Source organism: Rhodanobacteraceae bacterium, from assembly GCA_024234055.1.
Classification (GTDB): Bacteria; Pseudomonadota; Gammaproteobacteria; order Xanthomonadales; family SZUA-5; genus JADKFD01.
In genome coordinates, this window is sequence record JACKOW010000007.1 from 172,549 (window position 1) to 219,449 (window position 46,901).

Genomic DNA, 46,901 nt, shown 5'->3' on the forward strand with positions numbered 1-46,901 from the left:
GCATCCGGCGCAGCATAGGCCTGGCCCAGCAGGGTCTGTTCGGCCAGCGTCTTGCGGATCTTGCCCTGGATCATCTTCTCCAGGATTTCCGGCGGCTTGCCCGAATCCTTGGCCTGCTCCATGGCGATGTTGCGCTCACGCGCCACCACTTCTTCCGGCACTTCGCTCATGTCCAGGTACTGCGGATTCATCGCCGCAATATGCATGGCCAGGCCCTTGGCCAGTTCCGGCGTGCCGCCTTCCAGCGCCACCAGCACGCCCAGCTTGTCGTTGCTGTGGATGTAGGCACCGATGTTGCCACCCGAAATCATGGCGGCGCGGCGCACCTGCATGTTCTCGCCGATCTTGGCAACCAGCGCCTGGCGCACCTGATCCACCGTCTGACCGTCAGCCAGCGGCAGCGACTTGATGGATTCGACCTCAGCGGTGCCGGCGGCGACGGCGGCGGCGGCGACGTCGGCGGCAAACTTGACGAAGTTCTCGTCCTTGCCGACGAAGTCGGTTTCACAGTTGAGCTCGACCAACAGGGCCTTGCCGTCTGCCTGACCCAGGGCAACACGACCTTCCGCGGCGACGCGAGTGGCCTTCTTGTCGGCCTTGGCCAGACCCTGCGTGCGCAGCCAGTCGGCCGCAGATTCAATGTTGCCAGCGTTTTCCACCAGCGCTTTCTTGCATTCCATCATGCCGGCGCCAGAGCGCTCGCGCAGTTCCTTCACGAGGGCAGCGGTGATTTCCATGGTCATTCCTTAAATCGAACAAGGTGATAGAGGGCACGCGGCTGGCGCGCACCCCTGGGATTTGCAGGTCCGGCGACTCGCGCCGGACCATGATCAACGTGCAGGATTACTCGCCGGCGTCATCCGAACGACGCGGTGCGCCACCCGGACCACCGCTGGGACGACGACGCGGCGGTCCCTTGCGGTCATTGGGCTTGTTGCGACGGTTGTTGTCCGGCTTGGCGGCACCGGCCAGCGGATTGCCATCGGCGTCCAGCTCGACGAAATCATCGGCTGCACCCACAGCGGCGGCCGGAGCCGCAGCCTTGCCTTCCAGCACGGCATCTGCAGCGGCGCGTGCATACAGCTGGATGGCACTGATCGCGTCGTCGTTACCCGGGATCACGTAATCGACATGGTCCGGATTGTGGTTGGTATCGACAATGCCGATCACCGGAATGCCGAGCTTGCGAGCTTCCTTGATCGCGATCTCTTCGTGACCGGTATCGATCACGAACAGCGCGTCCGGCAGGCTGTTCATGTTCTTGATGCCGCCCAGGCTGTTGTCCAGCTTCTCCATCTCGCGCGAGAGCTGCAGGGCTTCGTGCTTGACCAGACGCTCCCAGCTGCCGTCGGTGCTCTGGGTCTCAAGCTCCTTCAGACGCGCGATCGACTGCTTGACGGTGCGGAAGTTGGTCAGCATGCCGCCGAGCCAGCGCGCCGACACGTGCGGCATGCCGCAACGCGAGGCTTCTTCCTTGATGGTCTGACGAGCCGAGCGCTTGGTGCCGACAAACAGGATGTTGCTGCGACGCTGCGCCAGACCGCTGATGAAATTCATCGCGTCATTGAACAGCGGCAGGGTCTTTTCCAGATTGACGATATGAATCTTGCCGCGGGCGCCGAAGATGTACGGACCCATTTTCGGGTTCCAGTAACGGGTCTGATGTCCGAAATGGACGCCCGCTTCGAGCATTTGCCGCATGGTCACGGTGGTCATACTTAAGTCCTTGATACTTTTGGGGATTATCCCCGTGGTTGGGCCTCCACGCATGCGCTTCGGGAGCCCTTCCTGGGCACCAACCCGACCACGACAACCATGCGTGTGTGGAGTCATCGTCGCCGCAGGATTGCGGCGATCGACGGACATGGACCGGATCAGCTCGATCCAAAAATCCGCGGGAGCATAGCTTTTTCCGGGTCCGGCCGGCAAGTCAAACGCCGCACGCCGGTGGGAGCGGATTCATCCGCGAACAATGCCAGCGTCGGCGCAGAAGCGTCGCGGACATAGTCCACTCCCACAGAGGCCTCGGTCGCCGGTGGGAGCGGATTCATCCGCGAACAATGCCAGCGTCGGCGCAGAAGCATCGCGGACTGAGTCCACTCCCACAGAGGCCTCGGTCGCCGGTGGGAGCGGATTCATCCGCGAACAGTGCCAGCGTCGGCGCAGGAGCGTCGCGGACTGAGTCCGCTCCCACAGACGGGCGGCGATACGCCGCTACTGCCGCCGCCCGATGACCCACTTGCAATCCACCGCCACAGAACCCAAATTGCGTGGTCAGGCTTGACAAGCCGCCCGTGCGTGCGAGGCTTGACCGCCGCCGCCAGGATGCGCGGGTCCGAACACAGACAGGATTTTCATGAGTATTACCTACAAGACACCGGAACAGATCGAGAAGATGCGCGTCGCCGGGCGCCTCGCAGCCGAAGTGCTGCAGATGATCCGACCACACGTGGTTCCGGGTGTCAGCACCGATGCACTCGACCGGATCTGCCACGAGTACATCGTCGACCAGCAGCAGGCCATCCCTGCCCCGCTGAACTACAAGGGCTTTCCGCGTTCGATCTGCACCTCGGTCAACAACGTGGTTTGCCACGGCATTCCCGGGCCCAAGGTGCTGAAAGAAGGCGACATCATCAATATCGACGTCACTGTGATCAAGGATGGCTTTCATGGCGACACCAGCCGCATGTTCCATGTCGGCGAGACCTCGGTGCTGGCCAGGCGCCTGGTCGACACCACACTGGCGGCGATGAAGCTCGGCATCGAGATGGTCAAGCCGGGCGAACATCTGGGAGAAATCGGTCGTGCCATCCAGCGTTTCGTCGAAGCTGAGCGTTTCTCGGTGGTGCGCGAGTACTGCGGTCATGGCATTGGCGAGCGCTTCCACGAAGAACCGCAGGTGCTGCATTACTATGATCCGTCCCGCGGCAAGGGCGAGGAACTGAAGCCTGGCATGACCTTCACCATCGAACCCATGGTCAATGCCGGGCAGCGCCACGTGCGGCTGCTGCCGGATGGCTGGACCGTGGTCACCAAGGACCGCTCGCTGTCGGCGCAATGGGAGCACACGGTGCTGGTGACCGAGGACGGGTTCGAGGTACTCACGCTGGCAGACGGAGAGCCTTTTTGACGCGATCCGTGGCTGACAAGCCTGCGCCGGCCACGGACTTGACCCGCCGTCGCGAGCACTTGGAGCAGTTCCGCACCGAGATCAAGCAGCGCTTTCGCGACAGCGGGCATGCCAGCGCCTGCATACGAGCCATCTCCAGCCGTATCGACAAGGAACTGCGGGCGCTGTGGGTCCAGACCGTGGCCACGAAAGTGCCGGCAGAATCGTCCGACGGTGCGCCCAGTGCCTGCCTGATCGCCACCGGCGGCTATGGCCGAGGGCAGCTCTTCCCCGGATCCGATGTCGACATCCTGGTGCTCTGCGCCGAGGGCCGCAGCCCGGCTCTGGACACAGCCGTGCGTGCCTTCCTGGCCGCTGCCTGGGATCTGGGCCTGGAACTGTCCCAGGCCGTGCGCACCCTGCCCGGCCTGATCGAATTCGCGCGCGAGGATCAGGCCGGCTACACAGCGCTGCTCGACGCCCGCTATCTGTGCGGCGACCGCAGCCTCAGTCAGCAGATGCAAGCGCAGTTGCAGGCGCCCGATCTGTGGCCGCCGGCAGATTTTCTACGGGCCAAGGTTGATGAACGCGACGAGCGCCACAGCCGCCACGCCGATACCGCCCACAATCTGGAGCCCAATCTCAAGAACGGTCGCGGCGCCCTGCGCGATCTGCAGACCACGCGCTGGATCGCCAAGCGCTGTTTCGGTGTGTCGCGCTGGCCGGCACTGGTGGAACTGGGCTTGCTCGAAGCCGACGAGGCCCGCCGTCTGGCACGTGCCGAGGCCTGGCTGTCCACCCTGCGATTCGCGCTGCATGTGATCAGCGGCCGCCACGAGGAGCGGGTGCTGTTCGACTACCAGCCGGCACTGGCGCAGTTGTTCAATCGCCCGGGCTCGCATCCGCGCGAGCATCCGGTCGAGTCACTGATGCACCGGTACTTTCGCGCAGCCAGCGATATCGACCGCCTCTCGCAAGCCCTGATCGAACGCATGGCGCGCCGCGTGGAAGAAGTGCACACGCCGCTGGCGACCATTGCCGGCAGCCAGCACTTCGGCCTGCGTGAAGACGCCATCGAAGCCCTGGACAGCTACAAGGGATTCACCGCCCCGGCGGATCTGATGGAGCCCTTTCAATGCCTGACCCGGAATGCCAGCTCGCGCACACTGGGCCCTGATCTGGCTCAGGCGCTGGCCAAGGCCTTGCCCAGATTCAGACGGGCCCTGGCCCAGGATCGGCTGGCCCACGAGGCGCTGGAATCGATCCTGCGCACGCGCCGGCCTTTCCGCGCCTTGAGCGAAATGCACCGCCATGGTCTGCTCGGCGCATTGCTGCCCGCCTTTGCGCGTGTCAGCGGACGGATGCAGTACGATTTGTTCCATGTCTACACCGTCGATCAGCACACGCTGTTCCTGATTCGCAATCTGGAACGCTTTTTCGAACCGGAAGCCGACAAGCAGTTCGAACTCGCCCACGAGCTGGCGCAACGCGTGCGCCAGCCAGAGCTGCTGTTCTACGCCGGCATCTTCCACGATATCGCCAAGGGCCGCGGCGGGGACCACTCGCAACTGGGCGCCGGCGATGCCCGCCGCTACCTGCGCGGCCTGGGCTGCGCCCGGGCCGACATCGAAATGGTGGCCTGGCTGGTGGAGAACCACCTGCTGATGTCGGTCACGGCACAGAAGCAGGATATCCAGGATCCAGAAGTGGTGCGCCGATTCGCCGAAAAGGTGGGCGACTGGGAACGGCTCGAATGCCTGTACCTGCTGACCGTGGCTGATATCCGCGCCACCAATCCCAAGCTCTGGAACGGCTGGAAGAGCAAGCTGCTGAGCGACCTCTACCAGGCCGCCCGATTCCAGCTGCGGCGCGGCACCGATCAACCCGTCAACCGCCAGGATCGCGTGCGCGCAACGCGCCTGAAGGCGCTGGAGTTACTGACCGGCGAAGGCTGCATGTTCAGCGCCGTCGAGGCGCTCTGGGATGACTTTCCGGAACAGAGCTTCTGGCGTTACACACCGGATCAGCTGCGCTGGCTGACCCATGCCATCGTCAGCGGCGGTCGGCCCGGCCAGCCCCTGATCGCCGTCCGCGCGGTCGGCGGCGGCGGCACCCGCGAGATCTTCGTGCGTGTTCCCGACCAGGCCGGCATCTTCGCCACGATCACCTCGATGCTGGATCGCATGGATCTGTCAGTCATTGCCGCGCGGATCATGACCTGCAAGTCCAGGCACACCCTGGACACCTTCCAGGTGCTGGACATGCGCAAGGAAGAGCAGGATTCGATGACCCGCAATCTGGAGATCCAGATGGCGCTCAGCATGGCTTTCGCCGAAAAGCCGCTGAAACCCCGCCTGGCCAAGCGCAGAGCCACCCGCGAACAGCGTCTGTTCAAGTTTCCACCACGCATCGCCTTCGAATCGCGCAGCGATGACAGCGGTACCCTGCTGTCACTGGTGTGCGCCGACCGCCCCGGCCTGCTGGCCAGCGTCGCCCACGCCTTCAAGGATGCCGACGTGCGCGTGCATTCGGCCCGCATCGCCACCTTCGGCGAGCGCGCCGAGGATTTCTTCACCGTGACCACCCAGGACGGCCAGAAACTCGACGCCGCCGGCGCCGAGCGCGTGCGTGAAGCGCTGCTGGCCAGGGTCAGCGACAGCTGACAAGCGCGCGCCGCGCCCGTCTTGACGTAGGAGCGACCTCGCGTCGCGACCGCTTCAACGTGGGAGCGACCTTGCGTCGCGACCGCTTCAACGTAGGAGCGACCTTGCGTCGCGACCGCTTCAACGTAGGAGCGACCTTGCGTCGCGACCGCTTCAACGTAGGAGCGACCTCGCGTCGCGACCGCTTCAACGTAGGAGCGACCTTGCGTCACGACCGCAGCCATCGGAATACGACACCAGCTGATCGTCTCGCTCGCTGGCGGGCAAGAGCATCAACGCAGAGAACGCTGAGGGCCGCTGAGAACACGGAGAAAAGCAAAGTGGATGTGGACGAGCTCCTCTCTGCGTTCCTTGCGCCCCTCAGCGTTCTCTGCGTTCCGCTACTGCCAACAGCGCAACGAGGTTCCCGATCTTCGTCACCGCCTCCCGACACCACGGTCGCGCCACAAGGGCGCTCCTACTGTGGGAGCGGCTTCAGCCGCGAAAGTGGCTACCGTCGCCCAGAAAACGCCGTCGCGGACAGAGTCCGCTCCCACAGGGATTGACGCAATCTCGTAGCATCGGCGGCTGACTTTCAAGGATCCTTCCTCATGACCAACTCAAGCTCGGGCTTGTCCGAACTGATCAACCGCGCTTTCGAGGCGCGCAACGACTACGCCCCGGATCGAGTGCCAGCCGAGGTCGCGGGCGCTGTAGAAGCCGTGATGGAAGGCCTGGAATCGGGGCAGCTGCGGGTGGCGGAACCGGTGGATGGCGGCTGGCAGGTCCATGAATGGATCAAGAAGGCGGTGCTGCTGTATTTCCGCATCAACGCAACTGTCGCCATGCCGGCCAGCCCGGCCAACTTCTATGACAAGGTGCCACTGCGCTTCGCCGAGGCCGGTGAGGAGCAGTTCAAGGCCGTTGGCGCCCGCGTGGTGCCGGGCGCGGTGATTCGCCGCGGCGCGCATGTGGCCAGCAATGTGGTGGTGATGCCGAGCTTCATCAACATCGGTGCCCACGTCGGTGCCGGCACCATGGTCGACACCTGGGCAACTGTGGGGTCCTGCGCCCAGATCGGCCGCAATGTGCATCTGTCGGGCGGCGCCGGCATTGGCGGCGTGCTGGAACCGCTGCAGGCAGCGCCGACCATCATCGAGGACGATTGCTTCATCGGCGCCCGCTCCGAAGTGGTCGAAGGCGTGATCGTCGAGCGCGGCAGTGTCATCGGCATGGGCGTTTTCCTCGGCCAGAGCACCCGCATCTACGATCGCGCCAGCAAGACCGTCAGCTATGGTCGGGTGCCAGCCGGATCAGTGGTGGTCGCCGGCAGCCTGCCGGCCGCCGACGGCAGCCACAGCCTGTACGCGGCCATCATCGTCAAGCGCGTCGACGAGCGCACCCGCGCCAAGACCAGCTTGAATGAGCTACTGAGGGAGTGAGCCCACCTGTTTTGGTAGGTCCAGACTCGTCTGGACCTACAAGAGCCGCGCCGGCAGCCGACCTGTGGGAGAGCGGGCTCCGCCCGCGATGGCTTTTGCCTTCCCTGGCCAGAAGCATCGCGGCTGAAGCCGCTCCCACAGGCGCAGCGCCGCCGCAGGAAATCCCAACCCGATCAGGAGCCCATTTCCCAATGACTCTGGCACCCACCCTCTACGGTCTCCCCCACTGCGACACCTGCAAGAAAGCCCGCGCCTGGCTGACGGCGCGTGGCATCGCCCATGAGTTTGTCGACTACCGTGCCCAGCCGCTGTCCCCCGCACAGTTGCAGGAAGCAGCAGCGGCGCTCGGCTGGGACAAGCTGGTCAACCGCGCCAGCACCACCTGGCGCCAGCTGGACGAGGCCGACAAGGCTGCCGAAAGCCCGGCGCAATGGCTGGATCTGCTGGCGCGTTACCCGACGCTGATCCGTCGCCCCTTGCTGATCGACGGCAGCCACTTTGACGCGGGCTTCAAGGAATCCCGCTACGCTGCGCACTTTGTTTCCGGAGCCGATGCGTGAGCGATGCCGTCCTGACACTGACTGAAGAACTGATCTCGCGGGCATCGGTCACGCCCGATGATGCGGGCTGCCAGACATTGATCGCCGATCGCCTCGGCGCCGCCGGTTTCGAGATCCATCATCTGCGCTTTGGCGACACCGACAATCTCTGGGCCACCCATGGCCGTGGCGCACCTGTGTTGGCGCTGGTCGGCCATACCGATGTCGTTCCCACCGGTCCGCTGGAGCACTGGATCAGCCCGCCCTTCGAGCCGACGCGCCGCGATGGCCGCCTGTACGGTCGCGGCGCCGCCGACATGAAATCGGCCATCGCGGCACTGACGCTGGCGGCCGAACGCTACGTGGCCGCGTATCCGGATCATCCCGGCACGCTCGCCATCCTCTACACCAGCGATGAGGAAGGTCCCGCCAAGGACGGCATCCAGGCGGTCATGCCCTGGTTGGCAGAGCGCGGCATTCAGCTCGATTACGCCTTGATCGGCGAGCCCTCCTCTGGCGCCAGACAAGGCGATCGCATCCGCGTCGGTCGGCGCGGATCCATGCACGGCTATCTGACCATCAAGGGTATTCAGGGCCATGTCGCCTACCCGGATCAGGCCCTCAATCCCATCCATGCCTTCGCCCCGGCCCTGCTGGAGCTGGTCCAGACCCGTTTCGATGAAGGCAACAGCCATTTCCCACCGACCTCCTTCCAGATCTACGAGGTCAAGGCCGGAACCGGGGCCAACAACATCATCCCCGGCGAACTCAGTGTCAATTTCAATTTCCGCTATGGCACGGCATCGACTGAAGCCAGCCTGCGGGCGCAGGTCGAGGGCATCCTCAAGCACCACGGCCTGCAGTTCGAACTGCGTACGCGGGTCGCCAGCGCACCGTTCCTCACTGAAAAGCGCGCCCTGATCGAGGCTGTGCGCGCCGCCTCGCGCGAGCATCTGGGCATCGATCCGGTCGAAGACACCGGCGGCGGCACCTCCGACGGCCGTTTCATCTCCCCCGCTGGCGCCGAAGTGGTCGAACTCGGCCCGCTCAACGACAGCATCCACAAGGTCAACGAATGGGTTGCGATCGAAGATCTCGAACCCCTCGCCCAAACCTACCAAGGCGTCATCGAGCGCCTGCTGTCGTAGCTCTTGATGCTGTAGCCCGTTGTGCCGCGCAGCGGCTCAGCGGGGCTTTTCGCACCTCCGCCCGGACAGCGCTGCGCGCAGTTCGGGCTACAACAGCCGGGCGCTCCGCTCTTGCTGCCACCGATCTGCGCTAATCTCCGCCGATGCCTGCACGCCCGCCGATTCCGCATACGCTGATCTCCGAGCCGCCAGTGGCCGCCAAGCCGAAGATACGCCCGTCGAAAATGGGCAAATGGCGGGCATTGGTGCTGGTGCTGGTGCACGTGCTGATCGGTCTGCACATCGCCCACTGGCTGAGCACCGGCGAATCACTGACGCCGGTGGAACCCTCGGAAGCGATGGCCTTCAGCCGCTCGTCGATCGTCAACACCGGCTTGTTGTTCTTTGCCGCCACCATTGTGCTGACCGCCATCTTTGGACGTTTCTTCTGCGGCTGGGGCTGCCATGTGCTGGCCCTGCAGGATCTTTGCCGTCACTGGATGCTGAAACTTGGCATCACCCCGCGGCCGTTGAAATCCAGGGCCCTGATGTGGGTGCCGGCGCTGGCCTTCTTCTACATGTTCCTTTGGCCTGCGCTGTATCGATGGTGGATCGGCGACAGTCTGGCCGTGCGTGGCTGGGAACTCACCACCACCGAATTCTGGGCGACTTTTCCTGGCCTGATCGTCGGCGCGCTCACCTTTCTGGTTTGCGGGTTCGCCTGCGTCTATTTTCTCGGAGCCAAAGGATTCTGCACTTATGCCTGTCCCTATGGCGCGATCTTCTCGGCCGCCGATCGGGTGGCGCCGATGCGCATTCGTGTCACCGACGCCTGCGAGAGTTGCGGCCATTGCACGGCGGTGTGCAGCTCCAACGTCCGCGTGCACGAGGAAGTCCGTGATTGGGGCATGGTGGTCTCACCCGGCTGCATGAAGTGCCAGGACTGCGTGAGCGTCTGCCCCAAGGGCGCGTTGTATTACGGCGCCGGTCCGATTCCGTTGTTCGCCAAGCCCCGTCCCGGCCGGGTCATCAAGCCGAAGACACCCGCACGTTGGGGCGACGAGATCCTGCTGGTGCTGAGTTTCGCCCTCGCCTTTCTGATACTGCGGGGACTCTATGGCGCGGTGCCCTTCCTGATGGCACTGGGATCCTCGGCGGTGGTGGCCTTTCTGGCGCTCACCGCAGCGCAACTGATTCGCCAGCCGACGCTGGAGCGCCCGGGGCTGCGGCTGAAGCGCGGTGGCACGCTGCTGCCCATGGGGCGCGTGTTTGTCGGCGTGCTGGTTCTGCTGGTGCTCTTCCTCGCGCACAGCGCCTATTTGCAGGTCCACCAGGAACTCGGAGATCGCGCCTACGCGCAGACCGAGATCCTGCGGCGGACCGTGCTGGCGACACCAGACCAGTCGCCAGCCGTCTCCGATACAGCGCGTGCCGAGATCGAATCCGCGATACCGCATCTGCTCACGACCCAGCGCTGGGGGCTCACCGCTACGCTGGGCAATGCCGCCCGCCTGGCCTGGCTGCGGGCGCTCACCGGCAACACCGAGGCCGCCGAGGACAGCGCCCGAGTAGCGATCGATCGCCACGAACTGCCGGGAGAGATGCACCAGTTGCTGGCGCATCTGGCCCTGGCCAAAGGCGATGCCACGGCCGCCATCAGCGAATGGAATCTGGCCATCGAAGCCGAGCCCGACCGTCCTGAAGCCTATCTGGCCCAGGGCCTGTTCCTGGCCCGCAATGGCGATGTCGGTACCGCACAACTGGTCTTCGATCGTGGACTGGCAGCGCAGATCCCGTCGCCGGAACTCAGCTACAACGCTGGACTGGCACGCGCGCTCAGTGGCAAAACCGAGGAATCGATCACGTTTTTCGAGCACGCCCTGGCGCTCAATCCGCAGTATCTGGAAGCCAGAGAGAATCTTGCGGGCATGCTCGCCAGTCTGGGCCGCTACCCGCAGAGCGCCATGCACTACCGGATTGCCCTGACCCAGAAGCCCGGGGACATCGGTACGCGCTTGCTGCTGGCAAGAGTCCTTTTCGAGTCGGGACAGGTGGAAGACGCAAAGGCCGCGATTCGTGAAGCATTGCAGATCGACCCCAGCAACACCGAGGCACGCGCTATGCTCGACGCACTCGGCGAACATGATTCCGGCGGATCGCTGCCGCCCTCATCAGAACGATCGAATTGATCGTTCCTCGGTACCGGAGCAAGCAATGCACGCAAGGCTCACATCTGTTACTCGGTTTGGATTCCTGATTTTCCTGCTGGTCGCCATGACCTTGTCCGGCGCTGCCCATGCTGCACCAGCCGGGCCTGATGTGACGGTGTTCTCGCTACCCAACATCACTAATTATGGTTCGGACAATGGTATCCGCGGCTACGCAATAGGCACCACTTCCTGCAATATCGGCGATGCTCCCTTGAACTGGTGCAACCAGAGTGGGGGCTGCGGCCTCGGCACCACTAGCGCCGACCATCCGGTGATCGCGCAGAACATGTATCGACTCAAGAACGGCCGTTTCGATCAGATTGGTGCGGGCTGGCTGAAGCACGGTTTCACCTCACTGAATCAAAACTCGTCAGGCTGCGGATCCGGAACCTGCTCCCAGCCTCCGCTGGGCGGGCGTCAGTTGGGCGTTGGCTGCACCGACCCCTACTCTTCCGGATTGAATGGCAGCTGGCCGCTGGGGCGAAAGTCGGAAGTCAATGCCACCACGGGCGTATTTCCCTACCCCTTCACCCAGGGCGGCGCCCAGTCGGTGGCGTGGAATCAGCGAGTCGCAGTGAAAGAGTCAGACATGGACTCGGCATTGAATCCAGGGGCGCGGTTCTTCGTTGAAGGCCACTACGTGGCACCCGACGATGCCCAGACTGGAAATGGGTTGAACAACGCGTCGTACCGTGAAGTCACCGTCAGCGCGGGCTCCTTCGGCCTGAACCTGCAGGGCACCACGGTACGTGAGAAAGCAGCCATCGAAGTCTGGCCCACCATCGACAACACGGTGGAATTGATCAATGTCGATGTGCCCTCGGTTCCCCCACAGCGCTTTCACGTGGCCCGCAAAGTCACCGAAGTGACCCCCGGGCAGCTCTGGCACTACGAATACGCCATCCACAACATGAATTCGGATCGCGGCGCGGATCAACTCTCCATCGTGTTCGCCGGCAATACCATTTTCTCGGGCGTGGGATTCAAGGACATCGATGCTCACTCCAACGAACCTTATGACACCACCGACTGGACATCCGCCACATCCGCAGACACGGTTCAGTGGACTACACCGCCATTCCCGTCGGCGCCGAACAACGCCAATGCCCTGCGCTGGGCCACGATGTACAACTTCTGGTTTGATGCGAATCGTCCGCCCAGTGAGATCACCACGCACAACCTCAGGCTGTTCAAGGCCGGTTCGCCGGCATCCATGGCTTTCCTGGAGAACCTCAGCTTCGTCTTTGCCAACGGCTTCGAAGGCGCGAGCGGCAACTGATTCGTTTCTGCCAACCGCTGTTGCCGCTACCGTCATTCCCGCGAAGGCGGGAATCCAGTTTGTTCGAGTACTGGTCAAGCCTGGATTCCCGCGCCCGCGCGCGTCCGCGGGAATGACGAATTCCAACAACGCGGCGATGACGATTTGTTTCGAGCCATGGCCCAGGCCTGGATTCCCGCGTCCGCGGGAATGACGATTCCCGCCTGCGCATGAGCGACGACTTGTCTCAGCCCCCCGCCATCACATGATCTTTTTGCAGACCTCGTCATTGTAGGTGGCTACTGACGCTGAGGTCTTGACGTCCATGCTGATGCGCAACACCTGTCCCGCCGGTCTGGCGCTGGCTGTCTGCCTGGGGCTGCCGAGCTTCTCGTGGGCTCAGGATGCCGTTCCGGTGCGTGTGGTGGCTCCCGCCCAGGAAGCCGTGATCGAAAGGCGCGCGCTCAGTGGCAGCTTGAATGCACTGAATGCCGCCTCGCTGTCGCCGCGGGAATCGGGCGTGGTCGAGCGGATCACCGCCGATGCCGGGCAGGAGGTCAAGGCCGGAGACACGCTGCTGGTGCTGGATGCCACGCTGGCGCAGTTGCAGGCAGCGAGGGTCCGATCCTCCCTGGCAGAATCGAAGGTGCGGCTGGCCGAGGCCGAGCGCGTGCGCGACGAATCGGCGCAATTGGCAGACCAGCGCAACATCGCCCGTACCCAAGCGCGCGCCGCCGAAGCCGAAGCCCGGATCCAGGCAGCGGCCATGGCCAGCGCCAAGGCCGAAGCCGATCTGGCCGAAGAGCGGGTGCGCAGGCACACCCTGAAAGCGCCGTTTTCGGGGGTAATTGTTCAGCGCAACGTCGATGCGGGCGAATGGGTCGATGCGGCAACGCCGGTGTTCGAACTGGTCGACACCTCGAATCTGCGGTTCGATCTGCAGGTACCACAGGAACTGCACGGCGCCATCGCCAAGGGTGATTCGGTGCAGCTGCAGATCGACGCCTTCCCGGGTCAGAATTTTGCCGGCAGCGTGGATGCCGTGGTCCCGGTGAAGGATCCGGCTGCGCGAACCTTTCTGGTGCGCATCGCGGTCGGCGATCCGCAATCCCGATTGCAGCCCGGCATGTCGGGTCGGGCCGAACTGGCGCTGGCTCGTCGGGCGCAGGCCTGGACCCTGCCCCGCGATGCGCTGGTGCGCTATCCGGATGGCAGTCACGGCATCTGGATCGTCGAGACCGGTGCGAACGGCCCGGTCGCGCGTGCGCGCCAGGTCGAGTTGGGACTGGAACTGGGTGACCGTCGCGAGATCCGCGCCGGCATCAGCGGCGGCGAGCGCGTGATCGAACGCGGCAATGAACGTCTGCGCGATGGCGCGCCAGTGCGCGTGCTCAACGACGCCGGTTGAGGGAGGCCCCGATGTTTGAAGCCATGCTTCGCCGCGGCACCCTGATGGCCGTGATCGTGCTGATCGTGGCCGTGATCGGCTTGATGGCGACCTTGCGGATCCCGGTGCAGATGATCCCGGATCTGGAGGTGCGCACCATTTCGGTGGAAACGCGCTGGCCGGGCGCCACCCCTCAGGATGTGGAAAAGGAGATCCTGGTCGAGCAGGAAGAGTATCTGCGTGCGGTGCCGAACCTGATTCGCATGGTGTCCTCGGCATCCACCGGCCGAGCCGATATCGAACTGGAATTCCCTTTCGGCACCGACATCAACCAGGCCCTGATCCGGGTCAGCAATGCGCTCAGTCAGGTGCCGGCCTACCCCGAGAACGTGGACGAGCCGCAGCTGTCCTCCAGCTCCTTCTCCGACAACGCTTTCATGTACTTCCGGGTGGTACCGCTGGCCGGCAATCCGCTGAGCGTCGATGTCGACCTGATGCGAGATTTCGTCGATGACTTCGTCCGCACCCGGATGGAACGGGTGCCGGGCGTATCGCAGGTCTCGGTCGGCGGCGGCGCCGAGCGCCAGATCCAGATCATTGTCGATCCGGCACGACTGGCCGAACGCGGCCTCAGTCTGCTCGATGTGCGCGAAGCGGTGCGTCAGCGCAACAGGGACGTCTCCGGGGGTGATGTCGATTCCGGCAAGCGCCGTTATCTGCTGCGCACCGTCGGTCGCTTCGAGCATGTCGACGAATTGCAGCAGCTGATCATCGACCAGCGCGGCGGCACGCTGATCCGCCTGGGCGATGTGGCCGAGGTGCGCTCGGACCATTCCGAGATCCGCCAACTGTCCTTCGCCAATGGTCAGCCTGGGCTCAGCCTGTCGGTGCGGCGCGAGAGCGGTTCCAATGTCATCGACATCAAGCAGCGCATGCTGCCGGTGATGGCCGAACTCAACCGCGACGTGCTGGCGCCAGTCGGTATGGAAATGCACCTGAGCTCCGACGACGTCCGCTATGTCGAGGATTCGCTAGCCAATGTCTGGCAGAACCTGATCATCGGCGCAGTGCTCGCTTCACTGGTGCTGTACCTGTTCCTGCGGTCCTGGTCGGGTACCTTGATCGCGGTGGTCGGTCTACCCTTGTGCACGATCGCCGCACTGATCGGCCTGCAGCTGGCCGGACGCACGATCAATGTCATTTCCATGGCCGGCGTCGCTTTTGCCATCGGCATGACCCTGGACAACACCATCGTGGTGCTGGAGAACATCGAGCGCCTGAGGCGCAAGGGAATGTCGCGCTTCGATGCGGCGCTGGCCGGCGTGCGCGAGGTGTGGCCGGCGCTGCTGGCCTCCACGTTGACCACCGTGCTGGTGTTTGCGCCCGTGTTGTTCATCCGCCAGGAAGCCGGCCAGCTCTATTCCGACGTGGCCATCGCCATTTCGGCCGCGATCATGGCCTCGATGCTGGTGGCCATCAGCATCGTGCCGGCGCTCGCGTCCAGGCTGGGACTGGGATCCAGCGGAACGACCACCACTGGCGCCACCGATGTCGTGAGCCATTGGGTCACGGCGCTGATTGCCAGTCCGCTGCGCCGAGGCTGGACCATCGCCCTGAGCGTTGGCGTCACAGTGGTTGCCGCCTGGTGGTTGACGCCTGCGGCCGAGTACCTGCCCGAGGGCGAGGAGCCGAAGACCTTCTCGGTGATGAATGCCCCGCCCGGCTACAGCCTGCAGGAAATGGCCAGTATCGGAGCCGAAGTCCAGGCCGAATTGCTGCCCTATCTGAGCCAGGAGCCCGACGCCTACGCCCGCGGCGAGAGCGCGGTGCCGAGCATCCGCACGCTGAATCTGAACATCTCCGCAGGTTCATTGAGGATCATCTCCGAGAGCCAGGTTCCGGGCGAGATCGATGCCCTGATGGATGCCATCGACCAGCGCTTCCGCGCCTATCCGGGCATGCGTGCCTTTTCCTCGCGCGGCTCGATCATCTCCAGCAACGATGGCGGCACGCGCAGCGTCAATCTGGATATTTCCGGGCCGGATCTCACCCAGATCTACGCTGTGGCCGAAGCCGCGTACCGACGGGCCGAATCGGCTTTCGATGGCGCCCGCATCGGCTCCTCACCCTCGAATCTGGTGCTGGGCCAGCCGCTCCTGCAACTGCGTCCCAACTGGGACCGCATGGCCGAACTCGGCATGAGTCCGCAGGGGCTGGGTTTTGCGGTGGCGGCGCTGAGCGACGGCGCCTTTGTCGACGAGTTCTTCCTCGACAACGACAAGATCGATATCTACCTCTATGGCCCCTCCGGCAGCGCGCAGTCGCTGGCCGCGGTGCCCGATCTGCCGATCTACACGCCCAGCGGGGCGGTACTGCCGCTGCGGGCGCTGGTCGAAATCGTGGAAACCGTGGACACGGAAACCCTGCGCCGGGTCAATGGTCGGCGCACGGTCACGCTCAACATCGTGCCGCCGCGTTCGGTGCCGCTGGAAACCGCCGTGGAAACCGTGCGCACCGAGGTCGTCCAGGCGCTGCAGGCCGACGGTCTGGTGCCACCCGGCATCAGCATCGATTTCTCCGGCGCCAGCGATCAGCTCGATGCCACCCGCGAGGCCTTGTCGAGCAATTTCCTGGTCGCCGTGGCGCTGTGCTACCTGATTCTGGTGGCCATCTTCGTGCACTGGGGCTATCCGCTGCTGATCTTGACCACGGTGCCGCTGGGCGTGGCCGGCGGCATCATCGGTCTGGCCTTGATGAATCTGTTCGTGCGCCAACCCTTCGACATGATCACCATGCTGGGCTTCCTGATTCTGGTTGGTACCGTGGTCAACAATCCCATCCTGGTGGTCGATCAAGCCCTGCGCAATTTGCGCGAATCCGGGGCCAATGCCGTCGAGGCGGTGACCCAGGCAGTGCAGGCGCGGATTCGGCCGATGTTGATGTCGACCACCACCACGCTATTCGGCCTGGCGCCCCTGGTATTCATTCCCGGCGCCGGCGTCGAGCTCTACCGCGGCGTCGGTGCCATCGTGCTGTTTGGATTGCTGTTCAGCCTTCTGGTGTCACTGAGCTTCCTGCCGGCCCTGCTGACCAGCGTGCTCGGCCGGCGTCGAAGGTCGTAGGCCAATGGCGCCTTTGTGGTTCACGTAGGCCCGCAGCGCAGCAGACCCGGCCTTGGTAGCCCGAACTGCGCGCAGCGCTGTCCGGGTGGTGACGCGGAGGAGCCCCGCTGAGCCGCTGCGCGGCACAACGGGCTACATGGGGCGGCCCCCCCGTTGCGGGTTGTCGGTGGTTGGAAAGAACCGCAGCCGTTGTAGCCCGAAAGCGCGCAGCGCTGTCCGGGCGGTGACGCGGAAGCCCCCGGTGAGTGGCTGCGCTGCATCAGCGGAACGGCTCTGCCCGTGCCAGCAATTCGTCCAGGCCCGGCTCGTTCGGATCACGCGGCTTGCCCGGGTGGATGATCGCCACCTGGCAGCTTTCGGCCGCTTCCACCAGTTGCCGATAGCTACCGGCACTCAAATCCTTGATGTAAGCCTGCTTGCGCTCGTCGTAGCCGAACATTCGATCGTTGATCAGCTGGCACTCGTTGCAGCTGGGACAGCGCGCGGTGTCGATCCAGGCGTCGTCGCGTGTGTGTTCGGGCAAAGCCTCGCCAGTCAACACCGGCGCCACGTCTGCAGCAGCAGGCCCGGCTGGGGCTGTCGCCTGCGCCGCTGCCCAGGCCGCTTTTTCCTTCGCTAGCAGGCGTTCGGCATAGGCGTCATGCACACCACCATGCTCCTGCAAACGCTGCCACAGCAGCAGGCAGCGCCGCGCGGCCTGCATGACCTTCGCATCCACGATCAGCCTATGCAGCTGGTCATCCTCGTCGACCGCCAGCACATAGGGTACGCGCTCGGCAGCTTCTGCTTCGTCGAGCGCCAGCCATTCCGCCGCAGGCAACATCGCTGCACTCCATGACGACGGGGGTACCCGCGCGAAATGAGCGGCCTGGGCGCGGTCGCACAGCACGAAATCGGCAAAGCTGAAGGCGTAGGGCTGCTCGGCGCGTTGCCACTGCGCATCGCAGAATTCGAGCCTTTCGACGGGCCAGTTGTCGTCCGGCTGCGGGTTGTTCTCGAGTGAAAAGCGTGTCGCCCAGTTGCTGCCGGCGGCCGCATCGTAGCTGAACGCCGGAAATGCCCGCGACTGCATGGCGGCCGCCGCGCTCAGGTACGCGGGCAGCGCGGCTGCGGGGTCGTCCTTGCAGGCATATACGCTGAACAGCGCTGGCCCGGCACAGCCCAGACCCTGTTCGATGCGCGCCCGCATGGCGTAGAAATTGGAACTGGTTGACTGCAATACGAACATCCCACCCAGGCCCATGGCCGCTGTTGCCAGCCGTGCGCTGCGTACGCCGAAGGCGAAGTGGCCGCCGCCGATGGCAGTGCCTTCGAGCAGCGATGAGGTCTGCACCAGCACCTTGATCGGCAGGCCATTCGAGAGCAAATCGAGCAGTCCCGCATTTTCCGGCGCATCGTTCCGATCCGGCGGGATGCAGACCAGATACTCGGGGAAACGAGCCAGGTCCGCGGCCGTCAATGATTCGACGTCAAAGGATTCGAAGACCGGATCGTGCTCGGCCTCGACATAACGACCTGCCGCTTCCAGCTCGGCAATTGACAGCGCCTTGATCAACGAGGCCGCATCGGCAGCACGCTGTTCATAGGCCCGGGCGGCATCGGCGCAATTGTCGTAGACAAAGTTGAAACAGTCGCCGGCAGCCTCCGGATCGGGCGCGAAGAACCGCTGCGAGCGCAGCACGGCGAGGGTCTGTTCCAGCCGCTGCCGCCGCGAGGGTGGCAAGTCCTGCTGCGGCATTCCCTTGCCGACGATGCGCGACAGCAGGTCAAAATCGAAGGCGTCCCGATGGGAACCGCCCAACGAGGCCTTGAGGCTCTCCGGCCGGGTGCCGGCTTCGGAATGGACATGCGCGGCACGCAAGATATCGCTGAGCCTCAGCATCAAGCCGCTCAGTTCGGTATGGAACTGTCGCGCCTTGGCCCCTTGCGCGGCCCGCCAGACATGAGCCAGCAGCCGCGCCGGCATCGTCTGCGTGCACGCTACTACTTCGCCATCGCCATGCAGCGCCGATGCCGCGTGCAGCAGCACCTGCTCCAGGGTCTCGCCCTCGCGCTCGCCCAGGCGAGCCGCAGCGGCTTCCCACAAATCCGACAGGCGCCCCTCGGCCCCGTCAGCAAGGGCGCGACGAATCTCGGTCTCCAGTTGCAGCGCATGCCGGCGCAGGCGTTCGCCTTCGATGCCGCGCGGCGCAACTTCACGCAGCATGCCATCCACCAGCGCCGACAAGGAACGCACGCTGCCCGGGCCATCGACACCATCCAGCAGCACCAGCGGAAAATCATGGCGCAGCCCGGCCAGATCCCGATACGGCGCCAGCAAGGCCGGGAGCAGTTTCAGTCCGTCGATGGCCTGCAAGGCATCGCCTTGGCGCTTTCCGGTCAGATGAAAGATCTGCTGCGCCGGTTGCCGGGTCTTCATGTCCATCGCAGGGTCTCGTTCAGATTGGGAGGCGGTGGCAGGCATGGCGCTCAGGCACCGTGCTGCGCAGAGGGCTCTTCGTCCGGCCACACGGTGTACTTGTCGAACTCGCGGTCCAGGCCGGCATGAATATGCTCGGGCGAACGCAAGCGACCCGGGTGACGCAGGTCCTCATAACAAGGCGCATCGGGGTTGCTGTAGAGGATGCCGACCGGAATCGGATCCTCCTGCGAGGCGATCTCGCGGGCACGATCGATGTTGATCGGATCGTGCGCCAGCTGGTTGCGATAGGCCTTCGACAGCGCCGGGCTGAGCTGCAGACCGTTCGGATGAGTGAGCAGTTGGGTGCGCTGCGGATCGTGCAGCCAGGGATCGAAAGCCTTGGGCATGAATTCCGGACAGCGCTGCAGGATGCGCACGAAGGAGAAGCCCCGATGCAGATAGGCTGCGCGCAGGATGTCGTAGAGCACCTCGGGCACCCAGTCGACCGCCTGGGCCACGAAGGACGCGCCCTGCACGCCCAGAGACACCGTCAGCGGATTCATCGGCTCCAGGGGCGCGCCGTAGGGTGTCGTGTTGCTCTTTAGTCCCCGCGGCGAGGTCGGCGAGGCCTGTTTCTTGGTCAGGCCATAGACGTGGTTGTCATGCAGCACCACGGTGATGTCCATGTTGTAGCGCAGGGCATGAATCCAGTGCCCGGCACCGATACTGCAGCAATCGCCGTCGCCGGTGCTGACGAAGACCTTCAGGTCCGGTCGCGCCATCTTGATGCCCTCGGCCACGGGAAAGGCGCGGCCGTGCAGGCTGTGGAAACCGTAGGTCTTCATGTAGTGCGGCAAGCGACTGGAACAGCCGATGCCGGAGACGAACACGGTGTCTTCAGGTGCCAGCTCCTCCACGCTGCACAAACGCTGCATGGCAGCAAGTATGGCGTTGTCGCCGCAGCCACTGCACCAGCGCGGCACGCCGCCCTGATAGTCCTCCAGCGCATGATGTTCCTGATGCAGCTTGATCACGCATTGATTCAGCGAGCGGCTCATGAGCTTCGTCCCTTGCGTTGCAGTTGCGCCCGTGCGGCCTTGACGATGTCTCCCGGTTTGATCGGTTGGCCGCGAGCCTGACTCCAGCAGTCGATGTCCTTGAGGAAGCGCGAGCGCAGCATCATCGCCAGCGCCGAGTAGCGCCGGTTGTCCTCATCGATCAACTCATCCTCGATCTTGTCGGACCAGTTGCCCTCGATGGTCATCGCCTGCGGAAAACGCGCCAGGATCTCGCGGATGCCCGAGGGCATGGGCTGCAGGAAGCGCAGGTGCATGGATGACACCGCCAGACCCTCGCCACGAAGCCGGGTCACGGCCTCCTCGATGGCGCCCATGGTGCTGCCCCAGCCGATCAGCAACAGTTCGCCCTCGTCGCCACCGACGACCGGCGGTGCCTTCAGGGTCTTCTGCAAGGCCGCCAGCTTGAGGCTGCGGGCGCGCAGGCCTTCCTCGTTGATGGCCGGGTCGTAGGCGACCTTGCTGGCGCGATCGTGGGCGAGGCCGGTGACGGTGTGCATACCGCCGGCCCTGCCCGGCTGCAGCCGACGCGAAAGACCGGTCGTGCGATCCCAGTCATAGGCCTTGGCACCGGGTGGCACCGGTGTCAGGTCCACCGGTGGCGCCAGCCAGTCCTCGCTGAACTGCGGGCGCGGGAAGGGCTGCTGGGCGGTCGACAGGCTGGCGTCGGAGAGAATCACCACGACCATGCCGAAGGTCTCGGCGATCTTGCGGGCGGTGATCACCGAGTAGAAACAGTCCTCGATGCTGCAAGGCGCCATCACCACCTTGGGGGCATCGCCATGACTGCCGAAAATGGCGGCCAGCGCGTCGCCCTGCTCTACCTTGGTGGGCTGTCCGGTGCTTGGACCGCCACGCTGCACATTGACCACCACCAGCGGAATCTCGGCCATCACGGCCAGACCCAGCACTTCCTGCTTCAGCGAGTAGCCGGGGCCCGACGTGATGGTGACCGCGCACTTGCCGGCATAGGAGGCACCGACCGCAAAGGCGCAGGCGGCGATTTCGTCCTCGGCCTGATGGACGACGCCGCCGATCTTTTCGAAGGCTTCGCTGAGATAGTGAGACGCCGAAGTGGCCGGCGTGATCGGATACATCGCGCAGATGTCCATGCCCGAGGCCATCACCCCGAGCGCGATCGCGGTATTGCCGTTGACCACGATCTGCGGCTCGCTGGCACGCTGCGCTGGTATGCAGTACTTGAAGTCCAGATGCTCCTCGGCCCAGCTCATGCCGGCCTTGAACAAGGCGATGTTGTCGGCAATCACCTTGGCGTCCTTCTTGCCGAAGATCCGCCGGATCTGTTCGCGCGCCAGAGCCGCATCCAGTCCGTAGACATTGCAGAGGATGCCGAGCACGAACATGTTCTTGCCCTTGCGCGGATCATTGACCCATTCGCGACAGCGTTCTTCCAGCGGAATCTCGTGGACCTGATAGCCGTCCTTGCGCAGCGCCTCGACCGTGGCCCTGTAGGAGGCCACGACGGCCGGATCGCGATGCTCCGCCCACATGTTCTCCAGCAGAATCTTCGCGCCGGGCTTGAGCTCACCGGCATTGACCCGACCCAGCAGCACCTGCTCATTGAACGCCACCACCAGCTCGGTCTGGTCGCCGCCATTGCTGATGTGCCCGGATCCGATGCGGATGCGGATGCCGCTGGCGCCAGCCACGCTGCGCGCCGGCGGCTGAATCTCGGCAGGAATGATCTCGGTGGTCCAGATGCCGTTGCCCATGCGAGCGGCAATGGCGCCCAGCGACTGGCCGCAGCGCTGCGCGCCCTCACCCGAATCACTGATGACCTCGATGATGGCCTCGGAAACCGGCGTCGCCGGCCGCGGCGTACGCAGCTGGGCCGGGGGTGCAACCAGAATTGCAGTGTCGTTCATGGCGTCTTCGCTATGCGGCGAAATGGGACAGGTCGCGTACCGGGATGGAAAAGAAGCCTTGTCCGCAAAGGACGCAAAAAACGCGAAGGAAAAGCTGTTTCGAACTTAATTCGTACCGCCATGAGTGACTCTCCACGTAATTGATTCTTTGCTTTCTTTGCGTCCTTTGCGTCCTTCGCGGACGAACGCTCTCGGCCCTTGATCTAGCGCGCTGCCATCCGCAGGCGAGCATAGTTGCGCTGGCGACGGTCGATGCCGAACACCCGATCCATCAGGTCGGCGTCCACGTCCCGATAGACCAGATCGCTGTCGCGCAGGCCCAGCCAGGCTTTCATGCCGCGCGCGGCCTTGCGCCCGGCGCCCATGGCCTGGATCACCGTGGCCGCGCCGGTGACGATGTCGCCGCCGGCATAGACGCCGGCGATCGACGTGGCCAGGTGCTCGTCGGTAGCAATGTAGCCACGGGAGTTCAGCGCCAGCTTCGAGGTCTGTCCCAATATCGGATTGGCATTGGTGCCGATCGCGTAGATCACCATATCGGTCTCGATCTCGAAGGCGCTGCCAGGAACCGGTTCGGGGCGACGTCGGCCCGAAGCGTCTGGCTCACCCAGTTGCATGCGCTCACAGCGCATCGCCCGAACGGCCTTGCGCTCGTCGCCGATCAGTTCCAGCGGCGCCGTCAGCCACTGGAACTCGATGCCTTCCTGCTGCGCGTGGTGGATTTCCTCGGCCCTGGCCGGCGCCTCGGCGGCGCTGCGTCGGTAGATGCACGTCACCTTCTCGGCACCCACACGCAGCGCTACCCGCATGGCATCCATGGCGGTGTTGCCGGCTCCGATCACGGTCACATGCTTGCCCGGCTGCAATGGCGTGTCGTAGCGGGGAAAGTCGCGTCCGTGCATCAGATTGCAGCGGGTCAGCCATTCATTGGCCGAGAGCACGCCGCCCAGCGACTCGCCAGGAATGCCCATGAAGCTGGGATAACCGGCGCCGGTGCCCACGAATACGGCGTGAAAGCCCATCTCGCCGATCAGTTGCTCGATGGTGAACAGACGCCCGACCAGCGTGTTGCATTCGAAGCGGATTCCGAGCCGCGTAAGCTTTTCAATTTCGACATCGACCACGCTGTTGGGCAGCCGGAAATCCGGTATGCCGTACTTGAGCACGCCACCCGGCTCGTGGAAGGCCTCGTAGACCACCACCTCGCATCCGGCCTTGGCCATGTCCGCCGCGCAGGCCATGCCCGCCGGCCCGGAGCCGACGATGGCGACCCGAAAACGGTTGGGCTCGATGTAAGGCACGTTGGCCCAGCCTTCGGCGATGGCCATGTCGCCGACAAAACGCTCCAGTCGCCCGATCGCCACCGGTTCCAGCGATTCGCCCACCGTGCACACGCCCTCGCACTGGTTCTCCTGCGGGCAAACGCGTCCGCAGACCGAGGGCAGCAGATTGGTATCGGTGATGGTGTCGTAGGCGCCGTGAAAGTTCTTCGCGGCGATCTTCAGAATGAAGCCGGGGATGTCGATGCCCACCGGGCAACCCCGTACACAGGGCTGATCGGCACAATTCAGGCAGCGCTCGGCCTCGTTCAGGGCATCTTCCAGACGGTATCCGCAGGCCACTTCCTCGAAATTTCGCACCCGCTCTTGCGGTGCTTGCTCCGGCATCGGCGTCCTGGCCTGGGGAATGCTGCGGATGGTTTTCTTCCTGGCCATTGAATCGCTCCTGTACTTGCTGCGGCTCAATGACCGAGGACGGGTGGCGCCGCGTTGCGGACCCGACAGCTGTCGGTGTAGGTCTGCAAAGCGCTCTGTTCGGTGGCCTTGTAGCGGCCCAACCGCGCCATCAGATCGTCGAAGTCGACCTGGTGGCCATCGAAATCCGGGCCATCGACACAGGCAAACTTGATGCTGTCGCCGATCTTGACCCGGCAGCCGCCGCACATGCCGGTGCCATCGACCATGACCGGATTCAGGCTGACCATGGTCCTGATCCCGTGCGCCCGTGTTGCTTCCGCGCAGCCCTTCATCATGATCGGCGGCCCGATGGCCACGACTTCCTCGATATCCGGATGAGCCTTGATGGCCTGCTCGATACCGACCGTCACCAGACCCTTGATGCCGGCCGAGCCGTCATCGGTGCAGATGATCAGTTCATCGCAGCAGGCGCGGAACTTGTCCTCCCAGAACATCAGCTCACGGTTGCGAAAGCCGAGCACGCCGATGACGTAGGCACCGCTCTGCTTGTAGGCTCGGGCTTGCGGATACACTGGCGCAACGCCCAGACCACCGCCCACGCAGACCACCTTTCGGGCGCTGCCGATATGGCTTGGGATACCCATGGGACCGACCATGGCATGCAGTGAAGAGCCCACCTGGCAATGCTCCTGCATCGAGCGAGTGGTCTTGCCCACCGCCTGGATCACCAGCGTGATGGTGCCGCGCGTGGCGTCGAAGTCGGCAATGGTCAGCGGTATGCGCTCGCCTTGGGCATGCTCCATCACGATCACGAACTGCCCCGGCCGCGCCGCCCGCGCCATCAGCGGATGCAGCACCTCCAGCAGAAACGTGACTTCAGAGAAATCTTCTCGGGCAACAATTGCAAAGTCGGACATGGCAGCCTCGATGAGTGCAAGTCCCAGGTCACCGCCGCAGTGTCCAGCATCTCCACGCGTCGAACTGATCGGGCCTGCGCAAAGCCTATGCCCCCTGCCGGCAGACACCTTGCGATGGATCAAGCATTGCTTGCCACCTCTCCCATCTGGCCTCCGATAAGTCGGATCCGCGATGTAACATCGGACGACACCGCCTTGGACTTCCAGATGCAACGCACGTGGACTTTGCTACCGCCAACGCTGGCCTTGGCCCTTCTCGGTTTTGTGGTAATCGCGACCTGGCACGCTGTCTTCGGTCCCTGGACTTTCGCCCACGATGAGGGACTGACGGGCCTCACCGCCGTCAACGTCCTTGATGGATTGTTGCCACACGTGGATTTTGTCGACCCATACACTGGTGGCGCGGCATTCCTGCACTCGCTTATGTACCGCATCTTCGGCGTCGGCGTCGTTGCCAGCCGCTACGCCCTGTTCGCGGCCTCGTTGCTGCTCGCGGCAGCCTTGTTCGCATTGACAAGATCCGAGCACACCACCACCAGAGCGGCGTTTGCGTCTGCGATGGGGCTTGCCTGGGGTCCTGTGGTCTACATGACCGCGCTACCGTCCTGGTACAACCTCACTGCCATGGCCATCGGAGCAGCATTCCTGCTCCATGGATGGAGGTCGAACAGCTACGCCTGTATCGTGATCGCAGGCGTTTTCGCCGGCCTTTCTCTGCTGGCCAAGTCCACGGGCGTCTATTTTTGCCTCAGCGCCGTGCTGTTCCTGGCAAGCCGCGGGGGTCCGGGACAAATCCCGATTGCAATGCGCCTGACAGCAGCACTGGTCGCATTCCTTTTTGTATTCCTTCTGACCTTCAGAGCCTTGTCACCATCGGTTCTACTTTACTTGCTCTCACCGGTGATGGCGATCGCCTACTACGTAACCATCCCGAAGCGGGCGTCTGACCTTTCGCCAGACCCACGACGAATCTTCAAGTTCATCGCAGCGTTTTCAATCGGAATTGCTGCGGTGATCCTCCCGTGGCTCGCGCTGTACGCGTGGAATTCTGGGTTGAATGCCTTGTGGCACGGAATGGTCGTGCTGCCCAGTAGCCGACTGGAATTCGCCACACGGCCATTGCCACCGGTGGCCACTTCAATTGGTGCGGTGATCTGCGTCGTGGTCTTCATCGCTCGAACACGGCTGGGAACAGCGGCGCGCCGCTACGCTGACCTGGGTATCGCCACGCTGCTTCTTATCGTGCTGGCGATGAGTCGAGAAGCTGCCGTCTATCAATGGGTCTGGAATACCGTCCGCTGGCTTCTGCCTTTTGCGGCTATCAGCTACTTCGTCGCGCGCAGCATCAAGGCAACAGACGAAGACCAGAACAAGAATGCCTTGACGGATTTGCTATGGATGGCAACAGCATTCGGCTCACTGATTCAGTTTCCGTTTTCCTTTCCGCTGTACTTTGCATACATCGCACCGCTGTTCGTTGTGACCGTATTCTTGACCGTCATTCGATTCGACCAAGAGCCAGGGATACTCCCGTGGGTGCTGGCCGGGTTTATGGGCTTTTTCTGCATCCACACGGTACACGGGAGCAATGTCTCAGCTTTGGGTCGCGCCGCCCTTCCTCCTGCCAACGCTCAATTTCTTGATCTTCCGCGAATTCGCCTCCCGGCTCCGGAATACGATCAGGCTGTTTACCAGCGAATCGCGGACCTCGCTATGCAACATGGCAATGAGCATCCGATTCTCGCCTATCCCGACTGCCCCGAAGTTCCCTTCTTCTCGGGAACGAGGTCAGTGCTGCGAAGCCCCTATCGCTTCATGGCCCCTGAAGAAGTCGACGCAGTTCATTTGCAGCAAGGCTTTGACCAAAAGCAAATCTATTTTGCAGTATTGAACAAAGAACCAGAGTTTTCGCCGCCTATTAGTGATGTTGAATATCAAATAATCGCCGACCAACTCCCAAACGTGGAGGACGTCGGCCACTTCAGGGTGATGTGGCGTGGGCCGTCTGTCGATGATCCGTCTGCACGGTAAATCGCCTGAATGTCGACACGCGAAACGACATCGGAGTCAGGAACATCTCATGACGATGCCGGTATAGGGGATACGCAAGGGCGACAGATCGATGAATACCTCTACACGAGCAAATGAAGCCCGCGCCAGTGCGAGATATGCCGACTCCGTCCGCACTTCCGTGCCACGATCTTTGGAAACGACATAGCGCGCACTGCGCGACTGCCTGCTGGTGTACACCGGGTCCAGAGTAATCAATGAGCCGCCCGGTTTCAGGACCCTTCGTGCCGAGCGGAACAGCGCTGTTGCCGACTCATTGTCAAGGTGGTGCAGCAAACCGAAAGCCAGGGCGTGATCCGCAAGCTCGTCTCGCGGACAGTAGTCCGGAGTGAGCTCTTCGCACCTAAAGACCGCTTTCCGTTCGCGAAAACGCCTGATGGCCTGGGCAATATAGTCCGGATTCCTATCAAACCCGATATAGCCAATCTCCTGCGGCAAGTACTCAAGAACTTCACCAGTGCCGCAGCCGATGTCCACGATCGTCGAATCTGCTGCCAAGGCCGGAACCAGCAATTCCTCGACCACCCGGCGTCGCCAGCGATAGGCGCCTATAAGGTGTTGAAACAAATCATACGGCCATGGATTTGCGAGCAGGTGGCGTACTCCGGAGCGAACCTCTGACATTGGCGTCCCTTCTTCCAAGAAAGACAGCAACCGGCTCATGCATCAAGCTGCTGATCTGAGTCTAACCGATCCAGGGCCAGGCTCCCGGAACCAGGAAACCTCTGGCAAGATGTTGCTCTTGCGAGCCTGTGCCGGAGTGCATCTGACTGATAGTCGGCGGTACCGAGTCATTGACAAACGGAAACGGGCCCGCGATTCATTGCGGGCCCGTTGTTCCGGTCTTAAGCAATCGCCGCACCCCATTCTTGCGCAGCGCGCGACCTTTCCGGCATTGAGTCAAATCGGGAGCAGTGCCTCGTAGCGCGACTGGCATCGCTGCTTTCTGGATCGATCATGGGCAACTGTAGCATTGAGCGGGTGAGGTAGGTCAGCGGCCCCAGTCCGTTGGCCTTGGCGGTTTCGATCAGACTCAGTAGCGTGGCGGTGACCTCATCGCTTCGCTCATTGCCGACGAACAGGTAATTCTTTCTTCCGATCGCGACGGCATGTTCATGCCACCCCACCTTTTCAAGTGTTTGAAAACATTGAGATCTGATTTTCATCTTCAACCCGGCACGGGCGCGATGTTCGCGCGACCGCATCACTGACCCTCGGATCCGCCAGATCGCATGCTCGGATTCGGTACGGTGCGCAGGGTACGACCTGCTCGGCGGGCAGCAGGCCGTCCTTGATCAATCGTCGAATGCGATGGTTGTTGACGCCGAGCTTGGTCGCGGCCTGCGACAGGGTCAACCACTCGCCGTCTTTTTCCGCCGGTCGGTAAGCGTGGATGCCGCGAACGCGCCGCAGCGAGGAGACACGATGCACTGTCCAGATCTTCCCCTGACCGGTAGGCATGCGCATCCGGTGAAGTGATGCTGCGATCTGTTCGTCGGACCAACGGTCAGACAAGCGACGGATGAGTTCCACCGCGTCTTCCGACGTACGACAGCCGTGCTCACCCTTGCGTGGCTTGGGAATACGCAGCCGCGAATGCTGGCCGCCGCGCCAATGGATCACCGGAGCGATCTCACGCACTTGCTCGTCGACGTCGACCACGATCTCGTTAACCAGCGCGCACAAAAGCTGCTGCCGGGCTCGCATCGTGACGCCCGGTGCGTTCCAAGCGGCGGCGAGGTCTTCGGCCAGGCATCTGAAATCAGGTTGCTCGGTGCTCGTCTGCACCCGTTGCAATGCGAGCAACTGTTGTTCGCAGGTACGCACGCGTTGCAGTGCGGCTTCCCAGCTCCTCTCAAGCTGGGCGGCGATCAACTGGTTGTCAGGATCGCAGGCGGCATAGCGCCGCTCGGCCATCGAGGCATCGTAGTGCGTCTGCTGCAGTTTCAGCTCACGAATGCGGGGCTCGGCTTGGGCTTGCATGAACCTGCGTTCGGCATGCTGGGCGGCTTCTATGGCCATCGGCTCGACGGCACGCAGGAGTTCGCGCGCCACGGCTTCGTCGGGGCGCCCGCCGCTCCCAAAGGTACAGCAGCGTGGTTGCCCAGGCTGCAGTATCGATAGACCGCCAGTGCGGGCAAACGGCCGCGACAGGCCACTGTCAGCCTACGCCCACAATGCGCACAACGCAGCATCCCCATCAGCAGCGCGCGATCGCCGCGCCCCGACTTGACGCCACCGGATCGGCCATGGGCGATAACGGCGAACCGCTTCTGGTGGCGCTCGAACTCGGCCCAATCGACGTAGCCTTCATGGTGATCCTTGAAGCACCACCGCCCACTGCTCGAACGGCTTGCCATGGCCGTAGCTCTTTCATAGCCGGCCGTCAATCAGCGCCGCATGCTTCTCGCGCTTGCCATAGACGGAGGCCCCTGAATAGAACGTGTACTTCAGCACGGCGATGACGCAGCGGTAACGGATCGGTGTCCAGTCGAAGCTGATCATCTTCTTCCCGTCAAACGGCCGCGAAAAGTGCGCGTGTTCCGCGGCGAGAGTCAACAGCACCTGACGTGCGCTTCCCAATTGGCAGAAGCGCTCGAAGACCACGCGAGTGACCTCCTGCACGCGGCGGTCGGGGTCAAGGGCCAGACCGTACTCACGGTGCCAGACATAGCCGATCGGCACCGGTATGCGCAGCTCGCCACGTCTAGCCATGGCACGGGCAGAATCCAGCATCCGCGCACGCTGGACACCAAATCCGAACTCGCTGATGTTGCCCTTCATGCCGAGGAGCAGTCGATCATTGGGGCAACACGGGTCGTAGCCCCCGTCGAGGTCGATGATACGTGCGTCGACCAGCCAACATAGTTCGAGCAGGTGGTGCCAGTTGCGGCCGTTGCGCGCAAGGCGTGAGGCGTCGAAGCACAGCATCGCGGCGACCTAGCCGGCGCGAAGCCACGCCAGCAAGCGTTCGAAGCCGGGTCGCTCCGCCATGCCGCTGCCCGAGCGCCCGAGATCGTCGTCGATGACCTCGACGTGCTGAAAGCCACGACGGCAGGCCTCCTCGACAAGGTCGTACTGACGCCGCTGGCCCTCCAGGTTAACCTGCACCTGCGTTTGCGAGGACTGCCGTACGTAGACGACGGCTTTGCGCCGCAGGACTGCGGCTGACAACAAATCAGTGTCCGACATCATCAGCCTCCGTCGGGTCGACGACCGCCGCCTGAAGCAGCATCGTCGTCAGGGCCTGGACCGCTGCGGCGCGCTGGTTGATGTTCATGCCGACCAGCGATTGCATTTCGAAATCCATGCTCAGCTGGAACTGCTGTGGTACCGCAGACAACGTCGTCTGCGCCGATCTCATCTTTGGCTTCATTGGGCAGCTCGCCAATGGGACAAATTCCGGGCGAGCTTGGCCGAAGACCGAGATCGAGCAACACGCGATTGAGTTCTGTCAGCGCCTCAACGGAGGCCAGGGGTGCGCCGAGTTCCATGCCCGCACACACACCACGGTCCAGCATCCAGCTGGCCACGACAATGACGACACAGGGCGTTACTTCAACGACATCGACGTCACACCTGCGCTCGCTGTCTTGCCGCCGCACGCGACGACCGTGTAGCGGATGCAAGCGACAAAAGACCTCGACATCGCGCCCGATATGGGCAGAATGACCGCGCAATGGCCGTTGGGCGCAAGGACTGGTTGTTCGCAGGAAGCGAGCGCGCTGGTGAGTCTTGCGCCTTTGCGACCAGCCTGATCGAAACAGCCAAGGCCCACGGACAGGAGCCGCTGACCTACCTCACCCGTGCAATGCGACAGCTGCCTATGATCGCCCAGGAATTAGCGATGCCAGTGCGCGCCACGAGGCACTGCTCCCGATTTGACTCATTGCCAGAAAGGCCGCGCGCTGCGCAAGAATGGGGTGCGGCGAATGCTTACCATTGCCGTTGCAGACCGATGGCGCGATGGCGCGATGCCCCAAACCTGTAGCCGCCGGAATTCCCACGCTGCCTGACTGGCAGTGGCGGTGCCCACGGCGCGAAAGAGATAGGTCGCTCCCGCGGCAATACTGTCGAACGGCCGGGTTCTTTCCGGCGACATTGGCAGCAAACAAGGTCTCCGGTGCGCCATTGGCAGAAGGCCAGATGGTCAGCGTGGCCACGTTGCTGCTGAAGCTGATCAGACTGCTGCCCAGAATACCCGCGTTGACCACCACCTCGGCGGGTTGGCCGACAGGGTCACCACCGGCGGCGGCGCTGGCTGCGTACCGGCCAGTCTCACGTCGTCCAAGTATGCCGGAGACTAGCCGTCGCCTAACCCGCATTTCTCACACCCCCTCGCTTCAACGGTTGCGGGACGTTGTTTCTTGCGGTGGTTGAAGATCGTTCGTCCGCACCGGCGGCAGAACGGCGCTTGGTGTTCGATTTCCGCTCATTTTGGCGCGGGATGCCGTGGCTTTTCTTGCTGATTTGTTTGACTTTATTGCCCGCCGCCGACGGCCGTAGCCCCGGAAGGGGCCGTTGACGCAGGATCGCTGGTTTCAATCAGCCGCTGTCGGCAAGACGAGCGTAGCTGGCGCTCCACAAGTCCTGGTACGGGAAACTCGACGCCATCGCGATACGAACCCGACGAACGCTCCGAACGACCCAGGCGCCGATCTTCAGCAACTTCAAACGCAGCGTGCCGCAGGTTGCCTGAGCCAATTCAGTGCCGGCGAGTGCTTTTCGCCGCAGCGCGTCCATCAGGACATAGGCAAACGACGACAACCACAGACGCAACTGGTTGCCGAGCATGGTGGCCGTCGACGTGCGATCCGCGAACAGGTCCCCTTGGCATTCCTTGATGCGGTTCTCCATCTCCCCGCGAGCGCAATACAGATCTTCGTACAGCGCTCGCGCTGACCACGTCTCGGATGTCAGCGAGGTCACCACAAAGCGCGGATTGCTTAGACCCGGTAACTGTTCTGCCTTGCCCACCACGCGGCGCTCACGACTCCAACTCTTGCGCGTCGAATAACGGAAATCCGTGAACTCCCGCTCCGCCTTTCCGCTGCGCGCCTGGCGCGCCTGAGCCCGCGCCAAAGCCGGCTCGAGCACCTCGATCAAACGCGCGTTCTTGGCCAGTCCAAACACGTAGTCAACGGCGTTGCTCTCGCACCACGCCATCAGCTCCTCGCGTGCAAAACCGCTGTCCGCCCGAAGCGTGATCCGCACCTTGGGCCAGCGCTTGCGGATCTGTCCCACCACCCGATCCATCTCTTCAACCGCGCCCGCGCTGCCGTCGATGTTCGACCGGCGCAGCTTCGCTGCCAGCAGATGCTTGCCGCAAAACACGTACAACGGCAGGTAGCAGTAACCATCGTAATAACCATGAAAGAACCGCCCCTCCTGATCCCCATGGAGCGGGTCGTCGGTCGCATCCAAATCCAGAACGATCGACTCCGGCGGCGTCTCGTGCGCCTCCAAAAACAAATCCACAAACAACGACTCGATCTGCTCCGGATGATGCGCAATCTTTCGATAACGCTCACCCGGCGTCGCCTTCGGCGCATGCTCCAACCGATTCAGCGTTGACTTGCCCGCCAACGGCGCACAGTCCTTGCGCTGCGCTTTGAGCTTGCCCGCCAGCACCGCCAACACCGGATCGTGCCGCAACTGATCGTGATCGTTCAGATCCTCGTAGCCCAGTGCGATCCCAACCACACGCTGCATCACCAGCGTCCGCACCGAATGCTCGATCAACTCGGGATCTCGACCATCTTGAAAGCACCCGGCCAGCCGATCCATGAGCTTGATCGAATCATCGACGCGACCCAGAAGCAGTGCGCCCGCATCCGACGTGATCTCGCCGCCATCAAATCCGGCAACCACCTGACGACCATCCACTTGCTCAAAAATCGTGCTCGTCGCGCTACACTGTGTCGGCATCGGGGTTCTCCGCAAATCTCAGCTAAGTTGTTCTCGCAACTCAACTTTATCTGATTTGAGAACCCCGGTGCACTACTTAGTGTGAGAAATGCGGGCTAAGAGCTGGTTGGGACATGTTGACACGACCCTTGACCCAGGCCGGACATTCGTCCGGCGTCGAGACGCAGGCACCGGCCGAGTTGGCCCGTGACGACACAACGTTGGAGGAGAATAGGGATTGAGCGCTACTGCAATCGTTGGCCTGGAGCATGACGCTCAGCGTGACGCACTGTTGGTTCTTGGCCATTGTCAAAAGCGCTTGCAGGTCGACCAGGCGGTACCCCTCAGTCGGCCTCGACCGACTGATCCACCATCGGCTTCAGCGCCGGATCGAGGGCGATGCGCTGGTCGAACACGAAGCAGCGATCGCGGTAGCCGAATCCTCCGACCTGCTCGAAATAGGCGAGGATGCCACCCTCCAGTTGCAGGACCTCGCCATATCCGGCCTGCTGCATCCAGATCGCGGCCTTCTCGCAGCGGATACCGCCAGTGCAGAAACTGACGACAGTTTTCCCGCGCAGCTCCTCGCGGTGCGTCTCCAGCGCTGCCGGCAGTTCGGTGAACTTCGAGATGGGCAGCGTGATCGCCTCGGCGAAGCTGCCGTATGCCGATTCCTGCTGATTGCGGGTATCGACCAACGCGATTTCGCGGCCGCTGTCATCAGCCCCTTGCTGCAGCCAACGCGCCAGAGTCCTCGGATCCACCGCAGGCGCGCGGCCGCTTGCCGGTTCCAACCCTGCCTGTCTGAAGGTGATGGTCTCGCGTTTGGCCTTCACCAGCAGCTTGCGGAAGGGCACGAAGCGGCTCTCGCTCCACTTCAGCGCCATCCCGGCAAAACGCGGGTCTACCAGCAAGCTGTCGGCGAACCCCCGCATCGCGCTGGCTTCGCCAGCCAGCACCAGGTTGATCCCCTCTGGCGCCACCAGCACGGTGCCACGCACTCCGGCCTGCGACAGCCGCAGTCGCAGCTGATCGACCAGGGCATCGACATCATCGATGGGCACGAAACGGTAGGCTGCGAGGTTGAGGATCATCACCGAGCCGGAGTTGGGCTGCTCGCCTGAAGCGGGGGCGGCAATGATAGGTGATCGCCAAGGATCGCGCGCTCGGCGCGCGCGGGCGACCGCGCCGAGCGAGCCATGCTTGCTGCTGCGGGATTCGCCGCGTGCCGGACGAGTGCGCCCTGCCCCCTGTCCCGGCGGCCAAAGCGGCGCAGCAAGCTCAGCGCGCAGTATGGTCCTTGCCGTCGCTGTCGCTCTCTGCCTGTTCAGCGTCAGAGGGCGCCGGCGGGTCGTTGCCCGTGTACGGGGTGCCCGGATCGCATTCTTCCGAATTCTTGCAGTCGTCGGTCGATTTCTGATCATCTGGCGCGGGAGGCGTGGCCGGCACAGCGGTCTGGGCGCCTGCCACCAGATGGGTGACGGCCACCAGCGGCGTCAGCGCCATGGCTTGGCTGGCACAGGCAAGGATCAGAGCGCTGGCCAGAGCAGAACGAAGCAGCATCGCAACTCTCCCGAAGAATCGCCCGATTGGCGTTCAGTGACGCTAGTCCACCTGCCCTTCCGTCGCAAGTGAACATCCGCCGTGAGGTCAATCCAGCCGACGACAGGATGCGGCACACCTACCGCGCAGTCTTACTCAGTCTTGAGTGATCCGACGTCCAGCTTGTCGCCCAGTTGAGCCCCGATGTTGTTGGCGGTACCCGCATTCAACTCCAGCACATAGCGCGCTGGCGCCCCGCTGGGGTAGCTCGGACACTGATTTCCCAGCGAGCACGGGGGCGTATTCAGGCTCCATCCCACCAAGGACCAGCTTTGATCGAAATACAGGATGTCCAGCGGAATACGGGTGTTCTTCATCCAGAAGGCCTGTGGTTCCTGACGCTCGAACAGGAACAACATGCCGGCATCGGCGTCCAGATGCTCTCGGTACATCAACCCGCGCGTGCGTTCGGCGTCATCGTCGGCGATCTCAACCCGGAAGGCATGGTCACGCAGGACCACCACCGGCGTAGAGGTGGTGCATGCCGCGGATGCCAATACCATCAGTGCCCACAGCCAGCGCATGCGTGTCCATCCTTCCGTTGGGAATCCCGCGACCATGCTAACCCGCGGACTTCGCAAAATCTTCTGATGAAGCCATTTCGATCTGCGCCACGTCCTGCCGGCCCTGCCTCAGACGGGTCGAATCAGTCTGAAGGTGAGATTGATCCGCTCGGCCATGGGCGTCCGCGTCTTGTCGATGGCGTGCTGATAGAGCGCCTGAGTCTGCCCCGCCATCACCAGCAGGCTGCCATGCTCCAGCGCCAGCGACAGCCTGATTGCTTCCGGGGAACGCGAGCGAAATCGAATGGACCGGGTTGCCCCCAGGCTGACCGAAGCGATGACCGGCGCAGGCCCGAGTTCGGCTTCGTTATCGGCATGCCAACCCATGCTGTCCGCCCCACTTCGATAGCGGTTGACCAGCACGCTGTTGAAGGCGCACCCGAGATCGTCTTGCAGCCGCTCGCGCAGGGACTGAAGCGTGCAGGTCCAGGGCAGCGGCTCATGGCGGACACGCGAATAGCGATAGGCCGCGCCCGGATCGCCTATCCAGGCCGACAGTCGCGGCGCCGGAATCTCGCGCCCGAACATCCGCACCCGATGTTGGCTGTAAGGCACCTCCTGCAACAAGGCATCGAAAGCGGCGTCGGCAACAGCGGCTGGCAGCCATACCCGCCGGTAGCTAACGCTGGCGCCGGGCAGACCAAGATCGACCATCCCCGACAGGTGCCTGATCATCATCGGCGCCTGATCAGACGCGGCGACGATGCTGCAGACAGCGCCGCAGCGCCGCCGCAGCTCTCATGACTGCCGTGCTATTCCTCGACCAGTACCGCGTCCGGCGCATGCTTGCCCACCGAAGCCATGCCGTTGTCGCATGAGGCGTCGCTCGCATACATCTGGCTTTGTCCGATGATCTGATGATTGCCGGCCTTCAGCACGAAATAGGGCCGTCCATCCTTGGCGGTGCGCTTCTCGAAGCGCGTGGCATCGGCTGAGTTCTTGCGCACCGATTCAATGCCATTCAGACATCCATCGCGAGAGGTGTAGCCCTCGCTGGCGAGGATGGTCTGTCCGTTGCTGGCGCACAGGCAGAATTGAAATTCACCGTTGGATCGACGGCTGACCACGAACTTTCCGGACATGCGTGACTCCCGATGCGAAGATCGAAATCCGATCGCCGCAAGTCTGCCTGACAATGCGGGCGACAGGCCAGTAACGAAACTTCAGATCGCGCTGCATTCTCGCAAGCATGCGGCGCCGGTCGCGCCGCGAGGGCGCTCCTACGATCGGCTGTTCATGGCCCGGTGGAAACTACTCGCGGGAGCCGATCAGTGCGTTCCAAGCAGCGCTTCGATGCGCTCCGCCAGCGCCATCAACTGCAGATCACTACCCATCGGCCCGAGCAGTTGCAGCCCCAGCGGCATGCCGTCCTTCGACAGTCCCATCGGCAGACTCAAGGCGGGAATGCCGGCGAAGTTGGCAAAACTGGTGAGATCGGCCTGGTTCACGGGTACCGCGCTGCCGAAGGGAAAGGCCGCCTGCGGTGTGGTCGGCGTCAGCAGCACGTCGACGCGGGCAAACACCTCGCGGGCCTTGACCACAGCGCAATCCAGCAACTGCCGGGCGGCGGCCAGATCCACCGCGCTGCGCGATCGGGCAAAGGCCAGCATCTGCCGCAAGGCCGGGGAAAACTGTTCCGGCTGCGCTGCCAGATCGGCGGCGTGCACCAGATTCATTTCCGCCTCGCACAGCAATAGTCCTGCGCGACGGGAGCGACCGAAGTCGACATCATCAAAAGCCACTCCCTCGGTTCTGGGCAGCAAGCTGCCGAGGCGCACCACAGTCCGCTGGAAGCAGTCGATCACGTCGGCATCCACGCCGTGACTGCGCAGATCGCCGAGCACCCCCACCCGCAGGCGCTCGGGCGCGCGCTCGGCATGGGCCAGCGGCACCAGACGAGACTGCGGATCGTGCAGATCCACGCCCGAGATCTGCTGCAACACTGCGGCCAGATCCTCGCAACTGCGTGCCATCGGACCGACATGATCCAGTCGGTGCGAGGCCGGCACCAGCCCGCGCTGTGACACTCGCCCGGCGCTGGGCTTCAGGGCCACGACACCGCAATAGGCAGCGGGTATGCGCACCGAACCCATGCTGTCGGTGCCGAGGCTTAGCGCGCACAGATGCGCCGCCAGGGCGGCTGCAGAGCCGCCGCTGGAACCGCCCGGCGTGTATCCGAGCCGCAGCGGGTTATGACAAGGACCATAGAAGGGATTGTCGCTGTCCGCGCCCAGAGCACCCTCATGCAGATGCAGCTTGCCCAGGATCACCGCACCGGCACGGCGCAGTTTGGCCACACAGTGGGCGTCCTCGGAAGCCATTCGTTGCCGTCGCACTTCCAGGCCAGCCGTGAGCGGCATGCCGGCCACGGCAATATTGTCCTTGATGCCAAAGGGGATGCCATCGAGCGGATGATGCGCGTTGCCGCGGGCGCGGCGCTCGTCGCTGGCCGCTGCCTGGGCCAGGGCACCGGCCTCGTCCACATGCAGATAGGCATTGATCTGATGGTTGAAGCGCGCAATCTGTTCCAGGTAGGCGCTCGTCAGCTCAACCGCACTGAGCCGTCCGGCCGCCAGTTCCGCAGCTGCAGCCACCGCGCCAAGCGCGGCCGGATGAGCCTCGGGCGGGCGAAAGTTCACGGCGCTGTCGGCAGCAGATGCTGATCCAGAAACTGGATCACAGCCTCGGTCATGCGGTCACGGTTGGACTTCTTGCGGAAGCCGTGACCTTCATCCAGGGCCAGCATGAACCAGGCGGTTTCACCGTTGTCGCGCACCGCCTCGAGAATCTGTTCGGCCTCGCTGCGGGGCACGCGCGGATCATTGGCGCCCTGGATGACGAACAGCGGCCGCCGGATCTGATGTGCCTGGGTCAAGGGCGAAATCTCGTGCAGGAACTGGCGCATCTCCGGATCGCGCTCGTCGCCATATTCGGGTCTGCGCTGGTCGACTCGGTAGGGATTGGTGTTTTCCAGGAAGGTCACGAAATTGCTGATGCCGACGATGTCGACACCGGCCCGCAGAAACTCCGAATAGCGGACCATCGAGGCCAGCACCATGTAGCCACCGTAGCTGCCACCGTAGACCGCGACACGCTTGGCATCGAATTCACCCTGAGTGCCGATCCAGCCGATCAAGGCGCCGATGTCCAGCACCGAATCTTCGCGTTTGCGGCCGTTGTCGAGCGCCAGATAGTTCTTGCCGTAGCCGGAGGACCCTCGCACATTCGGCACTACCACGGCGACACCACGTTCGCGCACCAGGAACTGGATGAACTCGCTGAAACGCGGTCGCGCCTGCGATTCCGGGCCACCATGAATCATGATCAGCACCGGGAAGGGCCCATCGCCCACGGGCGTGTAGACATGGGCCGGAATCTGCCGGGGTGTGTTCATCTTGTCCGGATCGGTGTCGAAGGCACCGTAGCGGATGATGCGGGGCATCACGAACTGGTTGGGGTCGATTCCGCCGGTCTCGCCGTGGGTCCAGCGGGTCAGCGTTCCCGAATTGAGCGTGCGCGAAAACACATCCCCCGGTACTTGCGGACCACTGACGGTGAAGCCGATCTCGGTGCCTGCCCGGTTGAACAGCGCTCTGGGAATCACCCCCTGATCGAGCACGACCGAGCTGATTTCCTGCATGCTGTTGTGGCGGTCGTAGATCTTCACCGTGCTGCTCGCATCCACGTTGCGCAATACGGCGAGATAGCGCCCGTCGGCGCTCAGATCGATGCCTTCGATATCCCAGATGTCGCGCGTGAACAGTGGCACCACCACACCGGTATCCATTTCGATGCGCACCAGACCCACCGACTCCCCGAGGGCGTCACTGATCACGAAGACATTGCGGCCGTCACGGTCAAAGCGGGCGTCGCCGTCGAAACTGGTGTCGCCACCCACTTGCAGTCGGCGCAACTGACCCGTGCCGATGTCCAGCACGAAGATGCGGGCATCGCTGATCGAGAACCGTTGCTGCACCAGCAATTGACTGCCATCCGGCGAGAAATCCAGCGGGTACCAGGAGCCGCCTTCCTTGAGCACCAGCCGATGCGGCTCGATATCGGTCATGTCGCCCACCCAGATATCGAAGTCGCGACTGTTGCGGGCGGTGCTGGAATAGGCAAAATGTCGGCCGTCGGGGGCCACGACCACGCTTTCATTGCGCGATTTGCCATCAGTCAGCATGCGCGTGCGGCCATCGGCAAAACTCAGGAAGTGCAGCTGGTAGTACTCGTTGCCACCCACATCCTTGGCAAAGATGGCGCCATTGACCGCAGGATTCGGACTGATCCAGGCCTGCACCACCGGCTCGTCAAAGAAAGTCAGCTGTGTACGCATGCCATCGGGCTGGTTGATCCTGGCCAGCTGGGGCACGTCGCCGAAACGCAGCGACACCAGAATGCCCGAATCATCCGGCAGCCACCCGAGCAGATCGGCCGGCCTCGTGTTCTGGTAGCGGGCCAGTCGCTCGCCGAGCTCGGCCGAGCGCTCGGGCACGCCGTCCAGGACCAGATTGCCGCTGACGGCCGCGCGCGGTGCCTCGACCGCCACTGGCTTGGGCGCTGTGGCGCAGGCACCGGCGAGGACTGCCAGCAAGGCGACGGTGATCGATTTCCACAAGCTCATCGGCGTCTGGTCCATTGTTTCGTAGCCGCGAAGTATAGGCATGTGGCTTGCGCTGGGGCCGGCTGCGCAGACCCAACGCGGGCACGTCGGCCGTTTTTTGCGGATCCGTGATGCGTCACGGGATAGAATCGGGACATTCAGCGCGTACGCGCCGCCCTCTTCCCCCCTGTCGGAGTCAAGCACACCATGAACTTTGCGTTCACCGAAGAGCAATTGATGATCCAGGACATTGCCCGGCGCATTGCCGCCGAGCGCATTGCACCGATCGCCGCCGATTTCGACAAGAGTGGCGAGTTTCCGATGGAAACCATCAAGGTCCTGGGCGAAAACGGGCTGATGGGCATCGAAGTGCCCCAGGAGTACGGCGGCGCCGGGCTGGATTCGATCGCCTATGCCCTGGCCATGATCGAAATCGCCGCGGCCGACTGCGCTCATTCGACGATCATGAGTGTCAACAACACGCTTTATTGCAATGGATTGCTGAAGTACGGCAACGAAGCGCAGAAGCATCGCTATGTCACGCCGATTGCCACCGGCAAGGCCATCGGCGCCTTTGCCCTGACCGAACCGCAATCGGGTTCGGATGCGTCCTCGATGCGCATCCGTGCCGTCGCTTCGCCCGATGGCAGCTATTACACCGTCAACGGCAAGAAGAGCTGGATCACCTCGGGCCCGGTGGCCAAGTACATCATGCTGTTCGCAATGACCGATCCGACCCGCGGCGCCAAGGGCATCAGCGCCTTCATCGTCGACACCGAGCGTGAAGGCTTCCATCGCGGCAAGACCGAACCCAAGCTCGGCATCCGCGCCTCGGCCACCTGCGAGATCGAATTCACCGATTACAAGATCCCCGCTGAAGACCGCATCAGCAAGGAAGGCGATGGCTTCAAGATCTCGATGGGCGTGCTCGATGCCGGCCGTATCGGCATCGCCGCGCAGGCGGTTGGTCTGGCCCGAGCTGCCTACGAGGCCAGTCTGGTCTACGCCCGCGACCGCAAGGCCTTCGGTCAGTCGATCGGCTCCTTCCAGATGATCCAGTCCAAGATTGCCGACATGAAGATGCGCATCGACGCCGCCTGGCTGCTGACCCTGCGCGCCGCCTGGGCCAAGCAGCAGTCGATGAAGACTGGCGCCCGCTTCTCCACCGAAGCCTCCTGCGCCAAGCTGTTTGCCTCGGAAACGGCGATGTTCGTCACCCACCAGGCCATCCAGATCCACGGCGGCATGGGATATTCGAAGGAAATGCCGCTGGAGCGCTATTTCCGCGATGCCAAGATCACCGAGATCTACGAAGGCACCAGCGAGATCCAGCGCCTGGTGATCGCCCGCAACGAGACTGGCTTGCGCTGAGGACGGCGTACGAGGGCACGAGGGCACGAGGGCACGAGGGCACGAAAAGGCTGGCACAGTGCACGCTGCTGGCGCCACCTGTGGGAGCGGGCTCTGCCCGCGAGCTCTTCCCGGGGTTGTCTGGAAGCAGTCGCGGGCAGAGCCCGCTCCCACAGGGAAGGCAGATGCTCCGCGCCGTTTCGTGCCCTCTCGCCCTCGTGCCCTCCTGCCCTCTTGCCCTCGTGCCCTCGCCAAACGCTACAGCAGAAACATCGTCCCCAGCCCCAGAAACGCCAGGAATCCGATCACATCGGTAACGGTGGTCAGCACCACGCCGCCGGCCAGGGCTGGATCGACGGCAAAGCGTTTGAGCACCAGCGGTATCAGCACGCCTGAGAAGGCCGCGAACAGCAAGTTGATGATGATGGCAGCGGCGATGACCGCTGCAATGCGCCAGTCACCAAACCAGGCCCAGGCCACCAGCGCGATCACCAGCGCCCAGAGCAGACCGTTGAGGGCACCGATGGCCAGTTCGCGAGAGACCAGATCGCGGGCGTTGTCCCAACTGACCTGACCGAGAGCGAGGCCGCGTACGATCAGCGTCAGCGTCTGCGTGCCAGCCACGCCACCCATGCTGGCCACCACTGGCATCAGCACCGCCAGCGCCACGATCTGTTCCAGCGTGTGGGCAAACTTGCCGATCACCCAGGCGGCCAGAAAGGCAGTCAGCAGATTGATGCCCAGCCACACGGCGCGGCGCTTGCTGGCCAGCGCCACTGGCGCAAACATGTCTTCTTCTTCATTGAGGCCGGCCATGGACATCAGATCGTGCTCGGCGCGGTCGCGTACCAGGTCGATGACGTCGTCGACCGTGATACGGCCGACCAGGCGGTTGTCGCCATCGACCACCGGGGCCGACACATAGCGGTTGTTCTCGAATTCCTCGGCTACGTGTTCCAGCGAGGCACTGGCGCGGATGGCCGGGTGCGAGTCATCGACGATTTCGGCAATGGTGCGCTCGGGCGCCGAGGTCAGCAGCGCAGTCAGCGCCACCCGACCGATGTAGCGGCCATTGCGATTGATGACGAACAGATGATCGGTGTGTTCGGGCATCTCGTCGTGCATGCGCAGAAAGCGCAGTACCACATCGACGGCGACGTCGGCGCGCACCGTGATCACGTCGGTGTTCATCAGACGGCCGGCGCTGTCTTCCGGGTACGACAGCACCTGCTCCAGGCGATCGCGGTTCTCGCGATCCATGCCCCGCAGCAATTCCTCGATCAGCTGCTGCGGCAGGTCTTCAACCAGATCTGCGAGGTCATCGATATCCAGCGAATTCAGTGCTGAGATGAGTTCCTCGTTGTCCATTTCGCGCACGAGGCTGTCACGCACCTCGTCAGCCACATGGACCAGCACCTCACCATCATCGTCCGGATCGACCAGACCCCAGACCACACGGCGCTTGTCAGGCCGCAGTGATTCCAGCACCCGCGCGATCTCACCGGCCGTGAGCGTGTCCAACATGCGCTTGACCGGCGCCAGTCGCCCGCTTTCCAGGGCTTCGGAGAGCAGACGCAGCTGGCGCGTCTTGCGATCGTAAAACTCGCTCTCGCTCATTCCGTCTACTCCTGTGCGGCCGTGGCCGGCAGCATACGGAAGTGCGCGTGGAAGCGAAGCTCAGCCCGACCCCAACTGCCTTGATTCAGTCAGGCTTGGGGGCGTTGAGTGCGGGGCACGGGGAAAAGGCTACGGGCCTAGGGCTATCACAGACGCCGACTTGTCCCGACATTCCCTGCCGAGTTCCACGCGGGACTCAGGCCTGAGTTTCTGGTGCGGCAACCACCCGATCGCGCCCCGCATGCTTGGCCGCATACAGCGCGGCATCAGCCGCCTCGATCAACTCGCTGACCTCGCCCAGGCCGGGGACCACGCTGGCCACGCCAATGGAAATGCTGGCACCCAGATTCGCTGCGGAGACTTCGCTGCGCATGCGTTCGGCGACGGCCAGCGCGGTCTGGCTGTCGGCCCCTGGAATCACCGCGACAAACTCCTCGCCGCCGTAGCGCGCCAGCAAATCCTGGTCGCGACGCAGGCAATTCCCCAGTATCGGCATCAGGTCGCGCAGGAACTGATCGCCGGCCAGATGCCCATGGCTATCGTTGTAGCGTTTGAAGTGGTCCACATCGATGGCCAGCAAGGCCAGTCGGCGTTGTTGCTCGCGACCTTGCCGCCAGGCTTCTTCGAGGAACTGATCGAGCTTGCGGCGGTTGGCAATACCGGTCAGCCCGTCCAGATTGGCCATCAGCTCCAACCGTTGATTGGCACTCGCCAGATCCCGCGTACGGGCCTTGATCATGGATTCCAGGCGACGGGTTTCGGTCGCAAGCTTCTGGGTGCGACGCCGGATCATGCTCTGCACCAGCCAGCCGAGGATCGCCACGGAGGACAGGATCCACAGCAGCAACGCCCAGCTGGCGCGGTACCAGGGCGGATCAATCACCAGCCGGTAGGGCTCGATGGCGCTGATGTTTCCGGATCCGTCGCGCGCCCGCACCTCCAGCGCATAGGCACCCGGCGACAGTCGCGAATACAGGTAAGCGCGGGCGCTGGACCATTCCGAGAACTCGGTCTCGTAGCCCACCAGCCGACCCTGGTAGGCACGACCGCGGGGATAGGCCAGGTCCGGCAAGGCAAACTGAAACTGCACCCCGAAGTCGGCATAGGGCAGGTGCACGGCCTGCTCGGGATGCAAGGGCAACAGTTCCCGACCGCCGTCGGCCAGCGCGCGCGCCACCGAACGCAACAGCAGTTGCGGACGCGAAGGTCGCTCGCCGTCCGTGTGTGGGTTCAACAACAGAAGCGACTGGCTGGCCACCACGATGACTCCGCCCCCGGCGCGGAAATGGACCTGTTCGAAGGCACCTCGGCGCAAACCCCCTACCGATTGCAGACGCCATTGTCCTGATTCTGCGCGGCGAAACAGCCGGCCGACACCCACGGCCCAGAGTTCGCCCCCGGGCGATTGCGCCAGTGACAGCAGTTCCTCCGGATTTCGTTGTGCGGCCAGACCGTCCATGTCCTCAGGCTCGAACCTGCCCTCGGAGAATCGGAAAAAACCCTCGTGCGTACTCACGATCAGCCGACCATCCTGGAGTCGCAGCAGGCCGGCCATGCCGATCACTCCGAGTTTCAGCCCCTGCTCAGGTCCGAATCGCTGCTGTCGATCAATGGCGCCGTTGGCATCCAGATGCACCTGCCAGACACCCTGCCGGCGGGTGCCCAGCCACAATTCCTGCTCGGAGATCTCGACCAGGTCGATCACACCCAGATCCTTGCCGAGCAGGTCAGGACCTGAAATCTGTACCTCGTCGGCCTTCACCTCGACGATGCGCAGCCCGGATTCAGTGCCAACGTAGATCCGGCCCGGCCGAAAGCGCGAGGCGAGAAAACTCCGAGGGTAGATCAGGCCGTCACCTAAGTCGACACGCTTGCCGCGATCCACCAGGATCAGCTTGTGGCTTTCAGCCAGCAGCGCACGTTCGGCGTCGATCTCTATCAATCCGTAGGCAAGCTTGGTTCCCCATTCCGCCGTTTCGAACCGTGGCGGGGCCCCTTCTTGCGGAATCAATCGGGCCGCGCCTGCACTCGACAACAGATACTCCGATCCGGCCCAGGTGGCCATGTCGAACATGCTGCCCTCGGCGCCATGTTCATCGCCCAGCACGGCCCATTCGGTAGGCCAGGACACCCGATAGATGGCGGAATTTCCCGACACCAGAAAACCGCCGTCACCGGTGGGATAGATGCCTGACAGAAAGCCGGGATCGAGCTTGAATCGCTGCATCCCGTGGCGTAGCGGGTCAACGAGGTAGAGCAAACCATCTCCGGAGGCAAAGGCGATACTGCCGTCGTCCAGCCTGGCCGCTGCATTGAACTCCGATGACGGCGGCATTCCCTCGGGCATCTTGAGCAGCCGGACGTTCCCGTCCACGTCCAGCCGGCGCCAGACGCCATCGACGCCAAAGCCCAGGTAGCCACCGTCGACCAAGGGAACCAGGCCGACGATCAATCCGGACAGCGACTCGGTGCCGGCCAAGGGAACGAAATCCTCGCCTCGGCGCACCCTGAAACCCTCGCCGCGAAACTGCAGCAAGGTGCCGGCGTCAGTCAGCGTGATCGCACCAAAGCGCCCTTCGTGCTGCCAATGACGCACGGAGTCATCCGCGGGGTTCCACAGAAAGACCTGCCGCAGAGCCCGGAAATAGACGCCCTCGGGCGTCACCAAGGTGTCCCAGATGTCGGCAAACTCCGGATTGGTAATGAACTCGGCGAATCGCGGTGTCAGATCCACGTAGCGGGTCTGTCCGAATTCGTCCCGATCCAGATAGCCAAAGGCGTTGTAGCCGCCGACGTAGACCCGGTCATTGGCGTCGACCGCCAGTGAGCGCACGATCTCCCGGTTGACCATGGGAATCAGCGTCCAGCGCTCGCCATCGAATTCCATGACGCCATTGGTGTTGCCGACATAGACCAGGCCGCGGGAGTCGCGAACGATGGCGAAATTCTGCGGAATGACATCCAGCTCGGGCACATAACGCGCCGTCGGCGGTGTGCCGATCAAGGCCGGCGCAGCGATTACGGCCATGCAGCCGCCGAGCATGAAGCAGAATGCGCAAGCGCTCTGCCACAGCTTTCGCATCGACCACACCCCCGCAGCCCGAAATCCTGCGGTCTAGCGTACCTCCTCAAGAGCGCCAGCAGATGCGACTAAGTGTGCTTGCGGAGCGGGGTTCAACAGCCGGCTGCGCTCGTGTCTCTCGCCGGTGGGCAAGAGCATCAACGCAGAGAACGCAGAGGGCCGCCGAGAACGCGGAGAAAAGCAAAGTGGATCTGGACAAGCTCCTCTCTGCGTTCTCAGCGCCTCTTTGCGTACTCCGCGTTCGGCTTCTGCCGGCAGCTCACCGCGGTTCCCGATCTTCGCCACCGCTGCCCGATACCACGGTCGCGACGCAAGGTCGCTCCTACGAAAGGCATCGCCGCTTGTAGGAGCGACCTCGGGTCGCGACCAGACACCGCTCCTCAGTCCTTGCCGAAGAGCTGATCGAGCTTCTGCTCGTAATCGTGATAACCCAGCACCTCGTACAACTCCATACGGGTCTGCATGCGATCGACCACGCTCTTCTGGGTGCCTTCCTCGCGGATGGCGGTGTAGATGCCTTCGGCCGCCCGCGCCATGGCCCGGAAGGCCGACAGCGGATAAATGATCATGGACACGCCGATCTCGGCCAGTTCGCCCACGGTGAAGTAAGGCGTCTTGCCGAATTCGGTCAGGTTGGCCAGCACCGGGATGTTCACGCTGGCAATGAAGCGTCGATAGTCGTCGAGGGTGGTGCAGGCCTCGGCGAAGATCACATCAGCACCTGCCTGCTGCGCCAGCTGCGCCCGCTCCAGTGCCGAGTCGATCCCCTCCACCGCCAGCGCATCGGTACGGGCGACGATGACGAAATCGGCATCGGTGCGGCCATCCACGGCGGCCTTGATGCGGTCGGCGAAGTCTTCCTTGGCCACCACTGCCTTGCCCGGGCGATGACCGCAACGCTTGGCCTGCACCTGGTCCTCGATATGGCAGGCGCCAGCACCGGCACGGATGAATTCCTTGACGGTGCGCTGGATGTTGAACACCGCACCCCAGCCGGTATCGGCATCGACCAGCAACGGCAGTTCGGTGGCGCCGCTGATGCGACGAATGTCTTCACAGACATTGTCGAGACTGGTCATGCCCAGGTCCGGCAAGCCATAGCTGGCGTTGGCGATACCCGCACCAGACACATACAGCGCCTTGAAACCTGCCCGTTCGGCCTGCATTGCGCTGTAGGCATTGATGGCGCCCGGCAGTTGCAGGGGCTTTTCGGCTTGCATCGCCGCGCGCATGCGCGCGCCAGCAGACATCTGCGACATCTGAACCTCACTGGTCATCAGTAATCGGCTTCCAG

General features: G+C 63.4%; 32 protein-coding genes and 1 pseudogene (1 of these 33 running past the window's edge). 12 read left to right on the plus strand and 21 right to left on the minus strand.

What is annotated here, in order from left to right; genetic code table 11:
* Together H7A19_13565 and rpsB are read right to left on the minus strand one after the other, a co-directional pair.
* Nucleotides 1-737 carry the 5' portion of an elongation factor Ts gene (locus H7A19_13565; protein ID MCP5475856.1) on the minus strand. 145 nt of this gene lie to the left of the window's left edge, so 737 of the gene's 882 nt are visible here — the first part of the coding sequence; the start codon lies at nucleotides 735-737; the stop codon falls past the left edge of the window.
* Between the two features lie 106 nt (nucleotides 738-843).
* Nucleotides 844-1,716, minus strand: a complete 873-nt coding sequence (rpsB, locus tag H7A19_13570) for a 30S ribosomal protein S2 (GenBank protein MCP5475857.1) — start codon at nucleotides 1,714-1,716, stop codon at nucleotides 844-846.
* 640 nt (nucleotides 1,717-2,356) lie between these two features.
* Here rpsB and map point away from each other — a divergent pair.
* From map to H7A19_13615, 9 genes are all read left to right on the plus strand, one after another.
* Entirely contained in the window at nucleotides 2,357-3,130 is a 774-nt protein-coding gene (map, locus tag H7A19_13575; GenBank protein ID MCP5475858.1) for a type I methionyl aminopeptidase, read from the plus strand.
* An 8-nt stretch (nucleotides 3,131-3,138) separates the two neighbouring features.
* Nucleotides 3,139-5,772: a [protein-PII] uridylyltransferase gene (gene glnD / locus H7A19_13580; protein ID MCP5475859.1), complete on the plus strand. Its 2,634-nt coding sequence runs from the start codon at nucleotides 3,139-3,141 to the stop codon at nucleotides 5,770-5,772.
* Nucleotides 5,773-6,362: 590 nt separating this feature from the next.
* A complete protein-coding gene (gene dapD, locus H7A19_13585; protein MCP5475860.1) occupies nucleotides 6,363-7,193 on the plus strand; it encodes a 2,3,4,5-tetrahydropyridine-2,6-dicarboxylate N-succinyltransferase in 831 nt (276 codons plus the stop codon).
* Between the two features lie 191 nt (nucleotides 7,194-7,384).
* Nucleotides 7,385-7,753 (plus strand): Spx/MgsR family RNA polymerase-binding regulatory protein, encoded by a 369-nt coding sequence (locus H7A19_13590; protein ID MCP5475861.1) that lies wholly within the window; start codon nucleotides 7,385-7,387, stop codon nucleotides 7,751-7,753.
* Nucleotides 7,750-8,880, plus strand: a complete 1,131-nt coding sequence (gene dapE / locus H7A19_13595) for a succinyl-diaminopimelate desuccinylase (GenBank protein ID MCP5475862.1) — start codon at nucleotides 7,750-7,752, stop codon at nucleotides 8,878-8,880. Before H7A19_13590 ends, dapE begins: the two co-directional genes overlap by 4 nt.
* Before the next feature lie 143 nt (nucleotides 8,881-9,023).
* Nucleotides 9,024-11,048, plus strand: coding sequence for a tetratricopeptide repeat protein (locus H7A19_13600; protein ID MCP5475863.1), 2,025 nt, complete (start codon nucleotides 9,024-9,026; stop codon nucleotides 11,046-11,048).
* Nucleotides 11,049-11,073: 25 nt separating this feature from the next.
* Nucleotides 11,074-12,348 (plus strand): hypothetical protein, encoded by a 1,275-nt coding sequence (locus H7A19_13605; GenBank protein MCP5475864.1) that lies wholly within the window; start codon nucleotides 11,074-11,076, stop codon nucleotides 12,346-12,348.
* A gap of 304 nt (nucleotides 12,349-12,652) precedes the next feature.
* Entirely contained in the window at nucleotides 12,653-13,735 is a 1,083-nt protein-coding gene (locus H7A19_13610) for an efflux RND transporter periplasmic adaptor subunit (protein MCP5475865.1), read from the plus strand.
* Nucleotides 13,736-13,746: 11 nt separating this feature from the next.
* Nucleotides 13,747-16,836, plus strand: a complete 3,090-nt coding sequence (locus H7A19_13615; protein MCP5475866.1) for an efflux RND transporter permease subunit — start codon at nucleotides 13,747-13,749, stop codon at nucleotides 16,834-16,836.
* A gap of 259 nt (nucleotides 16,837-17,095) precedes the next feature.
* Here the strand turns inward: H7A19_13615 and H7A19_13620 are convergent, their stop codons facing one another.
* The 5 genes from H7A19_13620 to H7A19_13640 all read right to left on the minus strand — a co-directional run bounded on the left by H7A19_13620 (nucleotide 17,096) and on the right by H7A19_13640 (nucleotide 24,813).
* Nucleotides 17,096-19,261: a hypothetical protein gene (locus H7A19_13620; protein ID MCP5475867.1), complete on the minus strand. Its 2,166-nt coding sequence runs from the start codon at nucleotides 19,259-19,261 to the stop codon at nucleotides 17,096-17,098.
* Nucleotides 19,262-19,305: 44 nt separating this feature from the next.
* Complete coding sequence (locus H7A19_13625) at nucleotides 19,306-20,295, minus strand: 2-oxoglutarate oxidoreductase (protein MCP5475868.1); 990 nt, start codon at nucleotides 20,293-20,295, stop codon at nucleotides 19,306-19,308.
* Nucleotides 20,292-22,199 (minus strand): 2-oxoacid:acceptor oxidoreductase subunit alpha, encoded by a 1,908-nt coding sequence (locus H7A19_13630; GenBank protein ID MCP5475869.1) that lies wholly within the window; start codon nucleotides 22,197-22,199, stop codon nucleotides 20,292-20,294. The genes H7A19_13625 and H7A19_13630 overlap by 4 nt, the downstream gene beginning before the upstream one ends.
* A 203-nt stretch (nucleotides 22,200-22,402) precedes the next feature.
* Nucleotides 22,403-23,914, minus strand: a complete 1,512-nt coding sequence (gltA, locus tag H7A19_13635; protein ID MCP5475870.1) for an NADPH-dependent glutamate synthase — start codon at nucleotides 23,912-23,914, stop codon at nucleotides 22,403-22,405.
* 26 nt (nucleotides 23,915-23,940) lie between these two features.
* Nucleotides 23,941-24,813 carry a sulfide/dihydroorotate dehydrogenase-like FAD/NAD-binding protein gene (locus tag H7A19_13640; protein ID MCP5475871.1) on the minus strand — a complete coding sequence of 291 codons (873 nt, stop codon included), beginning with the start codon at nucleotides 24,811-24,813 and terminating at the stop codon, nucleotides 23,941-23,943.
* Nucleotides 24,814-25,020: 207 nt separating this feature from the next.
* On the opposite strand from H7A19_13640, the gene H7A19_13645 reads away from it, so the two are divergent.
* Nucleotides 25,021-26,844, plus strand: a complete 1,824-nt coding sequence (locus tag H7A19_13645; GenBank protein MCP5475872.1) for a hypothetical protein — start codon at nucleotides 25,021-25,023, stop codon at nucleotides 26,842-26,844.
* Nucleotides 26,845-26,880: 36 nt separating this feature from the next.
* Here the strand turns inward: H7A19_13645 and H7A19_13650 are convergent, their stop codons facing one another.
* The 3 genes and pseudogenes from H7A19_13650 to H7A19_13660 all read right to left on the minus strand — a co-directional run bounded on the left by H7A19_13650 (nucleotide 26,881) and on the right by H7A19_13660 (nucleotide 30,075).
* On the minus strand, nucleotides 26,881-27,546 hold the full coding sequence (locus H7A19_13650) for a methyltransferase domain-containing protein (GenBank protein ID MCP5475873.1): 666 nt from the start codon (nucleotides 27,544-27,546) through the stop codon (nucleotides 26,881-26,883).
* A 182-nt stretch (nucleotides 27,547-27,728) separates the two neighbouring features.
* Nucleotides 27,729-28,049, minus strand: coding sequence for a transposase domain-containing protein (locus H7A19_13655; protein ID MCP5475874.1), 321 nt, complete (start codon nucleotides 28,047-28,049; stop codon nucleotides 27,729-27,731).
* Nucleotides 28,015-30,075 (minus strand): annotated as a pseudogene (locus tag H7A19_13660) (recombinase family protein). The gene H7A19_13655 and the pseudogene H7A19_13660 overlap by 35 nt, the downstream one beginning before the upstream one ends.
* Before the next feature lie 116 nt (nucleotides 30,076-30,191).
* On the opposite strand from H7A19_13660, the gene H7A19_13665 reads away from it, so the two are divergent.
* A complete protein-coding gene (locus tag H7A19_13665) occupies nucleotides 30,192-30,503 on the plus strand; it encodes a hypothetical protein (GenBank protein MCP5475875.1) in 312 nt (103 codons plus the stop codon).
* 925 nt (nucleotides 30,504-31,428) lie between these two features.
* Here H7A19_13665 and H7A19_13670 read toward each other — a convergent pair.
* The 8 genes from H7A19_13670 to H7A19_13705 all read right to left on the minus strand — a co-directional run bounded on the left by H7A19_13670 (nucleotide 31,429) and on the right by H7A19_13705 (nucleotide 39,621).
* Complete coding sequence (locus tag H7A19_13670; protein ID MCP5475876.1) at nucleotides 31,429-32,811, minus strand: IS1380 family transposase; 1,383 nt, start codon at nucleotides 32,809-32,811, stop codon at nucleotides 31,429-31,431.
* Between the two features lie 323 nt (nucleotides 32,812-33,134).
* Nucleotides 33,135-33,884 (minus strand): sulfurtransferase, encoded by a 750-nt coding sequence (locus tag H7A19_13675; GenBank protein MCP5475877.1) that lies wholly within the window; start codon nucleotides 33,882-33,884, stop codon nucleotides 33,135-33,137.
* 187 nt (nucleotides 33,885-34,071) lie between these two features.
* Nucleotides 34,072-34,353, minus strand: coding sequence for a hypothetical protein (locus H7A19_13680; protein MCP5475878.1), 282 nt, complete (start codon nucleotides 34,351-34,353; stop codon nucleotides 34,072-34,074).
* 131 nt (nucleotides 34,354-34,484) lie between these two features.
* Nucleotides 34,485-34,916 (minus strand): DUF192 domain-containing protein, encoded by a 432-nt coding sequence (locus tag H7A19_13685; protein MCP5475879.1) that lies wholly within the window; start codon nucleotides 34,914-34,916, stop codon nucleotides 34,485-34,487.
* Between the two features lie 108 nt (nucleotides 34,917-35,024).
* A complete protein-coding gene (locus H7A19_13690) occupies nucleotides 35,025-35,609 on the minus strand; it encodes an alpha-ketoglutarate-dependent dioxygenase AlkB (protein MCP5475880.1) in 585 nt (194 codons plus the stop codon).
* Nucleotides 35,610-35,707: 98 nt separating this feature from the next.
* Complete coding sequence (locus H7A19_13695) at nucleotides 35,708-36,037, minus strand: YegP family protein (protein MCP5475881.1); 330 nt, start codon at nucleotides 36,035-36,037, stop codon at nucleotides 35,708-35,710.
* Between the two features lie 186 nt (nucleotides 36,038-36,223).
* Entirely contained in the window at nucleotides 36,224-37,594 is a 1,371-nt protein-coding gene (locus tag H7A19_13700) for an amidase (GenBank protein MCP5475882.1), read from the minus strand.
* The gene (locus tag H7A19_13705; GenBank protein MCP5475883.1) at nucleotides 37,591-39,621 is read right to left on the minus strand and encodes a S9 family peptidase; all 2,031 of its coding nucleotides are present in this window, start codon (nucleotides 39,619-39,621) and stop codon (nucleotides 37,591-37,593) included. The genes H7A19_13700 and H7A19_13705 overlap by 4 nt, the downstream gene beginning before the upstream one ends.
* 144 nt (nucleotides 39,622-39,765) lie before the next feature.
* On the opposite strand from H7A19_13705, the gene H7A19_13710 reads away from it, so the two are divergent.
* Nucleotides 39,766-40,929: an acyl-CoA dehydrogenase family protein gene (locus H7A19_13710; protein ID MCP5475884.1), complete on the plus strand. Its 1,164-nt coding sequence runs from the start codon at nucleotides 39,766-39,768 to the stop codon at nucleotides 40,927-40,929.
* Between the two features lie 237 nt (nucleotides 40,930-41,166).
* Here H7A19_13710 and mgtE read toward each other — a convergent pair whose 3' ends face one another.
* The 3 genes from mgtE to prpB form a co-directional block, all read right to left on the minus strand.
* Nucleotides 41,167-42,525: a magnesium transporter gene (gene mgtE / locus H7A19_13715; GenBank protein ID MCP5475885.1), complete on the minus strand. Its 1,359-nt coding sequence runs from the start codon at nucleotides 42,523-42,525 to the stop codon at nucleotides 41,167-41,169.
* Between the two features lie 196 nt (nucleotides 42,526-42,721).
* Nucleotides 42,722-45,607 (minus strand): diguanylate cyclase, encoded by a 2,886-nt coding sequence (locus H7A19_13720; GenBank protein MCP5475886.1) that lies wholly within the window; start codon nucleotides 45,605-45,607, stop codon nucleotides 42,722-42,724.
* Between the two features lie 380 nt (nucleotides 45,608-45,987).
* Complete coding sequence (prpB, locus tag H7A19_13725) at nucleotides 45,988-46,866, minus strand: methylisocitrate lyase (GenBank protein ID MCP5475887.1); 879 nt, start codon at nucleotides 46,864-46,866, stop codon at nucleotides 45,988-45,990.
* Between the last annotated feature and the right edge of the window lie 35 nt (nucleotides 46,867-46,901).

Excerpts from the sequence above, each read along its gene's own strand:
- rpsB (MCP5475857.1), bottom strand. The coding sequence starts at position 1,716 with ATGACCACCGTGACCATGCGGCAAATGCTCGAAGCGGGCGTCCATTTC.
- map (MCP5475858.1), top strand. The coding sequence starts at position 2,357 with ATGAGTATTACCTACAAGACACCGGAACAGATCGAGAAGATGCGCGTC.
- dapD (MCP5475860.1), top strand. The coding sequence starts at position 6,363 with ATGACCAACTCAAGCTCGGGCTTGTCCGAACTGATCAACCGCGCTTTC.
- H7A19_13590 (MCP5475861.1), top strand. The coding sequence starts at position 7,385 with ATGACTCTGGCACCCACCCTCTACGGTCTCCCCCACTGCGACACCTGC.
- H7A19_13600 (MCP5475863.1), top strand. The coding sequence starts at position 9,024 with ATGCCTGCACGCCCGCCGATTCCGCATACGCTGATCTCCGAGCCGCCA.
- H7A19_13605 (MCP5475864.1), top strand. The coding sequence starts at position 11,074 with ATGCACGCAAGGCTCACATCTGTTACTCGGTTTGGATTCCTGATTTTC.
- H7A19_13610 (MCP5475865.1), top strand. The coding sequence starts at position 12,653 with ATGCTGATGCGCAACACCTGTCCCGCCGGTCTGGCGCTGGCTGTCTGC.
- H7A19_13615 (MCP5475866.1), top strand. The coding sequence starts at position 13,747 with ATGTTTGAAGCCATGCTTCGCCGCGGCACCCTGATGGCCGTGATCGTG.
- H7A19_13620 (MCP5475867.1), bottom strand. The coding sequence starts at position 19,261 with ATGGACATGAAGACCCGGCAACCGGCGCAGCAGATCTTTCATCTGACC.
- H7A19_13625 (MCP5475868.1), bottom strand. The coding sequence starts at position 20,295 with ATGAGCCGCTCGCTGAATCAATGCGTGATCAAGCTGCATCAGGAACAT.
- H7A19_13630 (MCP5475869.1), bottom strand. The coding sequence starts at position 22,199 with ATGAACGACACTGCAATTCTGGTTGCACCCCCGGCCCAGCTGCGTACG.
- gltA (MCP5475870.1), bottom strand. The coding sequence starts at position 23,914 with ATGGCCAGGAAGAAAACCATCCGCAGCATTCCCCAGGCCAGGACGCCG.
- H7A19_13640 (MCP5475871.1), bottom strand. The coding sequence starts at position 24,813 with ATGTCCGACTTTGCAATTGTTGCCCGAGAAGATTTCTCTGAAGTCACG.
- H7A19_13645 (MCP5475872.1), top strand. The coding sequence starts at position 25,021 with ATGCAACGCACGTGGACTTTGCTACCGCCAACGCTGGCCTTGGCCCTT.
- H7A19_13650 (MCP5475873.1), bottom strand. The coding sequence starts at position 27,546 with ATGAGCCGGTTGCTGTCTTTCTTGGAAGAAGGGACGCCAATGTCAGAG.
- H7A19_13655 (MCP5475874.1), bottom strand. The coding sequence starts at position 28,049 with ATGAAAATCAGATCTCAATGTTTTCAAACACTTGAAAAGGTGGGGTGG.
- H7A19_13665 (MCP5475875.1), top strand. The coding sequence starts at position 30,192 with ATGCTCAGCTGGAACTGCTGTGGTACCGCAGACAACGTCGTCTGCGCC.
- H7A19_13670 (MCP5475876.1), bottom strand. The coding sequence starts at position 32,811 with ATGCCGACACAGTGTAGCGCGACGAGCACGATTTTTGAGCAAGTGGAT.
- H7A19_13675 (MCP5475877.1), bottom strand. The coding sequence starts at position 33,884 with ATGATCCTCAACCTCGCAGCCTACCGTTTCGTGCCCATCGATGATGTC.
- H7A19_13680 (MCP5475878.1), bottom strand. The coding sequence starts at position 34,353 with ATGCTGCTTCGTTCTGCTCTGGCCAGCGCTCTGATCCTTGCCTGTGCC.
- H7A19_13685 (MCP5475879.1), bottom strand. The coding sequence starts at position 34,916 with ATGCGCTGGCTGTGGGCACTGATGGTATTGGCATCCGCGGCATGCACC.
- H7A19_13690 (MCP5475880.1), bottom strand. The coding sequence starts at position 35,609 with ATGGTCGATCTTGGTCTGCCCGGCGCCAGCGTTAGCTACCGGCGGGTA.
- H7A19_13695 (MCP5475881.1), bottom strand. The coding sequence starts at position 36,037 with ATGTCCGGAAAGTTCGTGGTCAGCCGTCGATCCAACGGTGAATTTCAA.
- H7A19_13705 (MCP5475883.1), bottom strand. The coding sequence starts at position 39,621 with ATGCCTATACTTCGCGGCTACGAAACAATGGACCAGACGCCGATGAGC.
- H7A19_13710 (MCP5475884.1), top strand. The coding sequence starts at position 39,766 with ATGAACTTTGCGTTCACCGAAGAGCAATTGATGATCCAGGACATTGCC.
- mgtE (MCP5475885.1), bottom strand. The coding sequence starts at position 42,525 with ATGAGCGAGAGCGAGTTTTACGATCGCAAGACGCGCCAGCTGCGTCTG.
- H7A19_13720 (MCP5475886.1), bottom strand. The coding sequence starts at position 45,607 with ATGCGAAAGCTGTGGCAGAGCGCTTGCGCATTCTGCTTCATGCTCGGC.
- prpB (MCP5475887.1), bottom strand. The coding sequence starts at position 46,866 with ATGTCGCAGATGTCTGCTGGCGCGCGCATGCGCGCGGCGATGCAAGCC.